This is a genomic window from Leucobacter sp. wl10 (assembly GCF_003569785.1).
GTDB lineage: Bacteria > Actinomycetota > Actinomycetes > Actinomycetales > Microbacteriaceae > Leucobacter.
The window spans coordinates 113,023-167,763 of the sequence record NZ_KZ983992.1 but is presented as its reverse complement, the minus strand read 5'-3'; the positions used below and the strand labels follow the sequence as shown (position 1 = coordinate 167,763).

Annotated in this window: 55 protein-coding genes (2 of these 55 cut by a window edge); 19 read left to right on the top strand and 36 right to left on the bottom strand. The window is 71.4% G+C overall.

The features are described from left to right. Positions 1-1,529, bottom strand: the 5' portion of a protein-coding gene (locus tag D1J51_RS07925; RefSeq protein ID WP_119074635.1) for a PucR family transcriptional regulator. The gene continues 31 nt to the left of window position 1, outside the view; only the first 1,529 of its 1,560 coding nucleotides appear in the window; the start codon lies at positions 1,527-1,529; its stop codon lies beyond the left edge, outside the window. Positions 1,530-1,673: 144 nt separating this feature from the next. Here D1J51_RS07925 and D1J51_RS07920 point away from each other — a divergent pair, with 144 nt between their 5' ends. From D1J51_RS07920 to D1J51_RS07890, 7 genes are all read left to right on the top strand, one after another. Beyond that, complete coding sequence (locus tag D1J51_RS07920) at positions 1,674-2,921, top strand: ABC transporter substrate-binding protein (RefSeq protein WP_119074634.1); 1,248 nt, start codon at positions 1,674-1,676, stop codon at positions 2,919-2,921. Beyond that, positions 2,921-3,943, top strand: coding sequence for a branched-chain amino acid ABC transporter permease (locus D1J51_RS07915; protein ID WP_119074633.1), 1,023 nt, complete (start codon positions 2,921-2,923; stop codon positions 3,941-3,943). Before D1J51_RS07920 ends, D1J51_RS07915 begins: the two co-directional genes overlap by 1 nt. Positions 3,944-4,001: 58 nt before the next feature. Then, on the top strand, positions 4,002-4,991 hold the full coding sequence (locus D1J51_RS07910; protein WP_240423050.1) for a branched-chain amino acid ABC transporter permease: 990 nt from the start codon (positions 4,002-4,004) through the stop codon (positions 4,989-4,991). Beyond that, entirely contained in the window at positions 4,991-6,577 is a 1,587-nt protein-coding gene (locus tag D1J51_RS07905) for an ATP-binding cassette domain-containing protein (protein WP_119074631.1), read from the top strand. The genes D1J51_RS07910 and D1J51_RS07905 overlap by 1 nt, the downstream gene beginning before the upstream one ends. After that, complete coding sequence (locus D1J51_RS07900; protein WP_119074630.1) at positions 6,578-7,477, top strand: arginase family protein; 900 nt, start codon at positions 6,578-6,580, stop codon at positions 7,475-7,477. It abuts the gene before it with no gap. After that, the gene (locus D1J51_RS07895; protein WP_119074629.1) at positions 7,474-8,211 is read left to right on the top strand and encodes an aspartate/glutamate racemase family protein; all 738 of its coding nucleotides are present in this window, start codon (positions 7,474-7,476) and stop codon (positions 8,209-8,211) included. The genes D1J51_RS07900 and D1J51_RS07895 overlap by 4 nt, the downstream gene beginning before the upstream one ends. Before the next feature lie 77 nt (positions 8,212-8,288). Next, positions 8,289-9,317 (top strand): NAD(P)-dependent oxidoreductase, encoded by a 1,029-nt coding sequence (locus D1J51_RS07890; protein ID WP_119074628.1) that lies wholly within the window; start codon positions 8,289-8,291, stop codon positions 9,315-9,317. Between the two features lie 71 nt (positions 9,318-9,388). Here the strand turns inward: D1J51_RS07890 and D1J51_RS07885 are convergent, their stop codons facing one another. Continuing rightward, complete coding sequence (locus D1J51_RS07885) at positions 9,389-10,615, bottom strand: acyl-CoA dehydrogenase family protein (protein ID WP_119074627.1); 1,227 nt, start codon at positions 10,613-10,615, stop codon at positions 9,389-9,391. Positions 10,616-10,787: 172 nt separating this feature from the next. On the opposite strand from D1J51_RS07885, the gene D1J51_RS07880 reads away from it, so the two are divergent. Together D1J51_RS07880 and D1J51_RS07875 are read left to right on the top strand one after the other, a co-directional pair. Beyond that, positions 10,788-11,474: a TetR/AcrR family transcriptional regulator gene (locus D1J51_RS07880; RefSeq protein ID WP_119074626.1), complete on the top strand. Its 687-nt coding sequence runs from the start codon at positions 10,788-10,790 to the stop codon at positions 11,472-11,474. 369 nt (positions 11,475-11,843) lie between these two features. Continuing rightward, entirely contained in the window at positions 11,844-12,869 is a 1,026-nt protein-coding gene (locus tag D1J51_RS07875) for a hypothetical protein (RefSeq protein ID WP_119074625.1), read from the top strand. A gap of 164 nt (positions 12,870-13,033) precedes the next feature. Here the strand turns inward: D1J51_RS07875 and D1J51_RS07870 are convergent, their stop codons facing one another. Both D1J51_RS07870 and D1J51_RS07865 read right to left on the bottom strand, forming a co-directional pair. Beyond that, complete coding sequence (locus D1J51_RS07870; RefSeq protein WP_119074624.1) at positions 13,034-13,660, bottom strand: MBL fold metallo-hydrolase; 627 nt, start codon at positions 13,658-13,660, stop codon at positions 13,034-13,036. Then, entirely contained in the window at positions 13,660-14,745 is a 1,086-nt protein-coding gene (locus D1J51_RS07865; protein WP_119074623.1) for an S-(hydroxymethyl)mycothiol dehydrogenase, read from the bottom strand. Before D1J51_RS07865 ends, D1J51_RS07870 begins: the two co-directional genes overlap by 1 nt. Before the next feature lie 180 nt (positions 14,746-14,925). Here D1J51_RS07865 and D1J51_RS07860 point away from each other — a divergent pair, with 180 nt between their 5' ends. Then, on the top strand, positions 14,926-17,250 hold the full coding sequence (locus D1J51_RS07860; protein WP_119074622.1) for an FdhF/YdeP family oxidoreductase: 2,325 nt from the start codon (positions 14,926-14,928) through the stop codon (positions 17,248-17,250). Between the two features lie 10 nt (positions 17,251-17,260). Here the strand turns inward: D1J51_RS07860 and D1J51_RS07855 are convergent, their stop codons facing one another. Genes D1J51_RS07855 through D1J51_RS07840 form a run of 4 tightly spaced genes read right to left on the bottom strand, consistent with a single transcriptional unit; the run spans position 17,261 to position 19,813 of the window. Then, a complete protein-coding gene (locus tag D1J51_RS07855) occupies positions 17,261-17,791 on the bottom strand; it encodes a MogA/MoaB family molybdenum cofactor biosynthesis protein (RefSeq protein ID WP_119074621.1) in 531 nt (176 codons plus the stop codon). Continuing rightward, positions 17,788-18,261 (bottom strand): cyclic pyranopterin monophosphate synthase MoaC, encoded by a 474-nt coding sequence (gene moaC / locus D1J51_RS07850; RefSeq protein ID WP_119074667.1) that lies wholly within the window; start codon positions 18,259-18,261, stop codon positions 17,788-17,790. Before moaC ends, D1J51_RS07855 begins: the two co-directional genes overlap by 4 nt. Beyond that, positions 18,258-19,556: a molybdopterin molybdotransferase MoeA gene (glp, locus tag D1J51_RS07845; protein WP_119074620.1), complete on the bottom strand. Its 1,299-nt coding sequence runs from the start codon at positions 19,554-19,556 to the stop codon at positions 18,258-18,260. Before glp (D1J51_RS07845) ends, moaC begins: the two co-directional genes overlap by 4 nt. After that, positions 19,553-19,813, bottom strand: coding sequence for a MoaD/ThiS family protein (locus D1J51_RS07840; protein ID WP_119074619.1), 261 nt, complete (start codon positions 19,811-19,813; stop codon positions 19,553-19,555). The genes glp (D1J51_RS07845) and D1J51_RS07840 overlap by 4 nt, the downstream gene beginning before the upstream one ends. Positions 19,814-19,857: 44 nt before the next feature. On the opposite strand from D1J51_RS07840, the gene D1J51_RS07835 reads away from it, so the two are divergent. Both D1J51_RS07835 and D1J51_RS07830 read left to right on the top strand, forming a co-directional pair. Next, positions 19,858-21,018, top strand: a complete 1,161-nt coding sequence (locus D1J51_RS07835; RefSeq protein ID WP_119074618.1) for a ThiF family adenylyltransferase — start codon at positions 19,858-19,860, stop codon at positions 21,016-21,018. Between the two features lie 3 nt (positions 21,019-21,021). Continuing rightward, complete coding sequence (locus tag D1J51_RS07830) at positions 21,022-21,447, top strand: molybdenum cofactor biosynthesis protein MoaE (protein WP_119074617.1); 426 nt, start codon at positions 21,022-21,024, stop codon at positions 21,445-21,447. A gap of 11 nt (positions 21,448-21,458) precedes the next feature. On the opposite strand, the gene moaA is transcribed toward D1J51_RS07830, so the two are convergent. Genes moaA through fdhD form a run of 6 tightly spaced genes read right to left on the bottom strand, consistent with a single transcriptional unit; the run spans position 21,459 to position 26,426 of the window. Continuing rightward, the gene (gene moaA / locus D1J51_RS07825) at positions 21,459-22,517 is read right to left on the bottom strand and encodes a GTP 3',8-cyclase MoaA (protein ID WP_205547818.1); all 1,059 of its coding nucleotides are present in this window, start codon (positions 22,515-22,517) and stop codon (positions 21,459-21,461) included. Positions 22,518-22,519: 2 nt separating this feature from the next. After that, positions 22,520-23,479: a sulfate/molybdate ABC transporter ATP-binding protein gene (locus tag D1J51_RS07820; RefSeq protein WP_162903715.1), complete on the bottom strand. Its 960-nt coding sequence runs from the start codon at positions 23,477-23,479 to the stop codon at positions 22,520-22,522. Next, positions 23,476-24,297 (bottom strand): ABC transporter permease, encoded by an 822-nt coding sequence (locus D1J51_RS07815; protein WP_205547816.1) that lies wholly within the window; start codon positions 24,295-24,297, stop codon positions 23,476-23,478. The genes D1J51_RS07820 and D1J51_RS07815 overlap by 4 nt, the downstream gene beginning before the upstream one ends. Next, positions 24,294-25,136, bottom strand: coding sequence for a molybdate ABC transporter substrate-binding protein (gene modA / locus D1J51_RS07810; RefSeq protein ID WP_240423045.1), 843 nt, complete (start codon positions 25,134-25,136; stop codon positions 24,294-24,296). Before modA ends, D1J51_RS07815 begins: the two co-directional genes overlap by 4 nt. Beyond that, on the bottom strand, positions 25,133-25,546 hold the full coding sequence (locus D1J51_RS07805; protein WP_119074616.1) for a TOBE domain-containing protein: 414 nt from the start codon (positions 25,544-25,546) through the stop codon (positions 25,133-25,135). The genes modA and D1J51_RS07805 overlap by 4 nt, the downstream gene beginning before the upstream one ends. A 31-nt stretch (positions 25,547-25,577) precedes the next feature. Then, positions 25,578-26,426, bottom strand: a complete 849-nt coding sequence (gene fdhD / locus D1J51_RS07800; protein ID WP_119074615.1) for a formate dehydrogenase accessory sulfurtransferase FdhD — start codon at positions 26,424-26,426, stop codon at positions 25,578-25,580. Between the two features lie 39 nt (positions 26,427-26,465). Here fdhD and glp (D1J51_RS07795) point away from each other — a divergent pair, with 39 nt between their 5' ends. Genes glp (D1J51_RS07795) through D1J51_RS07785 form a run of 3 tightly spaced genes read left to right on the top strand, consistent with a single transcriptional unit; the run spans position 26,466 to position 28,710 of the window. Beyond that, positions 26,466-27,716, top strand: a complete 1,251-nt coding sequence (gene glp, locus D1J51_RS07795; RefSeq protein WP_119074614.1) for a molybdopterin molybdotransferase MoeA — start codon at positions 26,466-26,468, stop codon at positions 27,714-27,716. Then, complete coding sequence (locus D1J51_RS07790) at positions 27,713-28,372, top strand: NTP transferase domain-containing protein (RefSeq protein WP_119074613.1); 660 nt, start codon at positions 27,713-27,715, stop codon at positions 28,370-28,372. The genes glp (D1J51_RS07795) and D1J51_RS07790 overlap by 4 nt, the downstream gene beginning before the upstream one ends. Positions 28,373-28,422: 50 nt before the next feature. Continuing rightward, positions 28,423-28,710 carry a DUF6457 domain-containing protein gene (locus D1J51_RS07785; protein ID WP_205547807.1) on the top strand — a complete coding sequence of 96 codons (288 nt, stop codon included), beginning with the start codon at positions 28,423-28,425 and terminating at the stop codon, positions 28,708-28,710. Between the two features lie 32 nt (positions 28,711-28,742). Here D1J51_RS07785 and D1J51_RS07780 read toward each other — a convergent pair whose 3' ends face one another. From D1J51_RS07780 to D1J51_RS07770, 3 genes are all read right to left on the bottom strand, one after another. Continuing rightward, positions 28,743-29,696 (bottom strand): EamA family transporter, encoded by a 954-nt coding sequence (locus D1J51_RS07780; RefSeq protein WP_119074612.1) that lies wholly within the window; start codon positions 29,694-29,696, stop codon positions 28,743-28,745. Continuing rightward, complete coding sequence (locus D1J51_RS07775) at positions 29,693-30,265, bottom strand: TetR/AcrR family transcriptional regulator (RefSeq protein ID WP_119074611.1); 573 nt, start codon at positions 30,263-30,265, stop codon at positions 29,693-29,695. Before D1J51_RS07775 ends, D1J51_RS07780 begins: the two co-directional genes overlap by 4 nt. Before the next feature lie 332 nt (positions 30,266-30,597). Beyond that, the gene (locus tag D1J51_RS07770; protein WP_240423044.1) at positions 30,598-30,975 is read right to left on the bottom strand and encodes a winged helix-turn-helix transcriptional regulator; all 378 of its coding nucleotides are present in this window, start codon (positions 30,973-30,975) and stop codon (positions 30,598-30,600) included. 75 nt (positions 30,976-31,050) lie between these two features. On the opposite strand from D1J51_RS07770, the gene D1J51_RS07765 reads away from it, so the two are divergent. Further along, positions 31,051-31,455 carry a nuclear transport factor 2 family protein gene (locus D1J51_RS07765; protein ID WP_119074609.1) on the top strand — a complete coding sequence of 135 codons (405 nt, stop codon included), beginning with the start codon at positions 31,051-31,053 and terminating at the stop codon, positions 31,453-31,455. A gap of 68 nt (positions 31,456-31,523) precedes the next feature. Here the strand turns inward: D1J51_RS07765 and D1J51_RS07760 are convergent, their stop codons facing one another. Further along, a complete protein-coding gene (locus D1J51_RS07760; RefSeq protein WP_240423042.1) occupies positions 31,524-31,955 on the bottom strand; it encodes a MerR family transcriptional regulator in 432 nt (143 codons plus the stop codon). Positions 31,956-32,018: 63 nt separating this feature from the next. Here D1J51_RS07760 and fdxA point away from each other — a divergent pair, with 63 nt between their 5' ends. Both fdxA and D1J51_RS07750 read left to right on the top strand, forming a co-directional pair. Continuing rightward, complete coding sequence (gene fdxA / locus D1J51_RS07755; protein WP_119074661.1) at positions 32,019-32,345, top strand: ferredoxin; 327 nt, start codon at positions 32,019-32,021, stop codon at positions 32,343-32,345. Between the two features lie 95 nt (positions 32,346-32,440). Then, the gene (locus D1J51_RS07750; protein ID WP_119074608.1) at positions 32,441-33,445 is read left to right on the top strand and encodes an arsenic resistance protein; all 1,005 of its coding nucleotides are present in this window, start codon (positions 32,441-32,443) and stop codon (positions 33,443-33,445) included. 90 nt (positions 33,446-33,535) lie between these two features. Here D1J51_RS07750 and D1J51_RS07745 read toward each other — a convergent pair whose 3' ends face one another. From D1J51_RS07745 to D1J51_RS07695, 12 genes are all read right to left on the bottom strand, one after another. Then, the gene (locus tag D1J51_RS07745) at positions 33,536-38,236 is read right to left on the bottom strand and encodes an ExeM/NucH family extracellular endonuclease (RefSeq protein WP_240423040.1); all 4,701 of its coding nucleotides are present in this window, start codon (positions 38,234-38,236) and stop codon (positions 33,536-33,538) included. A gap of 405 nt (positions 38,237-38,641) precedes the next feature. After that, complete coding sequence (locus tag D1J51_RS07740; RefSeq protein ID WP_119074607.1) at positions 38,642-40,426, bottom strand: ABC-F family ATP-binding cassette domain-containing protein; 1,785 nt, start codon at positions 40,424-40,426, stop codon at positions 38,642-38,644. 71 nt (positions 40,427-40,497) lie between these two features. Then, a complete protein-coding gene (locus D1J51_RS17880) occupies positions 40,498-40,656 on the bottom strand; it encodes a hypothetical protein (RefSeq protein WP_162903714.1) in 159 nt (52 codons plus the stop codon). 104 nt (positions 40,657-40,760) lie between these two features. Further along, a complete protein-coding gene (locus tag D1J51_RS17875; RefSeq protein ID WP_162903713.1) occupies positions 40,761-40,913 on the bottom strand; it encodes a hypothetical protein in 153 nt (50 codons plus the stop codon). A gap of 20 nt (positions 40,914-40,933) precedes the next feature. Further along, positions 40,934-41,608 carry a DsbA family oxidoreductase gene (locus D1J51_RS07730; protein ID WP_119074605.1) on the bottom strand — a complete coding sequence of 225 codons (675 nt, stop codon included), beginning with the start codon at positions 41,606-41,608 and terminating at the stop codon, positions 40,934-40,936. 126 nt (positions 41,609-41,734) lie between these two features. Then, positions 41,735-42,154: a type II toxin-antitoxin system VapC family toxin gene (locus D1J51_RS07725; RefSeq protein ID WP_119074604.1), complete on the bottom strand. Its 420-nt coding sequence runs from the start codon at positions 42,152-42,154 to the stop codon at positions 41,735-41,737. Then, positions 42,151-42,405 (bottom strand): FitA-like ribbon-helix-helix domain-containing protein, encoded by a 255-nt coding sequence (locus D1J51_RS07720; protein ID WP_119074660.1) that lies wholly within the window; start codon positions 42,403-42,405, stop codon positions 42,151-42,153. Before D1J51_RS07720 ends, D1J51_RS07725 begins: the two co-directional genes overlap by 4 nt. Positions 42,406-42,688: 283 nt before the next feature. Continuing rightward, positions 42,689-43,621, bottom strand: a complete 933-nt coding sequence (locus D1J51_RS07715) for a 4-(cytidine 5'-diphospho)-2-C-methyl-D-erythritol kinase (RefSeq protein ID WP_240423038.1) — start codon at positions 43,619-43,621, stop codon at positions 42,689-42,691. Positions 43,622-43,658: 37 nt separating this feature from the next. Continuing rightward, positions 43,659-44,615, bottom strand: a complete 957-nt coding sequence (rsmA, locus tag D1J51_RS07710; protein ID WP_119074602.1) for a 16S rRNA (adenine(1518)-N(6)/adenine(1519)-N(6))-dimethyltransferase RsmA — start codon at positions 44,613-44,615, stop codon at positions 43,659-43,661. Continuing rightward, the gene (locus tag D1J51_RS07705) at positions 44,608-45,507 is read right to left on the bottom strand and encodes a TatD family hydrolase (protein WP_119074601.1); all 900 of its coding nucleotides are present in this window, start codon (positions 45,505-45,507) and stop codon (positions 44,608-44,610) included. The genes rsmA and D1J51_RS07705 overlap by 8 nt, the downstream gene beginning before the upstream one ends. After that, positions 45,504-47,156, bottom strand: coding sequence for a methionine--tRNA ligase (gene metG, locus D1J51_RS07700; RefSeq protein ID WP_119074600.1), 1,653 nt, complete (start codon positions 47,154-47,156; stop codon positions 45,504-45,506). Before metG ends, D1J51_RS07705 begins: the two co-directional genes overlap by 4 nt. A 42-nt stretch (positions 47,157-47,198) precedes the next feature. Then, positions 47,199-47,675, bottom strand: a complete 477-nt coding sequence (locus D1J51_RS07695; protein WP_119074599.1) for an OsmC family protein — start codon at positions 47,673-47,675, stop codon at positions 47,199-47,201. 187 nt (positions 47,676-47,862) lie between these two features. Here D1J51_RS07695 and D1J51_RS07690 point away from each other — a divergent pair, with 187 nt between their 5' ends. Beyond that, positions 47,863-49,212, top strand: coding sequence for an aminotransferase class III-fold pyridoxal phosphate-dependent enzyme (locus D1J51_RS07690; RefSeq protein ID WP_119074598.1), 1,350 nt, complete (start codon positions 47,863-47,865; stop codon positions 49,210-49,212). 45 nt (positions 49,213-49,257) lie between these two features. Here the strand turns inward: D1J51_RS07690 and D1J51_RS07685 are convergent, their stop codons facing one another. The 6 genes from D1J51_RS07685 to atpA form a co-directional block, all read right to left on the bottom strand. Further along, positions 49,258-50,031: a PP2C family protein-serine/threonine phosphatase gene (locus tag D1J51_RS07685; RefSeq protein WP_162903712.1), complete on the bottom strand. Its 774-nt coding sequence runs from the start codon at positions 50,029-50,031 to the stop codon at positions 49,258-49,260. Between the two features lie 66 nt (positions 50,032-50,097). Next, the gene (locus D1J51_RS07680; RefSeq protein ID WP_119074596.1) at positions 50,098-50,934 is read right to left on the bottom strand and encodes a YaaA family protein; all 837 of its coding nucleotides are present in this window, start codon (positions 50,932-50,934) and stop codon (positions 50,098-50,100) included. A 162-nt stretch (positions 50,935-51,096) separates the two neighbouring features. After that, a complete protein-coding gene (locus D1J51_RS07675) occupies positions 51,097-51,357 on the bottom strand; it encodes a F0F1 ATP synthase subunit epsilon (protein WP_119074595.1) in 261 nt (86 codons plus the stop codon). A 2-nt stretch (positions 51,358-51,359) separates the two neighbouring features. After that, positions 51,360-52,823, bottom strand: a complete 1,464-nt coding sequence (gene atpD / locus D1J51_RS07670) for a F0F1 ATP synthase subunit beta (protein ID WP_119074594.1) — start codon at positions 52,821-52,823, stop codon at positions 51,360-51,362. A gap of 23 nt (positions 52,824-52,846) precedes the next feature. Beyond that, positions 52,847-53,737 carry a F0F1 ATP synthase subunit gamma gene (locus tag D1J51_RS07665; RefSeq protein ID WP_119074593.1) on the bottom strand — a complete coding sequence of 297 codons (891 nt, stop codon included), beginning with the start codon at positions 53,735-53,737 and terminating at the stop codon, positions 52,847-52,849. Positions 53,738-53,816: 79 nt separating this feature from the next. Further along, positions 53,817-54,741, bottom strand: the 3' portion of a protein-coding gene (gene atpA, locus D1J51_RS07660) for a F0F1 ATP synthase subunit alpha (RefSeq protein ID WP_119074592.1). Its footprint extends 701 nt past the window's final position; 925 of the gene's 1,626 nt are visible here — the last part of the coding sequence; the start codon falls outside the window, past its right edge; its stop codon occupies positions 53,817-53,819.

Below are 54,741 nucleotides of genomic sequence, written 5' to 3'. Positions count from 1 at the left end.
GCAAGCGCGAACCAGAGCCCCATCCGGATGTCGGGTGAGTCCAGGTCTGCGCCGAGGTGGACCTCGATGCGGGCGATGCGTTTCACGAGGGTCTGGCGGTGAATGCCGAGCTGTCGGGCTGCGGGGTCCCAGCGACCGTGATGGGCGAGGAAGGCCCTGAGGGTATCGACGAGCTCGTCGCGCTGCCCGCTCGATTCGAGCCCCTCCAGGGGCGCGAGCGCCGTGGCTGTGAAAGTGGCGAGCGCCGCAGGCGGCGCGAGTCCGATGATCCGGTCGTAGTAGCGCAGTTCGCGGAAGTGCACGATGTGCGTCTCGTTCCGGCGCCGCGCATGCGAGAGCGCGAGAGAGGCCTGGTTGTAGGAGAGATGCAGCTGCGAGAGCCGGGCCGGCTCGCCGATGCCGATCTGGATGGCCGTGCTCTCGAAGCGCTCCGCCAGGCGGTCGAACTCCTGCTCGCTCTCCGTGCTGCTCGTCGTGATCAGCGAGTACACGCCCGGAGCGTCTCGATCCTGCACCGTGATGCTCGTACCGCTGCGCGGCGAGAACACGTCGTGCAGCTTCCTGATGACGCTCTCCGGAGGCGTGTTGGGGATCCAGGCCCTGGCGACCGTCAGCGGAGCGCTCGGGCTCAGCCCCAGACCCGCAGCGGCGTGCGAGAACCGTTCCGGAGGCGTGTCGGGGTCGAGCAGCGTGTCGCCGAGCAGATTGGCCGCCGCCATGCGCTGCGGAGAGAGGCTCAGACGCTGCTCGAGGACGAACGAGAGCAGGGACGCAGCGCTCGCCGCGATCATCCGTTCGGAGGTGTCCGGCGGAGCCGACTGTCCGAGCAGCAGCATGCCGCGCACCCGGCCGGGTGCGCCCAGCGGGTGTATCGAGATGTGCTTTCCGCTCCGGTCCGAGACCGAGACCGCGGTGCCGGATTCCAGCACCCGCTCCAGATCCGGCAGAAGGGCCGGATCCATCAGGGCAGCGGCCGCGGGATACGCCTCGAGCACCTGACCGCTCGGCGCTACGACGCTCGCCCAACCACCGGTGAGCTCGGCGAGTCGTGAGACGAGCCCCCCGATCGCATCTCCCGAGAGCGCGATGTGGGTGAGCTGCTGCTGCGCTCGGTACGCGAGCTGGGTGACCCTGAAGCGCTCGGCGGCCTGCTGAGCTGCGACGTGCTCGGCGATCACGATGAAGGGGGTGTCGAACGGAACCTCGATGAGCGGCATTCCCAGCTGATCGGCCCGCTCACGCATCCGTTCCGGCACCGCCGAATGCATCCACGACTCCTCGCCGATGCCGAAGCCGATACCCGCGATACCGTGCTCGTGCAGCTTCTCGACGTACTCGGCCATCGACTTCGCCGAGCCGAGCCGCACCGCGGTCGTCAGCAGGAACTCACCGCCCTGCACCCAGGGCGTCGGGTCCTGCACGTCGCTCACATGGACCCAACGCACCTCGGAATCGAGACCCTCCGCCCCGGCCAGCAGCACCAGGCCCGTATCGGGGATCTCGAGGATCGATCGGACGGTCACCTTCACGGGATCATCATATACATATAAGTGTTTTCATTTTGTCTAGGTGTCGTAAATGTATATATCTCTGCGTCGCTCCGTCCCTTACGGTGGGGTTCGAAGGCTCAATAGCTCGGCCCGTTCCGGCCACAGACCTGGAGGCAGATTTCAATGTCGAAACACACACGCCGCTTCGCGTTGCTCGCGTCAGCAGCCGCGCTTCTCCTCTCGGGCTGCGCCGTCAACGACTCGCAGGACGGCGGCCCGAACGCCGGAGGCGACAGCGTCACGTTCGGGTGGCTCCTCCCCCAGACCGGCCCGATCGCCAGCCTCGGTGCCCCGCAGATCGCGGCCCTCGAACTCGCGGCCGCCGACATCAACGAGGCCGGCGGAGTGCTGGGTGCCGAGTTGAGCTTCAGCGGCGGCGACGAAGCCGGCGACCCCGCCATCGCGGGCCAGGCCGTCGACCGGCTGCTGTCGGAGGGCGTCCCCGTGATCATCGGCGCCGGTTCCTCGTCCATCTCGCTCTCCGTCATCGACAAGATCACCGGCAGCGGCACGGTGCAGTGCTCGGGCATGAACACGACTCCCGAGCTCAGCGACTACCCCGACAACGGCCTCTACTTCAGAACCGTGCCATCCGACGTTCTCCAGGGAGCGGTCCTGGCGCAGCGGATCGCCGACGACGGCGGTGAGAACATCGCGATCATCTCGCGCAGCGACTCCTACGCGACCGGCATCGCGAATGCGACGGCGGCCGCCATCGAAGAAGCCGGCATGAACGTGGCGAAGCGCGTGGACTACGATCCGAACGCCACCAACCTCGACGCCGAGGTGCGCTCGATCGTCTCGGCGCAGCCCGACTCCATCGTCATCTTCGCATTCGACGAGGGTTCGAAGATCCTGCAGGGTCTCATCCAGGCGGGTGCGGGTCCCGCGGACGTGCAGCTCTACGGCACCGACGCGATGCCGATCGCCTCCCTCGCCGAATCGGTCGACCCGTCCAACCCGGCGGCCCTCGAGGGTATGACCTTCACGCAGGCGTCCTCGGGCGAGGGGGGATCGTTCTCGAAGCGCCTGCTGCAGGAGAACCCCGATCTCGAGACCACGGCCTTCACCCCCTACTTCTACGACTGCGCCATGCTCAGCGCACTGGCCATGGAGCAGGCCGGATCAGCCGATCCCGCCGATTTCTCCTCGGAGATGATCGCGCTCACGAACGGCGGCGAAGAGTGCACGAGCTACGCCGACTGCAAGGCGAAGATCGCCGAGGGCGCGGACGTGCAGTACGTCGGCGCAGCGGGCCCGCTGCGGTTCAGTGAGGCCGGTGAGCCCACGACCGGTCTCTACGATGTGCTCGTCATGCAGGCCGACGGCAGCACCCAGACGGTCGACACCGTACGCGAGCCGCAGAGCTGATGAGCACGTCGAGTCCGACGAAGACTCTCGCGCTGGGTTCGGGTCCCGAGTCCGCGAAGCGCGGCGGTCGGGCGGCGCCGCGGATCCTTGCGGTCGGCGGAGTCGTCCTCCTGCTCCTGATTCTCGGCGCCGTCACGCAGGGAGCCGGCCCCACCCTGCAGAGCGTGGTCGACGGCCTCCGTCTCGGCCTGGTGCTCTCCCTGATCGGCGTGGGGCTCTCCCTGATCTTCTCCACCACCGGTATCTTCAACTTCGCGCAGGGAGAGTTCGCCACGCTCGGCGCGGGCGCGGCGCTCCTCCTCAACTCGGGGCTCGGCCTGCCGCTGATCCTCTCCGCGCTCGTCGCGGTGGCGCTCGGAGCGGCCTTCGGCATCACGAGCGAGAAGCTGCTGTGGCGAGCGCTGCGGGCGAGGCGGGTGGGCACCATCAGCACCCTGGTCGTGGCCATCGGGCTCGGCATCGCACTGCGCAACCTCCTCCTGGCGTTCATGGGCGGCAGCAGCCGGTCGTACACCGAATTCGCGGTGCAGAGCCCCGTCAGGTTCGGCGGGGTGGACATCACTCCCAAGGCGCTCTGGTCGATCGCCGTCTGCCTCGTCGCGCTCGGCCTGCTCGCGCTGTTCCTCAAGCGCACCCGTGCGGGCCAGGCGATCCGCGCGGTCGCCGACGACCCCACTCTCGCCTCCGCCACCGGTATCGCGACCGGTCGGCAGCTTACCCTCGTCTGGGCGATCGGCTCGGCCTTCGCCGCGCTCGGCGGCGTGCTGCTCGGGCTCGTGGAGCAGGTGCGGTGGGACATGGGCAATCAGCTGCTGCTGCTCGTCATCGCCGGTGTCACCCTCGGCGGACTCGGCACCGTGCTCGGCGCGGTCATCGGCAGCGCGCTGATCGGCATCGCGACGCAGGCGAGCACACTCTGGATCCCTGCCGAGCTGAAGTACGTCACCGCTCTCGCGCTGCTGGTGCTGATCCTGCTCTTCCGCCCCCAGGGCCTCTTCGGACGGAAGGAGCGCGTCGCATGAACCCGTCTTCCCGCCTCCCCGTCACGCGCATCGGAACGGAGGGCCCTTCGTGGACGGCATGAGCATCCTCGTCGACGGGCTCCGAGCGGCCCTCGCCCCCACCTGCGCCGCATACGCGATAGCCGCGCTCGGACTGAACCTGCAGTTCGGCTTCGCCGGACTCATCAACCTCGGGTTCGCCGGCAGCATGGCCGCGGGAGCCTACGGACTCGCGGTGACCGTGAGCCTCGGCGGCGGCTTCTGGCTCGGCATCCTTATGGCCCTCATCGCGACAGGCCTGTTCTCACTGCTCGTCGCGCTGCCGACCGTTCGGCTGCGGGCCGACTATCTGGCGATGACCACAATCGCAGCGGCCGAGATCCTGCGTCTCGTACTTCGCTCGAGCTGGGCGCAGCCCCTCACCGGCGGCGTGTACGGCATCCAGCGCTTCGCCGACGAGTTCTACGCGCTCAGCCCCTTCCCCGCCGACCAGTACGCGCTCGGCCCCGTCATCGTCAGCGGCCGCACCCTCTGGCTGCTCGTCGTCGCGTGGGCACTCGTCGCGCTGATCGCGCTGGGGCTGTGGCTGCTGCTGCGGGGTCCCTGGGGCAGGCTGCTGGCGGGTGTGCGCGAGGACGAGTCCCTCGTGACGAGCTTCGGCAAGAACACGTTCCTGGTCAAGGTGCAGGTGATGCTGCTCGGCGGACTGCTGGGCGCGATCGCCGGAGTCGTCCTCGCGGTCGACCAGCAGAACGTCAACCCCGACAACTTCGCGGCGACCACCACCTTCCTCCTGTTCGCCATCGTGATCCTCGGCGGCAGGGCGAAAGTCTTCACCCCGATCCTGGGGGCCGTGGCGTTCTGGCTGATCATCTCGATGACCGACGGGGTGCTGCGCGGGATCGCGGATCTCTCGAGCGCGAGCGGCGGCTGGTTCGGACAGGAGCAGGCCGGAGCCATGCGGTACGTGCTGGTCGGGATCGTGCTCATCCTCGCGATCGTCTTCCGCCCGAACGGGCTGTTCGTGAGGAGCGGTGCTCCCCGGATGAAAGCGACGGTGGCAGCGTGATGACGACGTTCCCCGAACCCATGCTGACCGCGACCTCCGTCAGCCGATCCTTCGGCGGCGTGAAGGCCGTAGACGTCGCGGAGTTCGCCGTGCCCACGGGCAGGCTCACGGGCCTCATCGGACCGAACGGCGCGGGCAAATCGACGCTCTTCAACATCCTCACCGGTTTCGAACGGGCCGACTCCGGCGCCTGGCACTTCATGGGCGAGGACATCACCGGCGTTCCCGGCTACCGGATCGCCCGCTCCGGTCTCGTTCGCAGCTTTCAGCTCACGCGCCTCGTCCCCGGCATGAGCGTGCTCGAGAATCTCCTGCTCGCCGCCCCCGAGCAGCCCGGCGAGCGTCTCGCGCTCGCCGGGCTGTCGCCCGCGTGGCGGCCCCGGGAGAACGCCAACACGGCGCGCGCGGAGGAGCTGCTGGCCCGGGTCAGGCTGTTCGAGAAGCGGGACGAGGATGCGGCCGGCCTGTCCGGGGGTCAGCGCCGTCTGCTGGAGATCGCGCGGTCGCTGATGCTGGAGCCGAAGCTGCTGATGCTCGACGAGCCCCTCGCCGGGGTAAACCCGGCTCTGCGGGAGACCGTCATGCAGCACCTCGTAGAGTTGCGGGACGAGGGACTCACGATCCTGTTCATCGAGCACGACATGGACGCGATCATGAATCTCAGCGACCACGTGATCTGCATGGGCGGCGGTGCGGTCATCGCCGTCGGCACCCCCGCCGAGGTCGCCTCCTCCCCCGAGGTGGTGGAGGCCTATCTCGGCAAGGGCGGAACGGGTACGCCACTCACGGTGGCGGGTGCGTCGAGCTCGACCGGCACGGAACCGCCTAAGCTCGTGGTGACCGGAATCGTCGCCGGCTACCAGCCGGGCAACCCGATCGTCAACGACGTCTCGGCCGAGGTGCGCCCCGGTGAGATCGTCGCGATCATCGGAGCAAATGGCGCCGGCAAGTCGACGCTGCTGAAGGCGGTCGCGGGAGAGGTCCGAGTGAGCGAGGGCGGGATCGCGCTCGACGGCGAGCCGATCGAGAGGCTCCCCATGCACCGGCGGGTCGATCGGGGCATCGGCTACGTGCCGCAGTCGAGCAACGTGTTCCCGAGCCTCACCGTGCTCGAGAACCTGCGCATGGGCGGCTACGCGCAGCCGAGAGAGACCGAGGGCCGGATAGCGGAGGTGCTCGAAAGCTTCGAGGTGTTGAAACCCCTGCTCGGCCGTCTCGCCGGTTCGCTCTCGGGCGGCCAACGGCAGTCGGTCGCGATGGCCCGTGCCCTGGTCGGCGGACCGCGCATCCTGCTGCTCGACGAGCCGTCGGCGGGTCTCTCCCCCTCCGCGCAGGAGATCACGTTCGAGCAGGTGCAGCGGATCGCCGAGTCAGGCGTGGGCGTGCTCATCGTCGAGCAGAACGCACGCGAGTGCCTCGCCATCAGCGATCGCGCCTATGTGCTCGAGCAGGGCCGGGTGGCGCTCACGGGCACCGGCCCGGAGCTGCTGCACGACGAGCGCGTCATCGAACTCTATCTCGGCTCGTTGCGCACCGGCGGCGGGACGGACCCGAGGAACACGACCACCGATTCAGAAGGAAGCTAGATGAACCACCAAACAGGCAGCCCGCGGTCCTTCGATCTCGTAGCCGTGCCCTACGACGGAGCGGCCACCCTCGGCTGGCCGGGATCCCGGTACGCGCCCGGCAAGATCAGGGAGGCGCTAGGCTGGATCACGATGCGCGCCGAGAACGGCCATGTGTACTCAGTGGAGACCGAGGAGCTCAGGCCCGCGCCCGATCTCCGCATCGACCTCCCCGATGTGGACGTGGTGCCGCACGATCTGATGGCCACCCTCGACGCGGCATCGGCAACGGTGTCCGATACGGTCCGGCACGGTCGCGTGCCGATCCTGCTCGGAGGAGACGACTGCCTGCTCTACGCCGGCGTCAAGGGCCTGCACGACGCGGTCGAGGGATCGGTCGCCGTCGTGCACTTCGACGCGCACCTCGATCTCATGGACCACAACCCGAGGCAGGGCAGCTTCAGCCAGTCGAGCGGGATGCGCCGCTCACTTGAGCTCGAGCGCGTGGATCACCGCCACACCATCCAGCTGGGCCTCAGGCACTTCAATTTTCCCTCGTCGCTCGAGTTCATCAGGCGGGAGGGTCCGGCCCAGATCCCGGCGCTGGAGTTCTCGCGGATCGGGGTCGAGGCGGCCATGGAGCGCATCCTCGACCGGGTGCGATCCGCCGAACACCTGTTCTTCAGCTTCGACATCGACACGATCGATCCCGCCTACGCCCCGGGTGCGGGAGCGCATGAGCCGGGTGGACTCACCTCGCGCGAGGGCATCGAGCTCGTGAAGGCGCTGGCGCCCTACGCCGACGGCTTCGCGGTGACCGAGGTCAACCCGATGACCGACCTGGGCGACCGGACCTCGAACCTCGCCGCCTACCTCTGCTATTACTTCGCGATGTTCGGCGGAGAACGGCGGAGAGCATGAGCGCACCGGCGGACGGCGTCTTCCGGCGCCGAGACGGGGCCCGCACCTACGGCTACGAGGTCGGGGTCGTGTGCCTCGATTTCGATTCGCCGTTCATCCCGGGGGACGTCGGGCACGCGGCGACCTTCGGCGCGCCGACCCTGTACCGGCGGGTGCCCCGTCTCAGCGTGCCCGCGATCCTCGCCGATGCCGGCCGCGAGTTCGAGGGGGCGGTCGTCGAGGCTGCCGGTGCTCTCGCCGGTGAGGGCACCGGGATCGTGACGAGCAACTGCGGCTTCATGATCCGCTACCAGGCCGCGGTTGCGAGGGCGCTCCCCGGGAGTCAGGTCCTGCTGTCGAGCCTGCTGCAGCTGCCCCTGATCGCGGCGATGCTGGGCGACACCGTGCCGATCGGCATCGTGACCGCCGACTCCCGAACCCTGACCGAGGGGTTCCTGCGCGAGGAGTTTCCCGGTCTCCCGAGTCCGTTGCTGGTCGCCGGTCTCGAGGAGGCTCCGAGCTTCCACTACACCATGTTCGGCCCGGGCGACGCACTCGACCGCCCGGCCGTCGCCGAGGAGGTCGTCACGGCCTCCGCCGGACTGCATCGGGTCGGGGCCGGCGCGATCCTGTTCGAGTGCGCGGCCCTGCCCGCCTATGCCGCCGAGACGCAGCGGCGCACCGGGCTGCCCGTCTACGACTTCACGACGATGGTCGGGCTCGCGATGAACGCTGCGCACCGCCGCCCGTTCTGACCGGCGCGCAGCGCCTCGCCGCATGGCGCCGGCGCCGGCCACGGGCGACCGATGACGATACGAAAGGAAGCAGCGCGATGAACTGGAAGGTGCTTGCAGGCTGGCACGCGGACGAGCCGGAACTGGCGAGGGTGCGCGATGGCCTCGGCCCCGACGCGGAGGTGCAGGGCCTCTCCTGGTCACCCGGCCTCGATATACCCTACGGAGCGGAGCGGAGCGAGTACCTCGCGAAAGCCGCCGATGCCGACGCGATCCTGACGTGGACCCTCCCCGACGAGGTCGTGGAGGCCGCCGCTCGACTGCGCTTCGTGGCATGGATGCACTCGGGGTGCGACCGCTTGCCGCTGCGGTCGATGGCCGAGCGCGGTATCCGGCTGGCCAATGTCCCGAACGCGCATCAGCCCGCCATCTCCGAGCACGCCTGGGCGCTCGTCCTCGCGTGCGTGAAGCAGATCGTGCGGAAGCACGCCGAGCACGTCGCCGGCCAGTTCGTGCCCTACTGGAGGGACGGCGGCGTCGGGAGCGTTCTCCACGGCAGTACCATCACCATCGTCGGCGCCGGGCAGATCGGCACCCGCGTCGCGGCGGTGGCCCGGGCGTTCGAGATGGAGGTGCGCGTCGTCCGCCGTAACCCTGCGGCGCCGACCCCGTCAGCCGACCGGGTCTACGGCCAGGGCGGACTGCACGAGGCCCTGCGCGGAGCCTCGGTCGTGGTGCTGGCGGCTCCGTCCACCGACCTCACACGGGGCATGATGGACCGCGCGGCGTTCGCGGAGATGGATCCGGGGGCCTGTCTCGTCAACATCGCACGCGGCGACCTGGTGGTCGAGCGCGCGGTCTACGACGCTCTGACCTGCGGCGAGCTCGGCGCGTTCGCCTCTGACGTCTGGTGGGACTACGAGGATGCGATGCCGCCCGGCCGGCACTTCAGCACCCCCTCGCGGCTCGGCGTGCACCGCCTACCGAATGTGGTCGTGTCGGGCGATCAGGCCTCGAACGCCTATTTCGTGCGGGACGTGATGCTCGAGAGCGGCGTCTCGGATCTGCGCGCCATGCTCGACGGCCGTCGCGCCGACCATGAGGTGAATCTCCTGGCCGGCTATTGACGCGCCGTCGAGCCTGCGCGCGACCTCGAGACGTTCGCCCGGCCGGCGGGAGCAGCGGGAGCCGGGCGCCCCTAGGCGAACGCCGAGACTCCCGTGATGTCGCGGCCGATGATGAGCGCCTGCACGGTCTCGGTGCCCTCGTAGGTGTGCAGGGCCTCGATGTCGGCGAAGTGGCGGGCGACGCGGTTCTCGAGCAGGATCCCGTTGCCGCCGAGCAGGTCGCGCGCGTTGCGGGCCATGTCGCGGGCCGTGCGGGTGGCGGTGTACTTGCCGAGAGATGCCGCGGGGCCCGAGAGCTCGCCCCGCTCCTCGGCGCGCGTGAGCTGCATGAGCAGCGACTGCAGCGAGGTGAGCTGGCTGAGCATCTCGGCAAGGCGCGCCTGCACGATCTGCGAGGCGGCGAGCGGGCGGCCGAACTGCACGCGCTGCTTCGCGTAGTGCACCGCGGTCTCGTAGACGGCGGTGGCCTGCCCGAGCGCCCCCCAGGCCACACCGAGCCTCGTGGCCTGCAGCACGCGCGCGGTGTCCTTGAAGCTGCGTGCGCCCGGCATCCTGGCGCTCGCCGGCACGCGCACGCCGTCGAGTTCGATGCGCGCCTGCCAGATGCCGCGCAGCGACACCTTGCCCCCGATCGTCGACGCGCGGTAGCCGGGCGAGTCCTGCGGCACGAGGAAGCCCTGCACCTGTCCGTCGCCGCCGCGAGCCCAGACGACGGCGATCTGGCCGACGCTGCCCGAGCCGATCCACTTCTTGTGCCCGGTGATCACGTAGTGGTCGCCGTCCGCATCGGCGCGGGTCTCGAGGCTGACGGAGTCGGATCCGTGCGTCGGCTCGGTCAGGGCGAAGGCCCCGAGCTCGGTGCCGCGGGAGAGCGGCTCGAGCCAGCGGTCCCTCTGCTCGTCCGATCCGCAGAGGGCGATGGATCGCAGGGCGAGCCCGCCCTGCACGCCCACGATCGTGGCGATGGAGCCGTCGCCGCGGGAGAGCTCCATCGTGGTGAGGCTGGCCGCGAGCAGGCTCTGCTCGGGGAAGCCGGGCACCTCGATCCCGTCGCGCAGCAGGTCGAGCTCGCCGAGCCGGCGGGCCAGATCGAGCGGGTACTCCGCGCGGTCCCAGATGCCGGCGATGACGGGTCGCACCTCGGTCTGCACGAACTCGCGCGCGCGGTCCCGGTAGGCGAGGTCGTCGGACGACACGCCGCGGAACACGCCCGCGGCATCGGGATCGAGCGGCTCCCAGAGCTCGTACTCGGGCTCCTCGGTTCCCTGGCTGACGGGGGCTGGCCGCGTGTTCGACATCGAAGGTCCTCTCTGCGCCGCTCCTGCACCGGCGCCCTGCTTCGAGCATGCCTGAGACCCGGTCTCACGTCAACCCCGCCCCGATCTTCATCCGGGACGAAGGCGGCACCGATTCGCCATTTTCGACACTGAAACCTAGTGCCAATACCTGGCCCTGTGCTAACTTCTGCGTATGGTCACCAGAGCCCCCCGCACCGCGGCTGCGCCCGACAGCTCGGCGGCGGCGATCCGCCGCCTCGCCGAGCGCGGCTACGACGCGACGACGGCCGAGGACCTCGCCGACGCGGTGGGCATGAGCCGCAGCACCTTCTTCCGCCGCTTCGGCAGCAAGGACGACGTCGTCTTCGCCGATCACGACCAGGCCCTCGCGCAGCTGGAGTCCTTCCTCGAGACGACCCAGCTGCCCGCCGGCGAGGCGCTCGTCGAGGGCACGGCCGACGTGCTGCGCCTGCTGATCCGCGATCCGGAGGCCGCCCGCCTGCGCTCCGACCTCATGCGCCACACACCGTCGCTGCGCGACCGGGAGCTCATCATCACGCACCGCTACGAGCGCGTCTTCGCGCGCTACATCCGGGAGAAGCTGCAGCCCTGCAGCCCCGGCTGGGCTGCCGCGGCCCTCGCGGCCTCGCTCGTCGCGGTGCACAACGCCACCCTGCGCGACTGGCTGCGCGACCGGGTGGCGGACGCCCCGAGGGCGGTGACGCGGGATCTGCGCCAGCTCACGGCGCTCTTCGAGCACTGGCTCTCCCCCGAGGCGGCCGAGGGCGGCCGGCGCGTACTCGTCGCCGTCTACGACGCCGCGGGATCGCCCGACGCCGTGCTGGGCGCGGTCGCGGCGCAGCTGGGGCGGGAGCAGTAGGCTTCGCCACGGTTCCCGAGCGGAATCGAATCGATTGTGATCGCCCGGCCGGGTGCACGCCCGCTCCGCTTCCAACCGGGTCGAGAGCGGAGTTTCCCGGCCATGTCCCGCTCAACACCCCGGCAACTCCGCTCTCAAGGAGCCTCCTCCACAGGATGAGGGATCCTGCTCGCCTCCGGCCAGGCGTCCTCGAGGGACCGAGCCCACTCGAGGGCCTGAACCCTCGAGGATCCAGGACCGGCCGAGCCAACCACCGCCTCGCCAGAGCGCTGCCCCGAGCTTCGCCCACAGCCAGCATTCTGCGCCCAGGAAGGCGAAAAACTGTGTACATCTCGGCAAATGCCCCACTGAGCGCCCCAGCCTGAGGGAATGACCCCCGGACTCAGCGCAGACGATGCTTTCGCCGAACGCCCGTTCCTCGTTCGCGACGCCCTGCGCCTCGGATACGGCGCGGACGTGTTCGACCACCCGCGCTGGCATCGGCCCTTCCGGGGCGTACGATCGAAGCTACCGCTTCCCGGCCACCTCAGCGGGCGAGCGCTGCAGTATCTCCCCCGGTTGCGCCCGCACGATCGCTTCAGCCACGCCACCGCACTCGCGATCCTCGGCTGCCCCATCCGGGTTCCGAAGAACGCGCCGGTCGACGTGTCCAGCCCCGAGCGCCCCGGCCCGGTCGCCTGTCGCGGCACGCGGGGGCACCGGCACCGGTCTCCGTCGGAGGAGTACCTCGCGGCGCACCCGGACCACGACCATTGGATCCCTACCACCCCGCCCCTCGAAGCAGTGCTGCAGTCAGCGATCGGGCTGCCCTTCCCGGAGCTGGTGGTCGCGCTCGACTTCCTCCTACTGCCAGACCCGAAACGATACGACCAGCACCTGCACATCTCCCCGGAGGAGCTCCGGCGGTTCGCCGCAACGGCGAGGGGACGCGGGGCGGCACGGTTCCGCGAGGCAGCGGCGCTCGCGAGGGTGGGCGCGGAGTCGCGGATGGAGACGCTGATGCGTCTGGCGAACGCCCGCGTCGGCGGGCCCGAGCTGCGACTTCAAGCCGAGTTGCGAAGCGCCGCCGGGGAATGGATCGGCCGCTTCGACGGCGTCGATGACGGGACCCGCAGCATCTTCGAGTACGACGGCGAGCAGCACGTTCTCTCGCGGAGACAGCGCCGCCGGGATCCCCGCAAGCACCAGGCCGCACGCGACGCGGGCTGGCGGCTCATGGTGCTCTACAGCGAGGACGTCCTGGTGCCGGGCGCGGAGGCCGGCCGCAGGATGCTCGCGTTCAGCGGACGCGAGCAGCGGCCCATCCGCGCGGCACTCGCCCGGTTGCTCGACGAGCGATCGGGCGACGACACGGAGTCCGCGGTCCCACTCCCGCGGCGCGAGTGGGAGCCGTGATCCGGCGCACCCTGGGCCGGTGGATCGGGCGCCCGCCCGAAAAAGCCGGTCGAGAGCGGAGTTTCCCGGCCGTTTCCCCTGCCGCAGCCCCGAAACTCCGCTCTCGCGACCGGGCAGCGGTATCGACGCCGCGGCACCAAGCTCGATCGCCGAGGGACGGCGCTTCAGCGACCCCGGTCGATCCACTCCTGCAGGTGGGGCTTCTCGGCGCCGATCGTGGTCGTGTCCCCGTGCCCGGTGTGCACGACGGTCTCCTCGGGGAGCGTCAGCAGCTCGTCGCGGATCGATTCGATGATCGTCGGGAAGTCGCTGTACGAGCGGCCGGTCGCGCCAGGGCCGCCCTGGAACAGCGTGTCACCGGTGAACACGACGCCGAGCAGGGGCGAGACGAAGCACGTGGACCCCGGCGAGTGGCCCGGCGTGTACCGCGCGTGCAGCCGGGTCCCGGCGACCTTGAACGTGTCCCCGTTCAGGATCTCCTCGTCGGGAGCCTCGTCGTGGACGGCGTCCCACAGCATCCGGTCGGCGGGGTTCAAGTGCAGCCTCGCCCCCAGCAGTCCGGCCGTCTCGCGCGCCGCGCGGACGTGGTCGTCGTGCCCGTGGGTGAGCAGGATCGCGCGCACGGCCCGATCCCCCACCGCCTCGGCGACCGCGCGCGCGTCGTGGGCGGGGTCGATCACGATCGCCTCGGCGTCGTCGCCGACGATCCACACGTTGTTGTCGACCTCCCAGGTGCCTCCGTCGAGCGAGAACGTGCCGCTCGTCACCAGGCGCTCGATGCGCGCGGCCATCAGAGCACCACCACCGAGCGCAGCACGGCGCCGTCCGCCATCCGACCGAACGCCGCCTCCACGTCGCCGAGGCCGATGCGCTCGCTCACGAAGCCGTCGAGGTCGAGCCGGCCCAGCTTGTACTGGTCGATGAGCATCGCGAAGTCGCGGCTGGGCAGGCAGTCGCCGTACCAGGACGACTTCAGCGATCCGCCCCTGCCGAACACGTCGAGCAGCGGCAGCTCGAGGCGCATCTCGGGCGTCGGCACGCCGACGAGCACCACGCGCCCGGCGAGATCCCGCGCGTAGAAGGCCTGCGCGTAGGTCTCGGGCCGCCCCACGGCGTCGATCACCACGTCGGCTCCGAAACCGCCGGTGAGCGCGCGGATCGCCTCGACCGGGTCCTCCGAGCGCGAGTTCACGGTGTGCGTCGCGCCGAAGCGCCTGGCCTGCTCGAGCTTCGCGTCGTCGATGTCGACCGCGACGATGGTCGTCGCGCCGGCGAGCTGCGCGCCCGCGATCGCCGCCGTGCCGACGCCGCCGCAGCCGATCACCGCGACCGACTCGCCCCGCTGCACCTCGCCCGTGTTGATCGCCGCCCCGATGCCCGCCATGATCCCGCAGCCCAGCAGGCCGACCGCCGCCGCGTCCGACTCCTCGTCGATCCTCGTGCACTGGCCGGCGGCCACGAGCGTCTTCTCGACGAACGCCCCGATCCCGAGCGCCGCCGACAGCTCCGTGCCGTCCTCGAGCGTCATCTTCTGCGCCGCGTTGTGCGTCGAGAAGCAGTACTGCGGCTGCCCCTTGGCGCACGCCCGGCACGCCCCGCACACCGCGCGCCAGTTCAGGATCACGCGGTCGCCCACCGAGACCTCCGTGACGCCCTCGCCCACGGCGGCCACCCGGCCCGTCGCCTCGTGGCCGAGCAGGAACGGGAAGTCGTCGCTGATGCCGCCCTGCTGGTAGTGCAGGTCGGTGTGGCAGACCCCGCTCGTGATGATGTCGACCACGGCCTCGCCCGGGCCCGGATCCGGTACGAGGACCGTCTCGATCGTCGCCGGCGCGTTCTTCTCGCGCACCACCACGCCCTGCACTCGATAGACCATGGGAACTCCAATCCGTCCTGAGGCGCCCGGCGACGCCGCTTCGCGCGGGACTCGCCCGCCCTCCGACCAGGCTACCGACTCCGCGCGACGGCATCCAGCCGCCGGTTCGACTCGCTCGCGCGGACGGCCGGGAGTAGGGTGGGAGCAGCACGCCGACCAGCCCGACGAAGGACCGGAACCATGTCTCCTCGAGCCCCCCGCGACGATTTCTCCGACGCCGATCTCGAGGTCTCCGAGCCGAAACGGTACGCCGCGGGCATCGGCGGCGTGCTCCACTCGATGGAGCCGGCCATCAAGCAGATGGGCCTTGCGCGCACCGCCAAGCTCATGACGAAGATCAACCACAGGGGCGGCTTCGACTGCATGAGCTGCGCGTGGCCCGATCCCGACCACCGCAAGATCGCCGAGTTCTGCGAGAACGGCGGCAAGGCCGTGACCTGGGAGGCGACCCCGCTGAAGGTCGAGCGCTCGTTCTGGCGGGAGCACTCGCTGAGCTCGCTGGAGGACAGGACCGAGTACTGGCTCGGCATGCAGGGCCGCCTCGTCGAGCCGGTCTACAAGGCGAAGGGGGCCGACCACTACGAGCCGATCGACTGGGAAGAGGCGTACCGCATCGTCGCCGAGCACCTGCGCGCGCTGGACGATCCGAACGAGGCCGCCTTCTACACGAGCGGCCGCGCGTCCAACGAGGCGGCGTTCCTCTACCAGCTGTTCGCCCGGGTGCTCGGCACGAACAACCTCCCCGACTGCTCGAACATGTGCCACGAGTCCACGGGCACCGCGATGCTGCAGACGGTCGGCATCGGCAAGTCGACGGTCTCGTACAGCGACTTCGCGCAGGCCGACCTCATCATCATCATGGGGCAGAACCCCGGCACGAACCACCCGCGCATGCTCACGGCGCTGCAGGAGGCCAAGGAGAACGGCGCGCGGATCGTCGCGGTGAACCCGCTGCCGGAGGCCGGGCTGATCGGCTACAAGGATCCGCAGCGCATCAGAGGGTACCTCGGCAAGCCGACGCGGATCGCCGACCAGTTCATCAAGGTGCGGCTCGGCGGCGACATGGCCCTGCTGCAGGCCGTGTCCAAGCGGGTGCTCGAGGCCGAGCGGCTGAACCCCGGGACCGTGCTCGACCGCGAGTTCATCGAGCGCTACTGCGACGGCTTCGAGGCCTTCGCCGAGCACGTCGCCCGGGTCGACGAGCGCGCCGTCGAGCAGGCCACGGGCGTGCCCGCCGCAGAGCTGGACGAGCTGGCCGAGCGCTACATCTCGTCGGACCGGGTCATCGTCTGCTGGGCGATGGGGATCACCCAGCACCGCAAGGCCGTCGACACGATCAAGGAGATCATCAACCTGCTGCTGCTGCGCGGCAACATCGGCAGACCCGGCGCGGGGGCCTCTCCCATCCGCGGCCACAGCAACGTGCAGGGCGACCGCACGATGGGGGTGTGGGAGCAGATGCCCGACTCGTTCCTCGACGCGCTCGGCGAGGAGTTCGGCTTCGAGCCGCCGCGCGACCACGGCGTCGACGCGGTGCACGGCATCCGCGCGCTCGACGAGGGCAGGATCAAGGTGTGGATGGGGCTCGGCGGCAATCTGCTCGGCGCGATCTCGGACACGAGCCTCGCGGAGTCGGCCATGCGCAAGACCCGTCTCAGCGTGCAGCTGTCGACCAAGCTCAACCGTTCGCACGTCGTCACCGGCGAGGAGGCCCTGATCCTGCCCGTGCTCGGCCGCACCGAGGTCGACATGCAGGCGAGCGGACCGCAGTACGTCACGGTCGAGGACTCCGTGTGCGCGGTGCACGCCTCGCACGGGCAGATCGAGCCGATCTCCGACCGGGTGCGCTCGGAGACGGCGATCGTCGCCGGTATCGGCCACGCCACCCTCGGCGACCGGCACGGCATCGACTGGCTGGGCTTCGCCGACGACTACGACCTGATCCGCGACCGCATCTCGCGCGTCGTGCCCGGCTGCGAGAACTACAACGAGAAGACCAGGCGCCGCGACGGCTTCGTGCTGCCCAACGGCCCGCGCGACGCGAGGCGCTTCGACACCGAGACGGGCAGGGCGCGCATCACCGTCAACGAGCTCGAGCCCGTCGAGTGCCCTCCCGGGCGCCTGCTGCTGCAGACGGTGCGCTCGCACGACCAGTTCAACACCACCATCTACAGCCTCAACGACCGCTACCGCGGCATCAAGAAGGGCCGATACGTGATCTTCGTGCACCCGGACGATCTGGAGGAGCTGGGGATCGAGGACGGGCAGACGGTCGACGTCTTCAGCGAGTGGAGGGATCAGCCCGACCGGGTGCTGCGCGGCTTCCGCGCGGTCGCCTTCCCCACTCCGCGGGGCTGCGCGGCCGCATACTTCCCCGAGGCGAACGTGCTCGTGCCGCTCGACAGCACCGCCCTCGAGAGCAACACCCCGGTGTCGAAGGCCGTGGTGATCCGGCTCGAGCCGTCGTCGGCGCCCGCGGGGGTCGGCCGCCCCGCCGTGGTGTGAGGGGAGCCGTTCAGCGCTCCCCGGGGTGCTCCCCGCCTGCCAGGCCCCGCCGCTGACCGACGAGATGCTCGAGCACCGGGCCGAGCACGGCGAGCCCGTCGCGCACGCCGCCGGGGGATCCCGGCAGGTTCATCACGAGCGTGCGCGCCACGAATCCCGCGACGCCGCGGGTCAGCAGCGCCGCGGGAGCCTGCTCGGCCCCGCGCCGCCGCAGCTCCTCCATGAGCCCCGGCAGCCGAGCGTCGAGCAGGGGCTCCGTCTGCTCGGGCGTGCGGTCGCCCGGGGCGACGCCGGTGCCGCCGGTCGTGAGCACCACCCACGGATCCGAGGCGAGCGACGAGCGGATCGCGTCCCCGACCGCGGCGCCGTCCGAGACCACGATCGGCCCGTCGACGGCGAAGCCCCGCTCCGCAAGCCAGGCCCGCATCACCGGTCCGGTCCGGTCCGGTGCCAGGCCGGCCGCGGCGCTCGTCGAGGCGACGATCACGGCGGCCGTGCGGGGCCCCTCCGGTTGCCCGCCGGCGGCGCCAGGCGCGCTCATCCGCGCGTCCAGTCGCCGCTCTTGCCGCCGGACTTCGCGAGCACCTCGATATCGCCGATGCGCGCGTGCCTGTCGACCGCCTTGATCATGTCGTAGAGGGTGAGCGCCGCCACGCTCGCCGCCGTGAGGGCCTCCATCTCGACGCCGGTCGCGCCCCGCGTCGTCACCGACGCGAGCACCCGCACCCGGTCCCCCTCGGGCTCGAAGTCGACCGAGACCCTGGTGATCGGCAGCGGGTGGCAGAGCGGGATGAGCTCGGAGGTGCGCTTCGCGGCCATGATGCCCGCGATCCTCGCGGTGCCGAGCGCCTCGCCCTTCGGCAGCTCGCCCTCGACGAGCATGCGCACCACGTCGCCGCGCGTGGCGAGCACCGCCTGCGCCCGTGCCGTGCGCTTCGTCGCGGCCTTCTCCGTCACGTCGACCATGTGCGCGCTGCCGTCGCCGCGCAGGTGGGTCAGCTTCTCCGTCATGCGATCCTCCACGTGTCCACGATCGTGCCGGCCGATGCCCGCGACACCCCGACCGGGATCTCCACGATCACGTCGGCGTCGGCGAGGTCGCCGAGCAGGTGCGACCCCGGGGCCGTCACCGAGACCGCGCCGTCGGGGGCGACGCGGCCCCGGCGCAGCTGCAGCTTGCGCGGCGGCGAGGAGACGTCGTGGGCGAGCGCCCGGCGCTCGCGAGGCCTCTCCCCGGGCAGCCCCGCCGCCTCGCGCAGCGCCGGCAGCAGGAACAGCTCGGCCGAGAGCGCCGTGCTGACGGGGTTGCCCGGGAAGCACAGCACGGGCAGCGGACCCGCGCCGCCCGAGCGCTCGATGAGGCCGAGGCCCTGCGGGCCGCCCGGCTGCATGGCGACGCTCGCGAACTCCGCGCCCAGGGGCGCGAGCGCCTCGCGCACCACCTCGAAGGCCCCCGCGCTGATGCCCCCGGAGGTCACGACGAGGTCCGCGTCGCCGGTCCGCTCGATCAGCGCGCGCAGCGCCTCCGGCCGGTCGGCGCAGCGGGTGGTGCGCACGATCGCGCCCGCGCTGCGCAGCAGGGCGGCGAGCATGGGCGTGTTCGCGTCGTGGATGCGGCCGGGCAGCAGCCGCCCGCCCCGGGCCGCCAGCTCGTCCCCGGTGGCGCACACGAGAACCCGGGGCCGCCGTCGCACCAGCACCTCGACGACGCCCGCCGCCGCGAGCGCGCCGATGCGCGCCGGCGAGAGCCGCGCGCCGCGCCGCACCACGACCGCGTCGGCCTCGAGGTCCTCTCCCCTGGCCCGCACGAACGCGCCGCACACCACGGGCGCGTCGAACACGACGGTACCCGCCGGGCGCTCGCGCGGCGCGGCGGTCCCGCCGGCGGCGTCCACGCCGCGCACGAGCGACGGGAAGCGGCCGCCTCGGGTCGCCTCCACCGGCACCACCGCGTCGGCGCCCCGCGGCATGGCCGCGCCCGTCATCACGGGCGACGCGGTACCGCCGCGGTGCACGAGCGGCGCGTCGCCCGCGGCCGTCGCGTAGCCCACCGGCAGCTCGACGGGGCGCTCCCCGCTCGCGCCGCTCAGGTCGGCGGCGCGCACCGCGTAGCCGTCCATCTGCGAGTTGTCGAAGGGCGGCAGCGGGAAGGCGGCGCGCACCTCGCCGGCGCTCACCCGCCCCGCGAGTCCGTCGTGGTCGATGCCGAGGCGATCCGGCTCCCCCTCGGCGAGCCGGGCCAGCACCGGCGCGAGCAGGGATCGCACCGCGCGCAGGTGCTCCTCGACGCTGCGCACCGCGCTCATCCGCCCGCGAACGGGGGCAGCACGTCCACCACGGCCGCCCCGTCCGCCCCGATGCGCAGGTCGCCGCCGCGCCGCACCGTGCCGTCGACGAGGAAGGAGCCCCCGCGCAGCACCCGCGCCATCGACGCGCCGTAGCGCTCGGCGAGCGCGGCGCGCAGCGCGTCGAGCGTGGGCGCCTGCGCGCTGTCGAAGCACTCCTGCTCGGTTCCCGCGGCCTCCGCCGCGGCGGCGAAATAGCGAACCGTGTACTGGGCCATGGCCCCCATCGTAGGCCATCTCCCGGAGCCCTAGACTGGATGCCATGTCGGGAGGGAACGCGTGGCACGGGATCCCGCTGGTCGAGCCGGCGGAGGCGCTCGGCGCCGAAGAGGCCGCCCGCGCGCACCGGCAGATGCTGCTGCCGGGCTTCGGCGAGACGGCGCAGCGCCGGCTGCGGGCCGCCCGGGTGCTCGTGATCGGGGCCGGGGGCCTGGGCAGCGCGTGCGTGCCGTACCTCGCGGGCGCTGGCGTCGGCGCGATCGGCATCGTCGACGACGACGAGGTCGAGCTGTCGAACCTGCACCGCCAGGTCGCGCACGGCACCGCCGACATCGGCCGCGCCAAGGCGGAGTCGCTCGCCGAGACCGCGCGGTCGATCAACCCGGGCGTCGCGATCGAGCCGCACCGCCGGCGCCTCACCGCGGAGAACGCGCTCGAGCTCTTCGGGCGCTACGACCTCGTGATCGACGGCAGCGACAACTTTCCCACCAGGTACCTCGCGAACGACGCCGCCGAGATGCTCGACATGCCCCTCGTGTGGGGCGCGATCCTGCAGTACCACGGGCAGCTGGGCGTGGCGTGGCGCCGGCACGGTCCGGGCTACCGCGACCTCTTCCCCGCGCCGCCCGCGCCCGAGGACGTGCTCGACTGCGGCACCGGGGGCGTGCTGCCCGGCCTCTGCGGCACCGTCGGCTCGCTGCTCGCGACCGAGGCGATGAAGCTCATCACGGGCCTCGGCGAGCCGCTCGTCGGCCGAGTGCTGCTCTACGACGCGCTCGCCGCGCGCACGCGCGAGCTGGCGTACAGCCGGGACCCCGAGCGAGAGCCCGTCGCCGGGCTCATCGACTACGAGGCGTTCTGCGGCGGTGCGGGGCGGGAGCCGGGCGCCCCTCCGTTCGTCACCGCCGAGGAGCTCGCCGCGCTGCTGCGCTCCGGCGAGGCGCCGGTGCTGCTCGATGTGCGCACACCCGAGGAGCGGGAGCGGCTGCGGATCGCGGGATCCCGCTCGCTTCCCCTGCGCGAGCTGGAGGACCGAGGGTCGCGCTTCGACGGCCCCGTGCTGGTCTACTGCGAGCGCGACCCGCGCTCGATGCGCGCGGCCCGCCTGCTGCGGGACCGGGACGGCGCCGAGGCGCGCTTCCTGCGCGGCGGGATCCGCGGCTTCGCCGCGATCGCGCCCGAGCTGACCGAGAGGAGCGCCTGAGCCATGCCCGAGCCCCGCGCAACCGAGCCCTACGCGCGCGTCTCCGAGGCCCCGATCGACGAGGCGGCCGTTCGCGCCGCGGTCGGCGACGACGGCTGCGGCGCCGTGCTGGTGTTCTTCGGGGTCGTACGCGACCACGACGGCGGGCGCGGCGTCGCGGCGCTCGACTACCGCGCGCACCCGGATGCCGAGCGTTTTCTGCGCGCCTGCCTGGAGTCCGAGGCGCGCGAGGGCGTGCGGCTCGCAGCCGCGCACCGCGTGGGCGCGCTGCGGATCGGCGACGCGGCTCTCGTCGCGGCTGCGGCGTCGGCGCACCGGGCGGAGGCGTTCGCCGCGCTCGAGCGGCTCGTCGCCCGGATCAAGCGCGAGGTGCCCATCTGGAAGCGGCAGCACTTCGCCGACGGCGTCTCGGAGTGGGTGGGCCTGTAGGACGTCGCGCCCTACCCGCCGATGTACGACATCTCGATGCGGCGCCGGGGCGTGCCGAGCGGCCGGATCTCGGAGCGCTCCGCCGACCGCAGCTCCGAGTAGCGGTCGTCCCGCTCCCTCCAGACGCCGGCGAGCGCATCCGCGAGCTCCTCGTCGCCCGCTCCCCCGCGCAGCAGAGCGCGGAGGTCGTGGCCCTCGCTCGCGAAGAGGCAGGTGTAGAGGCGTCCGTCAGCGGAGACCCTGGCCCGCGTGCACGACCCGCAGAACGCCTCGGTCACGCTCGAGATGACGCCGATCTCGCCCGCTCCGTCGCGGTAGCGCCAGCGGCGCGCGGTCTCCCCCGGCGCGCTCGGCTCGAGCGGCTCCAGCGGGTGCACGGCGGCGATGCGGCGCACGACCTCGGCCGACGGCACCACCTCGTCGAGCACCCAGCCGTTCGTGGCGCCGACATCCATGTACTCGATGAACCGCAGCGCGTGCCCCGTGCCCCGGAAGTGCTCGGCGAGGGCGAGGATCTCGTCGTCGTTCGCGCCGCGCTTGAGCACGGTGTTGATCTTGACCGGCCCGAGCCCCGCCTCCGCGGCGGCCGCGATGCCGTCGAGCACCCGGGACACCGGGAAGCGCACGTCGTTGATGGCCTGGAAGCGGTCGTCGTCGAGCGAGTCGAGCGACACCGTGACCCGGCGCAGCCCGGCCGCCTTGAGCGCCGCGGCCTTGACCGGCAGCGCGGAGCCGTTCGTGGTGAGCGCGAGATCGAGCGGATCGCCCGCCGGCGTGCGCAGGGCGGCCAGCTCGGAGATCAGCTCCTCGATGCCGCGGCGCAGCAGCGGCTCCCCGCCCGTGAGGCGCAGCTTGCGCACGCCGAGACCCGACGCGACGCGGGCCAGCCGCACGATCTCGTCGAAGCTCAACAGCTCGTCCCGCTCGAAGAACGCGTAGTCGCGGCCGAAGATCTCCTTCGGCATGCAGTACACGCAGCGGAAGTTGCAGCGATCGGTCACCGAGATGCGCAGATCCCGCAGCTCGCGGCCGCGGCGATCCGGCAATCCTGTCGACGGGAGCTGGCGCACGTCTACGAGGGTACTCCGGGGTGCTCCGACGCGGCCGCGGATCCCGGATCCGCCGGTCTCACCCGCACGGCGGCCGGATCGATCGAGACGATCGCCTCGCCGCCGGGCGGCAGATCGGCGACGCCGCACCACTCGGCGAGCGGGACCTCGCTCGTCAGCACGGTGCCCCGCTGCGTCGAGACGGCGCGGAACAGCAGCCGCCCGAACAGCCGCGTCGCGAAGGCGGCCGCGGGCTCGTCGAGCACCTCGTCGACAGGCCCCTCCTGGGTCGCCCGTCCATGCTCCAGCACCAGCACCCGATCGGCCACCGCCGCGAGATCGGCCGGGTCGTGCGTCACCATGAGGGCGGGCACCCCGAGGCGCCCGAGTTCCCCCCGCACGAGGTCGCGGAGGGCGCTCGCGCTCGATACGTCGAGCGCGGCGAACGGCTCGTCCAGGAGCACCAGATCGGGGTCGCCGGCGAGGGCGCGAGCGAGCGCGATGCGCTGCTGCTGCCCGCCCGAGAACGCGGAGGGCCGGTCGCGCTCGCGCCCCGGCAGCCCGACGCGCGCGAGCCACTCCGCGGCGATCCCGCGCGCCTCGCGCCTCCTCGCGCCCCGGGCGCGCAGGCCGAAGGCGATGTTCTCGGCGGCGTCGAGGTGCGGGAACAGCCGGGGCTTCTGATCGAGGTGGCCGATCCTGCGCTCGGAGCGCGGGAGCGACCGCGCGCGACCGCCGCGCTCACCGCCCGGCTGCGCGGCGAGCACCCGGCCGCCGACGGCGATGCGGCCCGCCGCGATCGGCAGCGCCCCCGCGACGGCGCCGAGCAGCGTCGACTTGCCCGCGCCGTTGGGCCCGACGATGCCCAGCGTCTCGCCCGCCGCCGTCTCGAACGCGACGCGCAGCACGAAGCCGCCCCGCCGCACCTCGGCGTCGAACGAGAGCCCGCCCCGCGCCCCCTCCCCGGCCGTCGCCCCGCTCACGCGCGCACCTCCGCGCCCGGCAGACGCAGCAGCAGCGTGGCGAAGGCGATGCAGATCAGCAGCAGCGCGAGCGCCAGGGCGGTGTCCTGCCCCACTCCCGCTCCGTTGAACGCCGTGTAGATGGCCAGCGGGATGGTCTGCGTCCTCCCCGGCGCGTTGCCCGCGAACATCGCCGTCGCCCCGAATTCGCCGAGCGCGCGCGTGAAGCTCAGGATCGCCCCCGAGATGAGCGCCGGTGCCACGAGCGGCAGCGTGATCCGGCGCAGCACCGTCAGCGGTCGCGCGCCGAGGCCCTCGGCGACCCCCGGGAGATCCGGATCGGCGCTGCGCAGCGCTCCCTCGACCGAGATCACCAGGAACGGCAGCGCCACGAACACCTGCGCCAGCACCACGGCCGGCGTGGTGAACGGGATGCGCACGCCCGCGGAGAGCAGCGCCTCGCCCAGCAGGCCGCCGCGCCCCAGCAGCATGAGCAGCGCCATGCCGCCGACGAGCGGCGGCAGTACGAGCGGCATCATGACGACGCCGCGCAGCAGGGTCGCGGGCCAGCCCCGCATCGAGGCCAGCTGCACCGCGAGCGGCACGCCGAGCAGCACGCAGAGAACGGTCGCGGCACCCGCCGTGAGCAGCGAGAGCGCGAGTGCATCGAGCGCGGCCCGGGAGACCAGGATCTCGGGGACCCTCGGCCACTCGATGCGGATCAGCAGGGCGATGAGCGGCAGCAGCAGGAACAGCACGGCGACCCCCGCCGGAACCCACAGCGCCGCCGAGCCCCGCGCGCGCTGCGGGGCCGGCGCCTGATCCGCGACCGCGGTCACGGCGCTCCGAAGCCGTACCCCGCGAGGAGCTCCCGCCCGCGTTCGGAGCGCACGAACTCGACGAAGGCGCGCGCGGCCTCGGGCGAGGCCGACTCCCGCAGCACCGCGATCGGGTACGCGTTCGGGTTCTCGGCGGCGCCCTCGATGTCGACGCCGTCGACCTCGCCGTCCGCTCCCCGCACATCGGTGCGGTAGACGAGCCCCGCGTCGGCCTCGCCCGCCACCACCTTCGCGAGCGTCGCGCTCACGTTCTGCTCCTCGCTCGCGGGAGCGAGCGCGACGCCGTTCAGATCGAGCAGCGTGCGCGCCGCGCCGCCGCAGGGCACTTCGGCTGCGCACATCACCGTGATCGGGGGTTCCCCGCTCGCCGTGGGCGCGGCCAGGTCGGCCAGCGACTCGATGCCGAGCGGGTTGCCCGGGGCGACCGCGATGACGAGCTCGTTGGTCGCGAACGTCTGCGCCGGCCCGGCGAGCAGGTCCGCCTCGTCCGCCTTCTCCATGTTCGCCTCGTCCGCCGACGCGAAGACGTCGGCGCGCGCCCCGCCCTCGAGCTGGGTCACGAGCACCGACGAGCCGTCGTAGACGGAGGGCGCGAAGGCGACGCCGGGGTTCTCACTCGCGAACTCGGCGGCCAGCTCGTCGAAGGCCGCCTGGAGCGACGCCGCGGCGAAGACGGTGAGCTCGCCGCTCAGCGCCTCCTCGGATCCCGCCGCGCCCCCGGGGCGCCCGCCCGCCCCCGAGGCGCAGCCGAGCAGCGCGGTCGCGAGGCCGACGGCGACGCCGGCACCGGCCAGGGCGCGGCCGGTCCTCCTTCGAGCCGGTGCCGAGGAGCGATTCACGACCCCCTCGATTCCCGGCGCGCGGCTTCCACGACGACCTGCGTGGCCTTGACCGAGGCGGCCGCGCGCGAGCCGACCTCCAGCGCCAGCTCGCGGGCCGCCTCGGCGGTCATGAGCGAGACGACGCGATTCGGCCCGCACTGCAGCTCGACCACGGCCACCAGCCCCTCGACCTCGACGCGGGTCACGATGCCGACGAAGCGGTTGCGCGCGCTGCTCACGACGGACGGATCCCCGCCGGCGTCGGGCGCGAGCCGCTGCACCCGCTCGGCGAGCGAGCGCCCGGACACCGTCCGCACGCCGGCGTCGTCGACGCCGGACTCGAGCAGCCCCTCGGCCGCCCACCTGCGCACGGTGTCGTCGCTCACACCCAGCAGGCTCGCGGCCTCGCGGATCCTGAAATGCGTCACATACGAGACTGTATCACCGACGATGCGTCTACTATCTGGGCTCTGCGTCCGCAATTCGGTCGGCGCGGCTGTACGCCACCATGGACGGGCCGCGCAGGAAGCCCACGAGCGTCAGGCCCGTGTCGGTCGCGAGTTCCGCGGCCAGCGACGACGGAGCGGACACGGCCGCGAGCATCGGGATCCCCGCCATGAGCGCCTTCTGCGTCAGCTCGAAGCTGGCGCGCCCCGACACCATCAGCACGCAGCCCCGCGCGGGAAGCCGGTCGTGCATGAGCGCCCACCCCACCACCTTGTCGACGGCGTTGTGCCGCCCGACGTCCTCGCGCAGCACGAGCATCTCTCCGTCGGCTCCGTCGAAGAGCGCCGCGGCGTGCAGCCCGCCGGTCCGCTCGAAGACGGCCTGCGCGGCGCGGAGGTCGTCGGGGAACCGGGTCAGCAGCTCGGGCGCGATGGTCAGCGGATCCTCGTCGACCGTGAACCGCGACGCCGTGTGCACGGCCTCGATGCTGGCCTTGCCGCACAGCCCGCACGAGCTGGTGGTGAAGAAGTTGCGCTCCAAGCTGGGATCGGGCGGCTCGACGCCGGGCGCGAGCGTCACGTCGAGCACGTTGTAGGTGTTGCCCTCGTCGGCCGTGCCCGGCGCGGGCGCGCAGTGGATGGCCCGCGCGAGCTGGTCGCCCCGGTGGATCACCCCCTCGGAGACGAGGAAGCCCGCAGCGAGCTCCACGTCGTGTCCGGGCGTGCGCATGGTGACGGCGAGCGAGCGCCCGAGCACCCGGATCTCGAGCGGCTCCTCGACCGTCAGGTAGTCCGCCCGGCGACGGCGGCCCTCTCCCACGGTGATCCGGGTGACGCGGCGGCGGCTGGCGATGCGGGACACCCCTCTTGACTAGCATGGAGGGGTGCACCGGAGCAAGCGATGACCATCACCCCGGAGCAGCATCTCGGCTGGATCCTCGAGCGCGTGCCGCGACTGCCCGAGGAGCGGTTGCCGCTGGGCGGGGCCGCGGGGCGCACCCTCGCCGCCGACATCCGCGCGCAGCACTCGCTGCCGCTCTGGGACAACTCCGCGATGGACGGCTACGCCGTGCGCAGCGCGGACGTGGCCTCTGCGAGCCCCGGCCGGCCGGTCGCGCTGCGCGTGATCGGCGAGGTGACGGCCGGCAGCGCCGAGGATCCCGCGCTCGCCCCCGGGGAGGCCGTGCGCATCATGACGGGCGCGCCGGTGCCGGCGGCGGCCGACGCGGTCGTGGCGGTCGAGCGCACGAGCGGTGAGGCCGGCGAGGGGCGTTGGGCTCGGCGGCGGGTGGAGATCGCAGAGGCGGCTGCGGCGGGGCGCAACATCCGCCGCCGCGGGGAGGACATCGCCGCCGGCGCGGTGGTGGCCCGCGCGGGCGATCCGCTCACGGCGCGGCGCCGCGCCGCGCTCGCCGCGGCCGGGGTCGCCGAGGCGCCCGTGAGCGCCGTGCCCCGGGTCGCCGTGATCGCGACCGGCGCCGAGCTGCGGGCCCCGGGCGCGCGCCTCGCGCGCGGCGAGATCCCCGAGACCAACTCCGCGCTCATCTCCGGGCTGCTGGCCGAGGCGGGCATCGCGGCGGCGGCGGTGCGGCGCAGCTCCGACCGTCCGGAGGAGCTCGCGGAGCTGCTGAGCGCCTGCGCGAGGACCGCGGACGCCGTGATCACGACCGGCGGGATCGGCCCGGGGGTGCGCGACGTCACCCGCATCGCGCTTGAGGACGAGCCCGGAGTGCGCGCGGTGCGCGTCGCTGTGCGACCCGGCGGGCCGCAGTGCGCCGGGCCGCTGCGGAACGGGGTCTTCGCGTTCGCGCTGCCGGGCAACCCGGTGAGCGCCGCCGTGAGCTTCGAACTCTTCGTCCGCCCCGCCCTGCTCGCCATGCAGGGGCGCCGCGAGATCCACCGGCTGTGCGCGCCGGCGATCGCGGCGGCCGACTGGCGCGGCGCGCCGGACCGCCTGCAGGTGCTGCCCGTGGCGCTCTGGAACGAGGGCGACGCGCTGCGCTGCGCTCCGGCGGTGGATCCCGGCGGGGTGTCGCACGCCGTCGGCGGACACGGCGGGGCCGACGGCTACGCGCTCGTGGGGCCGGATCGCGGCGATGTGCGCCGCGGCGAGACGGTGCCCGTGATGCTGCTCGACGGAGGAGGCCGATGACTCCCGCGGCCGGCGACGCCCCCGGCTTCGACGCGGTGCTGCTCGCGGGCGGGGCCGGCCGGCGGCTCGGCGGCGTGGACAAGGCCGCGATCGCGCTGCGGGGCGTCCGGCTGGTGGACCGGGTGTCCGCGGCTGCGCGCAAGGCCGGGGCGCGGCGCGTCGTGGTCGTGGGCCCCGAGCACGCCGCCGGTGCGCACGGCGTCCCGGTGCGGGAGGACCCGCCGGGCGGCGGCCCCCTGGCGGCGGTCGCGGCGGCGCTGCCGAGCGTCACCGCCGAGTGGGTGATGCTGCTGCCGTGCGACCTGGTGCACCCCGAGCCGGTCTGCGCAGCCCTGCGGCGAGCGCTGCAACGGCTCGCGCCCGCACGCCCCGGCACACCCGCGCGCGGGCCGTCGGCAACCGCGGGCGCCGACGACGTCTGGGACGGCGCGCTGCTGCGCGACGAGTCGGGGCGCCTGCAGTGGCTCGCGGGCGTCTACGCCGCGGGCGCGCTGCGGCGCGGTGTCGCGGCGCTGGGCGGCGAGCTCGCCGACGCGCCGCTGCGGCGCCTCTTCGACGGCGCCCGGCTGCTCGAGGTCCCCGCGCGGGGCGGGATCTCGGCCGACATCGACACCCCCGGCGACCTCGCGAGGGCCGAGTCCGAAACCCTAGACTGAAGACGGAGCGCTCCGACCCGCGCCGGCACCCCACCCGGGAGGATTCCCTCATGAACGCAGCCGCCCACCTGCCGCCCTCGGCCCTCGACGACTGGGTGATCGCCGCATCGGCCGAGCTGGGCCTCGATCCCGACACCGCGGCCACCTCCACCGTGCTCGACCTGGCGCGCGACGTGGCCCACGACGTCGCGAGACCCGCCGCGCCGGTGTCGGCCTACCTCCTCGGCCTCGCCGTGGGGCGGGCCGAGCGGACCGGCTCCAGCACGGAGCAGGCGCTCGCCGAACTGTCGCAGCGCCTGGTCGCACTCGCCGCCCGCCATCGCGGCGCCGGCGGCTGAGTCGTCGGAGCACCCGCTTCCGTCGAACGCGCTCAGCCGGACTCCGCCGGCCGAGCACGCATCTCCAAGCGGCGCCGGGCGGGACGGGCCCCGGGCCGGGCGGCGCCGGGCCGGGCGGGCGCCACGAGCACCAGGAGCGCGGCGCCGATGGTCGCGAGACCGATCCACCCCGCGGGCGGCAGCCGCTCCCCCACCACCAGCACCGCCAGCACCGCCGCGACCGCGGGTTCGCTCAGCGTGAGCGTGGTCGCCGTGCTGGCGCGCACCCGCGTGAGGCCGTAGCCGAAGAGCAGGTAACCGACGAACATCGGCACGAGCGCCATGTACGCGGCGACCCCGAACGACGACGCCGAGGCGAGCAGCGGCCCGCCTGTCGCGAGCAGCACGGGCATCAGCAGGGCGCCGCCGCAGCCGAACACTGACCCCATCGCCGCACCCCGCCCGACACCGCCGTTCAGCAGGCGGGCCACGACCCAGGAGTACAGCGCGTAGGCGGCCCCCGCGATCACTCCGAGCCCGATCCCGAGCACCGCCGCCGCGGCGTCATCGGGCGCCGCGCCCGCCTTCGACAGGCACAGCGCGGCGCTTCCCGCGATCCCGAGCCCCGCGGCGATCAGCCAGACCCCGCCGAGCCGCCGACCGTCGACGAGGCGCTCGACGAGCCCCGAGACGAGTGGCGCCGAGGCGAGCGACACGACCGTGCCCACGGCGACGCCGGCGAGGCGCATGGAGCTGTAGAACGCGAGAGGGTAGATCGCGACGGCCGCGGCGCCGAGCGCGATGAGACCCGCTCGGGCGCGCAGCAGGCGCCGCTCCCGGCGCAGCTCGCGCACCGCGATCGCCCCCTGCAGCAATCCGCCGATCCCCAGCGCGGCGGCGCCGATCGCGAGCGGGCTCGCCTGCGGGGCGAGAGTCGCCGCGGTGCCGGTGGTGCCCCAGAGCACCGCGGCGGCGAGCACCGCGGCCGGACCGCGCCACTCCCTCACAGCGCGTCCAGCAACCCGGCCGCGATGCCGCGGGCGCGCAGCAGGCGCGCGGGCACCCCCTCGAGCCCGGCTCGGGCCGTGGCCCCCTCGAGGAGGAAGCAGAGGTGCTCGGCGATGGCCGCCGCGCGCTCCGGATCGGTCAGTTCCGCGAGGTGCTCGCGGAGCAGTCGCTCGACCTGCTCCTTGTGCTCGCGGACCGCGGTGCGCGCCGGATCGTCGGCTTCGAGCTCGGCCGCCGCGTTGAGCAGCCCGCACCCCCGGAAGCGGTGCTCGTACGCCGCCTCGGCGTGGTCGACGTAGGCGTCGAACACGGCGAGCACCCGCTCGCGCGGCCCGGAGGCCTCCACCGCGCGCCCGCGATACAGCTCGAACCACTCCTGGTCGCGGGCGCGCACGTACGCGAGCACGAGCTCGCCCTTCGAGGCGAAGTTGTTGTAGAGGCTCTGCTTCGCGACACCGGCGGCGGCGGTGATGGTGTCGATCCCGGTCGCGACGATCCCGCGCGCATAGAACTCGCGCGCCGCGGCCTCGAGCAGCCGCTCCCGGGCGGATCCGGATCCGTCTGCCATGAGAGCCTCACCTCTGTTCGACGAGCTAGGTAGACCAGTCTACCTAGCTCCGGGGCCGCCGCAAGACCGCCGCATGGCGGGTGCGGTCCGGAAGGGTCGCGGACCGGGCTCTTCCGGGGCGCCAGAACCGGGGCCGCTCGCGCCCCGGCTTCCATCGATCGTCAGCGCGACGAGCGCGTTGACCGTGCCTTCCTCTGGGAGACCGGCTCCCTGCGGAGCGGACCCCTTCGCCGAGCGGCCCCAAGGCCTCGAGCGATCCGGAGATCTCCGTGACATCTCGCGGTTTCGATGGCGACTCGGCGGTTCGCTGGGCTTCCGGATCCGCGGTCGGTCTACGTCGGCGTGAACGCGGAGACGGGGGCGTTCATCCCCCACTCGTACATGGCGTCGAGCACGGGGCGCAGCTGCCATCCGAGATCCGTCAGCTCGTAGACGACGCGGGGCGGAATCTCGGGGTACGCGGTGCGCGTGACGATGCCCCGCGCCTCGAACAGGCGCAGGCGGTTGGTCAGGGTGTGGGCGCTGATACCCGGCAGGGCATCTCGGAGTTCGCCGAAGCGGTGCGGACCGTGCATGAGCTCGCGGATGATGAGCGTCGCCCACGGGCCGTCGAACAGCATCAGAAACCGGGCGACGCCGCACTCGGGAAGGTCGGCCTGATCCATCTTCGCCCCGTTCCTGTAGTGCAGTTGACGTAACCGATGCAGCATGTGCACTAATGGGAGTATCGCACACGCTCAGGGCAGTGCGAGCACCGGAAGACGGAACGAATGGAGAGTATTGAGATGAGCGAGAAGTCCCCGATCGAGGTTGCGAACGCCTACTTCGAGGCGCTGGGTTCGGGCGACGTCCCCGCGGCGATGGGCATGTTCGGGGCGGGTGTCGTGTGGCACCAGCCGGGCGCCAACCGGTTCTCGGGCGACCACAACGGCGTCGAGGGGGTCGGGGCGCTGCTCGGCGGCATGATGGAGGTCAGCCAGGGCACCTTCCGGCTGGCGGTCACCGGTCCGGCCATGGCCAACGGTGAGCTCGTGGCAGTTCCCGTGCGGTTCACCGGCGCCCGCGACGGCGCGGCGATGGACATGGCGGGCGTCGACCTGCTCACGGTGCGCGCCGGCGAGATCGCCGAGGTGCGCCTCTTCTCCGAGGACGGCCCGGCCGAAGACGCGTTCTGGGGCGCGGCCGAGTAGACACCGCTCCAGCGGGGCGGGGTCGGGAAACGGGGATCCCGCCCCGCAGCGCGAGCAGTGACGCCGCTCTACCCCTGGTGCGCGGTCTGCGTTCTCGCCAGCACCTTGAACGCGCACTCTGACCTGCAGGGCTCGTCGCTGTCGGGACAGGACACGACGTGATCTCGCGCGGAGACGAGATGGTCGCGCAACCGGGACAGTGCGGCGATCTGTCGATCCACCTCTTCGAGCCGGCCCGTGAGCACCGGCTGAAGGGAGGCCTTGACGCCGGTGCAGGTGCCCGCGTCCGCGAGCACCAGCAGGTCGAGAATCTCGGGGAGCTCCAGACCCAGCTGCTTCGCAGAGCCGATGAAATCGAGACGTTGGATGTCGCTCTCGGTGAACGCCCGGTAGCCGTTATCGGAGCGCCGCGGCGCGAGCAGTCCAAGAGACTCGTAGTAGCGCAGCGTGCTGGCCGGAACGCCGCTGCGCGCTTCCACCTCTGAGATCTTCATGCCCATGCGTCGACTCTAGATGCAGCCGACTTGACCTTCAACTCGGCTCTAAGGTTTAGGGTGGTGAACGTGACATACGTGATTGCCCTGCCCTGCGTCGACGTGAAAGACCGCGCCTGTGTCGACGAGTGCCCGGTGGACTGCATCTACGAAGGCGAGCGGATGCTCTACATCCACCCCGACGAATGCGTGGACTGCGGCGCGTGCGAACCCGTCTGCCCGGTCGAGGCGATCTACTACGAGGACGATCTCCCCGAGCAGTGGGCCGACTACTACACCGCGAACGTCGAGTTCTTCGACGACCTCGGCTCCCCCGGCGGCGCGGCGAAGGTCGGCCCCATCCCCAGGGATCACCCGATCGTCGCTGCGCTTCCCCCGCAGCATCAGCCCGAGTAAGTAACCGACAGCGGCACACGCCGCCGGACCGGCGTCGAGCCGGCCGCAGTCGGGAACCGCCCGAACCCGATGAGGTCAGAATGAGGTCCGTTGATATGCAAACGAGTGTGGCGTGGATGGAACGGCACCAGGTAGCGCTATACCTTGGCGGAATGGCCCTCGGCGCGATCCTGGGCTTGGTCATCCCGGGGCTCGCACACCCAGCCGAGACGGCCATCCACCCCGCGCTCGCGGTGCTGCTCTACGCCACGTTCCTCGGCATTCCATTCGGCAGGATCGGTCACTCCTTCCGGGACTGGAGATTCCTGGTCACGATCTTCGCCGTGAACTTCCTCGTCGTGCCCGTGGTGGTCTTCCTGCTGTCGAGGTTCGTAGCCAATGACCAGGTGCTCCTCGTCGGAGTGCTGTTCGTGCTGCTCACTCCGTGCATCGACTACGTCATCGTCTTCAGCGGGCTGGCGGGAGGCAGCGAGGAGCGACTGCTCGTCGCGGCCCCCCTGCTCATGATCACCCAGATGCTCCTGCTCCCCCTCTACCTCTGGCTGTTCGTCGGTGCAGAATTCGTTCAGTCCGTCGAGTTCGCTCCGTTCGTCGAGGCGTTCGTGCTCATCATCGCGATCCCTCTCATAGCCGCCGGCCTCACACAGCTCGCAGCCGGCCGCACTCGCTGGGGCGCGAAGGCGCAGAAGATCGTGACGGACGCGATGGTGCCGTTGATGGTGCTCACCCTGGCGATCGTGGTCGCTTCGCAGATCGCCGGGGTGGGAGCGCAGCTCGGATCGCTGCTGCTCACCGTGCCCATCTACGTGTTGTTCGCCGCGGTCATGATCCCCATCGGCGCGGGCGCGGGTCGTATTGCTCGCCTTGATCTTCCGGGCACGAGAAGCATCGTGTTCAGCGGCGCGACGCGGAACTCCCTGGTCGTTCTCCCCCTCGTGCTGGCTCTTCCGGCGAAGTTCGACCTGGCCCCCCTGGTGGTCGTCACTCAGACGCTCGTCGAACTCATCGTCATGGTGGTCTTCGTCCGGCTGATCCCGCGTCTCGTGCGAGGTTCGGCTGAGGCTGCGATTCCTTCAGGGATCGACGCGGATCGCAGATGAAGCGGGCACTTCGACGGCGATGATCGAGGCCCGCGTGCCTGCGGCCGCCGCCCGGGTGGGGCGGCGGCCGCAGGCACGCGTCGCGAGGTGTCAGCCTCGCCGGAGCCGTCGAGCGACCAGCGCGGCCCCGAGCACCATCAGGAGCGCTGCGATCACGACGTAAGGCGCGGGGGAATCGCCACCGGTGGTGGCGAGCGGGCCGCCCGAGCCGCCCGCACCGGTGCCGCCACCGGCTGCCGGCGTTTCTCCGGTACCGCCGTTCCCGCCGCCGTTCGCCGCGGTCACCGTCAGCGGCGTGGCGATCTCGGTGCCGTCGGCGGCGATCACCACGAGCTGGTGATCGCCGGCGGGCGTGTCCGCGGGGACGGTGACGATGCTCTGGAACGATCCGTCGCCGCCGACGCGCGCGGCGCCGACCCCGACCGGGTCGGACCGCAGCTCGAAGGCGACCTCGCTGCCGGGCTCGAAGCCCGAGCCTGCGACGGTGACCGTGCCGCCTGCCTCGACGCTGGCGGCGTCGAGCTTCACCTCGGGGCCTGCTGCGGGGGCCTCGGCGAACTTCACGGGGATCTGCGCGGTCGTGCCGGTTCCCGCGACGCTCGCGGTGAGCTGCTGCGCGCCGGCCGCGCCGGCGGGAACCGTGAAGGTCAGCGTCGCACGGCCGCCCTCGTCTCCGGTGTCCACCGCGGTCGGGTCCACCTCGCCGGTGGCCAGCACGGTGTCGCCGAGGGCGAGGGTCACCGCTCCGGGCGCCGGCTCGCCGCCGCTGAACGCCAGCGACGACAGCGCGACGGTGACCTCGGATCCGGCCGGGTACCCGCCGGCCGGGGCCGCGTCGAGGACGACGCCCACCGCGCGCTGCGAGTCATCCGGGGTCGCGGTGGTGTTCTGGGAGAACCAGTCGACCATCGACTGCAGGTCGATCTTGCCGCTGTCCTTCCGGTTCACGCCGTCGGCGAGGGTGGTGAAGTTGTCACCGCCGGCCGCGAGGAACGAGTTCGCCGCGACACGGTAGGCGGCCTCCGGGTCGACCGGTTCGCCGTTCAGCAGCATCGAGGTGATGCGTGAGCCTGCCTCGGCGGTCGGATCGTAGGTGTACACCAGCTCCCTGGAGACCCCGAGCTTCAGGAACGGCCGGCTCGCGCTCGCCGGCTGCCACTGCTCCTCGAGCACCTGCTTCAACTGCGCGCCGGTGAGGTCGAACGTGACCAGAGTGTTCGCGAACGGCTGCACGGTCGCCGCCTCCCGGTAGGTCACGTTGCCGTCGGGGTCGGATCCCCCGCTCGACGCGTACGTGAGGTCGGTGCGCAGTCCGCCCGGATTCATCACCGCCAGGTCTGCGCCGGTCGACTGCTTCTGCACGTCGGCGACGAAGTTGCCGAGCGTCGATTCGCCACCGCGGTTCTCGGTCGTGCCGTCGCTCTGCCGCGCCCGGTTGAGGTCGGCGGTGATCTCGCCGACCTTCTTGGCGCCTACGACATCGGCCTGCTTCTTCGCGTCATCGACGATCTTCTGCACCTCGGCCACCGGCTCGTACAGCGGCTTGCCGTCCTTGGTGAGCGGCTTGATCTCGTTGTTGATCGACAGCAGCTTCTTCGTCTTCGGATCGACCTGCAGATCCATCAGCCCGAAGTTCTGACCGTACTGCCCGGCCGAGACGACCGGTCGGCCGTCGATGACCTGGTTGTAGGCGAGGTGCGTGTGCGCGGAGACGATCGCGTTGACGTCGGAGTCGACCCCGTTCACGATCCTGCCGAGCGGCGACTCGGGCGTGATGCTCGAGACGTCGGTGGTCGTCGCGCCCTCGTGCACCAGCAGGATCACGACATCGGCCTCGCCGTTGGACTCGTCGCCGTCACGCAGGTCGTCGGCCGCGGCGTTCACCGAGTCGGCGATGCTGCGCACGTCGAGGTTCGCGATGCCGTCCGGCGACACCAGCGAGCCGAGCTCCTCGGTGACCGCGCCGACGAACCCGACGCGGACGCCGCCGACGTTCTTCACCCAGCTCGGTGCGAGCGCGGGCTTGCCGGTCTCGGTCGAGAACACGTTCGAGGAGACGTACTCCCAGTCGGCGCGATCCTGCACGCGGCCGCGCAGGTCGTCCCAGCCCCGGTCGAACTCGTGGTTGCCCGGGGCGCTGACCTCGAGACCGGCGGCGTTGAGCGCGTCGATCGTCGGGTTGTCGTCGAGGATGAACGAGGTGAACGTCGACGCGTTGATCAGGTCGCCCGCGGCGGCGAAGATCGTGTTCGGGTTCGCCTCGCGCTGCTGCTTCACGGCACCGGCCAGCACGGCGGCCCCCGCCGACGCGCCGTCCGCCTCGATCCGGCCGTGGAAGTCGTTGATCGTGGCGATGTCGACGTCGACCGGGCCCGCCTGGGCGGACAGCCCGACCGTGACCGGGTCGTGGTCGCTGGAGCGGTACGGGCTCCCGGCCTCGGCCGCGCCGAAGGCGTAACCGCGATCGCCCCACTCCGCCGAGTTGATCGCCCACGCGCCCGCACCGGTGATCGAGCCCACGAGCGAGGGCGAGGCGATGACGCGGACGAGCGATCCGCGCTCACCGTCGAACGTGTACGCGTACTGGCCGTCGGCATTCGCCGGCAGCAGGTCGGTCCAGCCCGCCTGAGCGAACACGTTGACCGGGTCCTCCTTCGCGTAGGAGTTGAAGTCGCCGGCCAGCAGCACGTCGTCGCTGCCGGACGCCTGCTGCACGGTCTTCGAGAGCTCGAGCACCGACTGCGCCTGCTTCACGCGATCCTCGTTGAAGAAGCCCTGTCCGTCGGCGGGCTCTTCTCCGGCGCCCTTCGGCGGCGACTTCGACTTGAAGTGGTTGGCGATCACGCTGACGATCCGGCCGTTCGCGTCGAAGGTCTGCGCGATCGGCTCGCGCGCGTTGCCCCACACCGTCTCATCGCTGACCGTCACCGCGTCGCCGACGGGCGCGACGGCGTCCTTCTTGTAGATGATCGCGTTCGTGATGTAGTCGGTGGTCGCGGCATCGGTCAGCGCCTTCGGCGTCGGAACGTACGCCCACTGCTCCGAGCCGAGCTCGGCGTTCAGGCCCGAGACGAGGTCCTTCAGCGCGCTGTCCGCCGGCTTGCCGAACTTGACGGAGTTCTCGATCTCCAGGAGCGTGACGACCTCGGCGTCGAGCCCGTTGATCGCCGCGACGGTCTTGGACTTCTGGGTCGCGAACTGCCCGGCATCCTTCGCGCCGCGCGCGTTCGAGCTCTCGCTCTTCAGGGTCGTGAAGTAGTTGTTGGCGTTGAACGCCGCCACCTGCAGGTCGCCGCCCACCTCCGGCGGCGCCGTCGGTCGCGGGTTGTTCGCCGTGAAGGTCGCCCTGTACTGGGCATCGCTGGAGTCGTCGATCGGCACGACGGGCTGCAGCCGCCAGTCGTTGAAGCCCCACTGCAGAATGTAACCGCGCTGGGCGAACTCGACCGCGTCGCCGTTGCGCACGACGGCGTCCTTCGTGTAGTACGGCTGCTCACCGGTGTGCGCGGCGTTGTTCAGCTGCAGCGACCAGCCGTCGTCCAACAGGATGCGCGATGCGCGGTTCGCCTTGGCGATCGCGTCGGCCTCGGAGCCCGGACGCGCCTGCTCGGTGCTCTTGACGTTGAGCGCGCCGGGGTTCAGCCACAGCGTGCCGTAGTTGTAGAGCTGGTGCGATGAGGCCACGAGGTAGGCGCCCTCCGGCGCGACGAGCTGATTCTCGTATGCCTCGCGGCCTGCGCCCACCACGTCGCCGGGCAGGGGCGTCGGCTCCGGCACGCCGACGCCGGCCTCGACCAGCTCCACCGCGCCGGCGTTCGCGGGAGCGATCTGCGTCTGCCCGTAGTACTCGCCGACCTGTCCCGTGACGGAGACCCGGTCGCCGATCTGCGGATCGCCGACGGCCAGGTTGTTCAGGAAGACGAAGATGCCGTCGGATGCTCCGGGCGTCGCGTCTTCCGTTCCGCCGGAGCCCTGCGTCTGGATGGCGATGCCCTTGTAGCCGCCGGTGCGGTAGTCGCCCGTCACCACGCCCTCGACGGTGACCGTCTGTCCGTCCATCGGGGAGACGTCTCCGGTGCCCTGCACCTCGGCGATGGAGACCGTCTGGGCGCCGCCCGGGTCGGCGCCGGGGTTCGTGCCGGGATCGGTGCCCGGGTCCGTGCCCGGATCGGTGCCGCTTCCGTCCCCCGAGTTCTGCGGGGTGATCGTCGCCGAGAGCGAGAAGTCGGCGCTGTTGTCGTCGGTGTCGGCGCCGCCCGTGCGGTTCAGCGACTTCACATCGGTGTTGTTCTGGGGCCCGGCCGCCGCCGCGCCCTCGAAGGTGTTCGAGGTGCCGTAGCCGAGCGCGTCGATGACGCCAGAGGCGCCCGCGAGGGAACCGGTCGGCAGCGCGACCGCGGCGGCGTCCTGCACCAGCGCGATCGTGCCGCCCGTTCCGCTCGGGTTCAGGCCGCCGGCCGTGGCGTCCGGGGCGGGCAGCGCTTCGCCGCCGGCGCCGTTGCTGCCGCCCTGCACGAGGAAGTAGCCTCCGGCCGCGATCTCGCCCGACAGCGGCAGCACGCTCGTGGACGCGCCGGTTCCGGAGGCGGAGCGGTACTGCAGCGACATCCCGTCCAGGGCGATCGCCTCGGTCGTGGGGTTGTAGAGCTCGACGAACTTGTTCGTGAACGCCGCCCCGGCGCTGCCGCCGGACAGGTACGCCTCGTTGATGACGACTCCGGTCCCCGTCGGTGCGGCGACTGCGGGCGCCGCGATCAACGAGCCGAGGCCCGTCGCGACGGCTGCGGTCATGGCGAGGGCGCCCAGGCGCCTCCGTCTCCGGCCAGAGGATGATTCGCGCCCCTCACGGGTCGCATCGTCAGGGGTGGGGATCATCGGTGTTCTCTCCTCAGAGGGTACTGACGACGGCCGCGGGAGGGACCGCCGGTGACGCAGCAGAAAGCGCACGACTCCGACACTAGGGCGGCCCGTCACCCCACCCGGGGGTGTTCGCCGAACGGTCACCGAGATTTCACGCAGCGGCGTTCGCCGGGTCCCGCTCCGGTGCGGACACCGCGGCACGCGCTCTCTCGCCACCGTTCGCCCGTCCGGCGGCGGCCGCGAGCGAGCCCCTCCGCGATGCGCAGCAGACCGGTCGCCAGGCGCCCGTCTAGCGGCGCGCCGGACCCGGTGTCCACGCCGGATCGGCCTCGGGAGTCAGCCGACGAGGGCTGTCAGCTCGAACCAGCGTTCCTCCAGCGCAGCGGTCTCCGCCTCGGCATCCCGCGACTCGTCGCTCAGTCGTCCGATGCCTTCGTAGTCGCTCTGATCGTGAGCGGCCATCCGCTCGTGGATGCTCGCGATGCGCTCGGCCAGCCGCTCCAGCTTCCGCTCGATCGCGGCGCGCTCCTTGCGCGCGGCGCGCTCATCCGCGCCCGACAGTCCTGAGCCATCCGGCACGGGTGCGGAGCCCGGTTTGGCCGCCGGGGGCGCACCGGTGCCGGCGTCCCGCAGCCGCAGATACTCGTCCACCCCGCCGGGCAGATGCCGCAGCCCGCCGTCGATGATCGCGTACTGCTGGTCGGTGATCCGCTCCACGAGATAGCGATCGTGGGAGACGACGACGAGCGTTCCCGGCCAGGAGTCGAACAGGTCCTCCATCGCCGCGAGCATGTCGGTGTCGACGTCGTTCGAAGGCTCGTCGAGCACGATCAGGTTCGGTTCCGACAGCAGCACGAGGAGCAGTTGCAGGCGCCGCTTCTGGCCGCCGGAGAGCTCTCCGACCCGAGCGGACAGGTGCTCGCGGGCGAAGCCGAGCCGTTCGAGCAGCTGCGCTGGCGTGAGCTCCTTGCCGTCGACGACGTAGCTCGCCTTCGTGCGGGCGAGCACGTCGCGCACTCGCTCGCCGGCGATGTCTTCCAGCTCGCGGAACTGCTGGTCGAGCACTCCGAGCTTGACCGTCTTGCCACGCTTGACCCGGCCTGCGGTCGGCTCGACGGTTCCCGCGATGAGGCCGAGCAGCGTGGACTTGCCGGCGCCGTTCGCGCCGAGGATCGCCGCGCGCTCACCGGGCGCGATCCGCCACTCGACGTCCCGCAGCACCTCGCGGCCGTCGAACGACACCGAGGTGTCGAGCAGGTCGATCACCTCCTTGCCGAGACGCGCCACGGCGAGGCGAGACAGCTCCAGGCGGTCTCGGGGCGGCGGCACGTCTTCGATGAGCTGATTGGCGGCGTCGATGCGGAACTTCGGTTTGGACGTTCGAGCCGGCGCGCCGCGGCGCAGCCAGGCGAGCTCCTTCCGCATGAGGTTCTGCCGTTTCGCCTCGATCGCCGCGGCTTGCCGGTCCCGTTCGACCCGCTGGAGCACATAGGCGGCATAGCCGCCCTCGAACGGCTCCACAGTCCGGTCGTGAACCTCCCAGGTGGTGGTCGCGACCTCATCGAGAAACCAGCGGTCGTGCGTGATGACCAGAAGGCCTCCGGCATTCCGCGGCCACCGCGTCTTCAGGTGCTCGGCCAGCCACGAGATGCCCTCGACGTCGAGATGGTTCGTCGGCTCGTCCAAGGCGACGATCTCCCACTCCCCGACCAGCAGCGCCGCCAACGCGACCCTACGCCGCTGTCCGCCCGAGAGCGTGCCGATCCTGGCCTCCCAGGGCAGGTCCGAGACGAGCCCTCCGATCACGTCGCGCACCTTCGCGTCGCCGGCCCACTCGTGCTCGGGCCGGTCGCCGACGATCGCGTGTCCGACCGTCGCGACATCATCCAGGGTGTCGGACTGATCGAGCACGCCTATTCGCACTCCACCGCGCCGCGTCACCCGGCCGGAGTCCGGCTCGATCCGGCCCGACAGCGTCGCCAGCAGCGAGGATTTGCCATCGCCGTTCCGGCCCACGATCCCGATGCGGTCGCCCTCGCTCACGCCGAGCGTCACCGAATCGAAGACCGCGCGCGTCGGAAACTCCAAGTGCAGGGCCTCGGCCCCCAGAAGATGCGCCATAACCCCTCCAGTCTAGGCTCCGCGGCGCCCTCGGCTCGTCGCATGCGGCGCGGATGCGCCGTGCGGACGCGCTAGGTATGCCGCGAGCCGCCACCGAAGCGGTAGACGAACGGGGAGAACGCGTACGCCAGATCCTCCAAGAGATCCCCCTGCTGTTCGCAGAAGTCTTCAGCCTCTTGCGGGCTGCTGCACGGCGCAACGATCCGGGGTTCGCTCTCGAACTCGGACACGGCGATCCAAACGCCGTCGCGAGGTTGGTCCCGAGGGGAACTGATGGCGTGTCGCCCCTCGACCTCCGACGGCACCCCGTCCTCGCGCACGCGGCCGGTTGCCGTCAGGCGCTGTGGCAGGATCCTCCGCAGCACGACCCGCCCGACTCCGCGTCGCCGAGCAGGTTGAGTATCTCGGCGCTCTCCGCCGTCGCCGCGGACGCGATGCCGGCGTCGGCGTTCAGATCGCTCGTCTCGGTCTTGGTGTTCTCGCTCATCCGTGTTCCTCCGTTGTTCCTCAGTGGTTCGATGCGCCTTCGCGCAGCCCGAGCACCTGCTCGAGAGCCTCGGCAAAGGCCTCGGCCGACTGCGCGCCCGATACGGCGTACTTCTGGTCTATCAAGAAGAACGGTACTCCGCTCACGCCGAGCATGCGAGCGCGATCGATATCCCGCTCGACGGCCGCACCGTACGCCTCGTCGTCGAGCGCCGCGCGCACGGCGTGCGGATCAAGGCCCGCCTCGGCGCCGAGCCGCACGAGCGTTTCGGGATCCGACATGTCCTCCCCCTCGGAGAAGTAGGCCCGGAACAGGCGCTCCTGCAGCGCCGTCTGTGCACCGTGCTCCTTGGCGAGGTGCAGGATCCGGTGCGCCCGGGCGGTGTTCGCGTGCCGCACGCGATCGAACGCGAACGTCACGCCCTCCGCCTCGCCCAGCTGCGTCATCTGCCCGAGCATCTGCTCGACCTGCGAGGCGGGCATCCCCTTGTGCTTCACGAGGAAGTCGACCTCGCTGCCCGCGAAGTCGAGCGGGGTGTCGGGCGCCAGCTCGAAGCTGTGCCCCTCCACCTCCACCTGGACGTCGGGGCGGCTCTCGCGGAACGCGGCGACGCCCGCCTCGAAACGGTGCTTGCCCAGGTAGCACCACGGGCAGGCGATGTCGGACCAGATGTCGACTCTGATGGTTGCTGACATGATCGATAGAACTACCAGAAGACCCTTGGTATTCCGAGAAATTTCATCTCTCTGTCGACCTACAGAAGATCGGCGACGACATGTGGCGACACCATGCGAGCTCTTGGAGATCACTTCTGGCTTGCGTCAGCTACGCGTCCAGGGATCGATGAGCTCGACGCCGGTATCGGTGAAGTCTTTAACGTTCCTGGTGGCGACGGCGAAGCCGTGCACTGCGGCAGTCGCGGCTATGTAGCCATGCGCCATGGGCATGGGTCGTCCGACTGCCCGAGCCGTCACCGCGATCTCCGCATAGCGTCGCGCGGCTTCTTGATCGAAGGGGAGCACCCGCCCGGGGAACAGCCCCAGCAGTCGGTCGAGAGCGCTGGCGAGCCGGTCTTTCCGCCTCCCCGCAGGCAGCGCCCCGATACCGAAGAGCAACTCCGCAAAGGTCACGCTGGAAAGGTACAGCGTCTCTGCGGACTGCGCATTGAGCGAGCCCACAACCTCGGGCGTCGGCTCGGGCCGCATCGCTTCGGAGACGACGTTGGTATCGAGGACGATCACTGGAAGGTCAGAGGTTCTGCCGGGGTACGATCGCGCGATGCCTCGAGCGCGTCCACCTCACCCCCGGTGAGCGCAAGGTCTCGACCGAGCGATGAGAGCGCGTCGCCGAGCAGCACCCGTTGCGATGGCACGACTGCCGCGCGCAGAATCTCCCGCACTTCAGCCTCTGCGCTGCGGCCGTGCTCAGCTGCGCGCACGCGCAGTGCCCGATGTACTTCATCGGGCACATTCCGCACCGTCAGAACAGCCATGATGATCACCTCAGAACCCTCCGTGACAGCATTCCAACAGAATGCTGTCACTCATACGACGCGTCGCCAGAACCTCGTTACCCGAGAGCCCCATCGCGAGAGTCGACGACTGCTCCACCCGCGTCGCAAGAACCCCCGGCGTCGTACGCCTGCACCACGGGCACGCGATGTCGGACCAGATGTCGACCTGGATCTTCTCGCTCCTGCGGGGTACCGCACCGGGGCAGACCCGCTACTCCTGGCCGCGGCGGATGCGTTCCCGACGGCGCGACCGCGACGGCGATCACCCCTCCAGCACCCTGGCGCCTGGCACCGGGCCGGTCACGGTGAGCGCGCGCACTCGCGCCCGGCCGAGCACGCTGCGCAGCTCGGCGGCCGCCTGCGCGCTGCCGACGAGGAAGGCCACGGTGGGGCCGGATCCCGAGACGATGCCCGCCAGCGCCCCGCGCGACTCTCCCAGCTCGAGCATCTCGGCCAGCTCGGGAGCCAGCTTGAGCGCCGCGACCTGCAGGTCGTTGTGCATGGCCTCGGCCAGGGAGCCGGCGTCGCCCACCCGCACCGCCTGCAGCACCGCGGTGTCGACCTTCACGGTGTCCGGCTGACGGCCGAGTGCGTGCACGTGCGCGTCGCGGTGCTCGTCGAGCGCGCGGTAGACGACGGGGGTGCTGAGCCCCGTGTCGGAGAGCGCCAGCACCCAGTGGAAGACGCCCTTGGCGAGGGCGGGGCTCAACTCGTCCCCGCGGCCCGTGCCGACGGCGGTGCCCCCCTCCAGCGCGAACGGCACGTCGGCGCCGAGCTCGGCGGCGAGCGGCAGCAGCCCCGAGCGGCCGAGACCGGTGCCCCAGAGCTCGTCGCAGGCCACGAGCGTCGCGGCGGCGTCGGCGGATCCGCCGCCCATGCCACCCGCGATCGGCACCCGCTTGAACACCGTCAGCGCCGCCCCGCCCGCGTGGCCGGTGCGTTCGGCCAGCAGCCTGGCCGCGGCGAGCGCCAGGTTGCTGTCGTCGAGCGGCAGCCCGCTCGCGTCGATCGGGCCGGTGAAGCGCACCGAGAAGCCCTCGGCCGCGGCGGCCGTCACCTCCTCGAACAGCGAGACCGCCTGGTAGAGCGACGCCACCTCGTGGTACCCGTCCCTCTGAGGAGCGCCGACGCGGAAGAACACGTTGATCTTGCCCGGCGCCCGCACCGTGACCGATCGCATCCCCCTGGTGCTCATGCACTCAACGCTAGCGCACCGCCGCAGCCCGAAGACGCTACTCGTCCCAAGAGGCCCGGCCGCTGCTCCGGGCGATCGCCAGGTAATCGGCGATGCCGAGCTGCTCGGCGCGCGCGGTCGGCTCGACCCCCGCCCGCTCGATCGCCGCGACCGCGCGATCGAGCGGGCCCAGCACCGGCTGCAGCGCCTGCCGCAGCATCTTGCGGCGCTGCGCGAAGGCGGCATTGACCAACTCGAAGGCGAGGCGCCGCTCCCGCTCGTCGCCGCGCGGCTCCGCGAGCCGCTCGTAACCGACCAGCACCGAGTCGACGCCGGGCACCGGCCAGAAGATGCGGCGGCTCACCGTCCCCGCGATCCGCCACTCCCCGTACCAGGCGGCCTTCGCGCTCGGCACCCCGTACTCCTTCGACCCCGGCGCGGCCGCGATACGGTGGCCGACCTCGGACTGGACCATCACGAGGCCGCGGCGCAGCTCGGGGACGAGCTCGAGCAGGTGCATGAGGATCGGCACCGACACGTTGTAGGGCAGGTTCGCGACCATCACCTCGGGTGCCGCGGGCAGTCCCTCGAGCTGCTCCGCCGAGAGCTCCAGGGCGTCGCTGCGCATCACCCGCAGACGGGGCGCGTCCGGATCGGCGAAGATCTCCGGCTGCATCGCGCGCGCGGTCAGCGGCAGCTCCGCCGCCAGACGGTGATCGATCTCCACAGCCGTCACGTCGGCGCCCGCCTCGGTGAGGCCGAGCGTGAGCGATCCGAGCCCGGGCCCGACCTCGATGACGCGGTCGCCCGCGGCGACCCCGGCGAGGCGCACGATCTTGCGCACCGTGTTGGGGTCGATCACGAAGTTCTGGCCGAGCTTCTTGGTGGGCGACACGCCGAGGCGCTCCGCCAGCCCGCGCACCTCGGCGGGCCCGAGCAGTGCGGATCGCTCGGGCGGGAGCGCATCGCTCCCGCGCGCGCGCCGCGCCGGCCCCGCCGGGCCGGGCTCAGGCATCGACGCCTTCCGGATCCCACGGGCCGTAGACCCGCTCCGTATTGGCGGCGATGCGGGCGCACACCTCCTCGAGCGGCTGCTCGAGGGTCTCGGCCATGCGGCGAACCGTGTGGGGCAGGAGGTAAGGCGCGTTGGGGCGGCCTCGGAACGGCTCGGGGGTGAGGAACGGGGAGTCGGTCTCGGCGAGCACGAGCTCGGGCCGGGCCACCGTCAGCGCCTCGCGCAGCGCCGGGGCGTTCCTGAAGGTCGCGGTCCCCGCGAACGACATGTACCAGCCGTACTCGTTGCAGACGCGGGCGAGCCGCGCGTCGCCGGAGAAGCAGTGGAACACGGTGCGCTCGGGCGCCCCGACGCGCAGCAGCGTCGCCACGACCTCGTCGTGCGCGTCGCGATCGTGGATCTGCAGCGCGATGCCGTTGGCCTTCGCGATGTCGATGTGCGTCTCGAACGACTCGACCTGCGCCTCGCGGCCGTCCTCGCCGGTGCGGAAGAAGTCGAGCCCCGTCTCGCCGACCGCTCGCACGCGCGGCTGGGCGGCGAGACGGGAGATCTCCGAGAGCTGAGCGCTCAGGCAGCCCCGGGCGAACAGCTTCGGCGCCTCGTTGGGATGCAGCGCCACGGCCGCGAGCACCCGGGGATCGCTCTCGGCCAGCCGCGCGCTCCAGCGGCTCGTCTCGAGGTCGGTGCCCACCTGCACGACGCCTCGCACGCCCACCGCCGCCGCCCGGTCGAGCGAGTCGAGCGGATCGAGCTGGTCCACGCCGTCCTCGAACTCGAGGTGCGCGTGGTTGTCGTAGAGCGGGATCGGCAGCGGCTCCGGGCTCTCCGGCCGCGTCAGGTCGCGACCGTTCGAGCTCGCCCGCTTGCGCAGGCCGCCCTCGGGTGCACTCATCGGGAATCGGCCTCTGCCGCCGTGTGCAGCACCGGCCGCTCAGCAGAAGCCGCCGCTTCTGCTTCATTCGCAGCCTCGATGCGCGGGAACAGCACCGCGAGCGGCCGCTGCTCGGTTCCGGCGGGGAGACGCCCCCAATCCCCCGCCTCGCGGATCGGCTGCTCGGCGAGCGCGCCCAGCGCCGCCTCCGCGCCGAGCGCCGCCCACAGCTTCGCGGTGGCCTGCGGGATCACGGGGGCGAGCAGCACGGCGAGCACCCGCAGCCCCTCGGTGACGGTGTACAGCACGGTCGCGAGCCGCTCCCGCTGCTCCGGATCCTTCGCCAGCCTCCACGGCTCCTGCTCGGTGATGTAGCCGTTGAGGGCGTCGACCAGCTCCCACACGGCCGCGATCGCCTCGTGGATCGCGAACTCCTCGACGCGCTCGTCGGCGCGGGCCGCGACCGTCGCCGCGAGATCACGGATCGCCGCCTCGGCCTCGGTGTCGGCGATCGCCGAAGCCTCGGGTACGCGGCCGTCGAAGTACTTCCGGTTCATGGCGAGCGCGCGGCTCGCCAGGTTGCCGAAGCCGTTGGCCAGCTCGGCCTGGTAGCGGGCGGCGAGATCCTCCCAGCTGAAGGAGCCGTCGTGCCCGAAGGAGATGGCGCGCATGAAGTAGTAGCGGAACGCGTCCGAGCCGAAGGTTTCGGTGATCTCCTTAGGCGCGATGCCGGTGAGCTTCGACTTCGACATCTTCTCGCCCCCCACGAGCAGCCAGCCGTGCGCGAACACGCGATCCGGGACCTCGAGGCCCGCGGCCAGGAGCATCGCGGGCCAGATCACCGCGTGGAAGCGCAGGATGTCCTTGCCGACGAGGTGGTGGGCCGGCCAGCGCCGCCCGAATTGCGCGTCGTCCTGGCCGTAGCCGATCGCCGTGACGTAGTTGAGCAGGGCGTCGAACCAGACGTAGGTGACGTGGCTCGAGTCCCACGGGATCGGGACGCCCCAGTCGAAGGAGGTGCGCGAGATCGACAGGTCCTCGAGCCCCTGCTGCACGAACGCGATCACCTCGTTGCGCGCGCTCGCGGGCTGCACGAAACCGGGGCGCTCCTCGTAGAGGGCCAGCAGCCGATCCTGGAACGCGCTCATCTTGAAGAAGTAGTTCTTCTCCTGCAGCAGCTCGAGCGGCTTCGAGTGGATCGCGCACACCTTCTGCCCCTCGAACGCGCCCTCGCCGTCGACGATCTCGCTCTTCGGCTTGAACTCCTCGCAGCCCACGCAGTAGAGCGCCTCGAACTCGCCGGCGTACACGTGGCCGTCGTCGTACAGCTTCTGCAGGAACTTGGCGACGCCCTGCTCGTGCCGCGCCTCGGTCGTGCGGATGAAGTCGTCGTTGGAGATGTCGATCGTGTCGAGCAGCGGCTTCCACGCCGACTCGACGAGGCGGTCGGCCCACTCCTTCGGCGCCACCCCGTTCGCGGTCGCGGTGCGCAGGATCTTCTGGCCGTGCTCGTCGGTGCCCGTGAGGAACCAGGTGTCGTCCCCCGCCTGACGGTGCCAGCGCGCGAGCACGTCGGCCGCGACCTCGGTATACGCGTGCCCGATATGGGGCGCATCGTTCACGTAGAAGATGGGCGTGGTGAGGAAGAACGAGGAGGGGTCCGATGCCATGGGTTCCATTGTATTCGGAACCCCCGCACGCGATCCGCCGCGTTACGCCTCGGGACCCACGACGATCTCGGGCTCATGCCGCACGGGGAAGCTCACCGAGTTCGCGATGAAGCAGACCTCGCGCGCCTCGGCGTGCGCGGCCAGCGCCGCTTCGACCATCGAGGCGTCGGCGACCGTCACCCGCGGTCGCAGCAGCACCTCGGTGAAGGCCCCGCCCAGTCCCTCCTGCCGCATGGTGCCGACCGCCGCGTCCTCGTACGCGGTGACGACCACGCCCGCGCGCACGGCCATGTGCAGGTACGACAGCATGTGGCACTGCGCCAGGGCTGTGACGAGCAGCTCCTCGGGGTTCCAGCGATCCGCGTCGCCGTGGAAGGCGCGGTCGGCCGAGCCCTCGAGCGCCGCCTTGCCCTCCGCGCGGATGAGGAGCTGACGGCCGTAGTCCCGGTAGCCGCTGGTTCCGGATCCGCGGTTGCCGGTCCACTCGATCTCGACGCGGTACTCGTGCAGATCCCTCATGGGCCCAGCCTATCCCGGGCCCCGCCCGCCCGCCCGGTCGCACCGCCCCCGCCGGCCACCCCCACCCGGAATCGGTGTGCGCCTTTCGGCGGCTCCGCCGCGGGTGAAGCGTCCGGAAGGCGCACCTCGATCGGGGCGGGGGCGCGGCTCAGCGGATCCGCCGCACCCCGAGGGTAAGATCGACCGTATGAGCGAAGCCACCCTTACCCAAACCGGCATTCCCCAGCAGCGTCTCGTCGTCACCGAGATCCCCGGTCCCCGCTCACGAGAGATCCACGAGCGCCGCAGGGCCGTCGTGCCCCCCGGCGTGCACAGCGTGCTGCCCGTCTACATCGAGCGCTCGCACGACTCGATCGTCGTCGACGTCGACGGCAACCGGCTCGTCGACGTCTGCGGCGGCATCGGCGTGACCACGATCGGTCACACCGACGACGCCGTCGTCGCGGCGGCCACCGAGCAGCTGAACAGGGTCACCCACACGCTCTTCACCATGACCCCGTACGAACCGTACGTGCGGGTCGCCGAGCGCCTCGCCGAGCACGTGCCGGGCTCCACCCCCGCGAGCCCCTACAAGACCCTGCTCATGAACTCGGGCGCCGAGGCCGTCGAGAACGGCGTCAAGATCGCCCGCAAGCACACCGGCCGCCCCGGCGTCGCCGTGCTGGAGCACGCCTACCACGGCCGCACGATGCTGACCAGCAGCATGAACCACAAGGGCGCCCCCTACGCGCTCGGCTACGGCCCCCGCGCCGGCGACATCTACCGGGCCCCCAACTCCTACCCGCTGCACGACCGCCTGAGCGGGCCCGATGCCGCCGCGCGCACCATCGCGCACCTCGAGAAGGTGGCGGGCGCCGAGGATCTCGCCTGCCTCGTGGTCGAGCCGATCCAGGGCGAGGGCGGCTTCATCGTTCCCGCCGACGGCTACCTGCCGGCCCTCGCCGCCTGGTGCCGCGAGAACGGCATCGTCTTCATCGCCGACGAGGTGCAGGCCGGCATGGCCCGCACGGGCACCGTATTCTCGATCGAGCAGTTCGGCGTCGAGCCCGACATCGTGCTCTCGGCGAAGGGCATCGCCGGCGGCCTGCCGCTCGCGGGCATCACCGGCCGCGCCGAGATCATGGACAGGTCGCAGCCCGGCGGCCTCGGCGGCACCTTCGGCGGCAACCCCGTCTCGTGCGCCGCCGCGGTCGCGGTCTTCGAGCAGATCGAGCGCGAGGGCCTGCTCGCCGAGGCGAAGCGCATCGAGGCGAGCTTCACCGCCGGCCTGAACGGGCTCAGGCAGAAGTACCCGGCCATCGCCGAGGTGCGCGGCAGGGGCGCCATGCTCGCCATCGAGCTCGTGAAGCCGGGCACCCTCGAGCCCGACGCCGAGCTGGTCGCGAGGGTCATCGACTTCGCCGCTCAGCGCGGCGTCATCCTGCTGAACGCGGGCATCTACAACCAGGTGATCCGCTTCCTCCCCTCGCTCAAGATGAGCGAGGAGCTTATCGCCGACGTACTCTCGGTGCTCGACGAGGCCTTCGCCGCCGTCTGAACCGTCGTGCGGCCGGGCCGTCGTGCCGCCGACGACCGCCGGAAATCACATCGTGATCTCCTCCGTGCGGTCGTCGCCCACCGCGTGCACGTCGATCACGATCACGGTGACGTTGTCGCGGCCGGCGTTGTCGACGGCCTGCCGAACGAGCGTGCGCGCAGCCTCCTCGGCGGTGGGCTGGGTCGCCAGGAAGTGCTGGATGCCGATGTCGGTGAGCTCCTTGGTGAGGCCGTCGGAGCAGATGAGCAGGCGCTGGCCCGGGATCAGGGCGAGCGAGGTGTAGTCCGGGATCGGCGCCTCGTTGAAGCCGACCGCGCGGGTGATCACGTTGGCGTGCGGGTGGACCTCGGCCTCTTCCTCGGTGATCGCGCCGGTGTCGATGAGGTGCTGCACCACTGAGTGATCCACGGTGATCTGGCTGAGCGCGCCCTTGAAGTACTGGTAGACGCGGGAGTCGCCGATGTTGAAGACCTTCCAGGTCGGCTCGTCTTCCTGGCTGATGCAGACGCCCGTCACGGTGGTTCCCGCGCCCAGCTCGGTCTCCCCCGCGTCGAGCTCGATGTCGTCGACGGCGTCGCCGAGCATCTCGTCGATGTCCTGCTCGCTCACGCTCGTGCTGCCGCCGAGGTCCGCCAGGCGGCGCACGACCGCGGCAGAGGCGATCTCGCCCGCGGAGTGCCCGCCCATGCCGTCGGCGACCGCGAAGATGGGAGGCGTCGCCACGTAGCTGTCCTGATTGGTGTCGCGACGGCGGCCGGCGTCGGTCAGCGCGAACCACGAGAGCTCGATCTCGACATCGCTGTCGCTGCGGTAGCGCAAACGCCGATGCGACGCGTTTTCTCCGCGCGTCGTCACTGCTTCCGCTCCATAGACATCCTGAATATCCTATCGCGCCCCGGCGCGGCGCGATGACGCGGCCGCGGGCGCACCGAGCTCGGTGACGAGCGTGATCGCCCGGCCGTCCTCGGACACCGCCATCTCGAGCCCCTCGCCCGCCGCCCAGGCGAGCAGCTGCTCGACGCTGTCGACGGGAGCACCGTCCGCGGGAGCGCCCTCCGCGGGAGCACCGTCGAGTTCGGCCCCGGATCGCGCCAGCCGTCGCACCAGGTCTCCCTTGGCCGCCTTGTTGAAGTGGTTCAGCGCGCGCACCCGGCCGTCGTCGCCGCGCTGCACCACGCTGACGACGTGCGCCGCGGGCGCCGGGGCCAGCGCGGCGTAATCCTTCGAGCGCAGGTCGAGCACCAGGCCCGCGTCGGGCCACTCGAGCGCCGCGTGCGCCTCTCCCCACACCCGCTTGAGCGGGGCCCCGAGCTCGGGCAGGCGCGATCCGGCCGAGAGCCGATAGGCGGGGATCGGATCCCCCGCCCCGAGCAGCCCGAACAGCGCGGACTGCACCAGGACGTGCGCGTCGATCCAGGCCCGGGCGCCGGCGTCCAGCGAGCCGACGTGGAGCGCGTCGTAGAGCACGCCCGTGTAGCGCTCGATCGCGGGCATCACGCCGCTCGAGTCGAGTCGCAGATTGTGCTCGAGCTCGCCGCGATTCTTCGCCCCGAGCTTCAGCGCCCTGGCCGCGGCCTCCTCGTCGCGGCTCAGGCCGACGAGCGCCCCGCGCACCCGCTCCCGGGCCGCGCCGAGCGCGTCGGCAGCGCGCAGCGCGCCGGGATCCAGCGCCCCCGATCCCCCGACCCGCTTGGTCTCGGAGGGCGGCAGCAGCACGAGCATTCGGTGAACTCCTTGCGTGGGGTGAGCGGCCTCCCCCTCCGATCCCTCCCCGAGGACCCGGGACGGGGATGGGAGGGCACGAGGCGGCGGGCGGAGAGGACGACGAGAGGCCGGAACCGCTCACGAGGAGCGGCCTCCGGCCTCGGCGTCGGATGGCGAGAGCTACTGGATCAGAGCTGCCCTGCCGGCGACGATGGTCACGTTGTCGTGGTCGACGGAGAGGAAGCCCCCCTCGGCGTCGACCTTGACCTTCTCACCGTCGGCGGTGGTCACGCGCACCTCGCCATGCGCGAGCATGGCGAGCAGCGGCTCGTGGCCACCGAGGATGCCGATCTCGCCCTCCACCGTCTTCGCGACGACCTGGGCGGCGGTACCGGTCCAGACCTCGCGATCGGCGGAGACGACACTGACGTTGAGCGCCATGCTCAGGCCAGGTCCTTCTGCATCCTGGCCCAGTTCTCCTCGACGTCCGAGATGGCGCCGACGTTGAAGAAGGCCTGCTCGGCGACGTGGTCGAACTCGCCCTTGGCGATCGCGTCGAACGACTCGATGGTGTCCTTGAGCGGCACCGTGGAGCCCTCGACGCCGGTGAACTTCTTCGCCATGTAGGTGTTCTGCGAGAGGAACTGCTGGATGCGGCGGGCGCGGGCGACCGTGATCTTGTCCTCTTCGGAGAGCTCGTCGACGCCGAGGATCGCGATGATCTCCTGAAGCTCCTTGTTCTTCTGCAGGATCTGCTTGACCGTGGTGGCCACGCGGTAGTGGTCCTCGCCCAGGTAGCGGGGATCGAGGATGCGCGAGGTCGAGGTCAGCGGATCCACGGCGGGGTACAGGCCCTTCGAGGCGATCTCGCGGGAGAGCTCGGTGGTCGCGTCGAGGTGGGCGAAGGTGGTCGCCGGCGCCGGGTCGGTGTAGTCGTCGGCGGGCACGTAGATGGCCTGCAGCGAGGTGATCGAGTGGCCGCGGGTCGAGGTGATGCGCTCCTGCAGGATGCCCATCTCGTCGGCCAGGTTCGGCTGGTAGCCCACGGCGGAGGGCATGCGGCCGAGCAGCGTCGACACCTCGGAGCCCGCCTGGGTGAAGCGGAAGATGTTGTCGATGAACAGCAGCACGTCCTGCTTCTGCACGTCGCGGAAGTACTCCGCCATGGTCAGCGCCGACAGCGCGACGCGGAGACGGGTCCCCGGCGGCTCGTCCATCTGGCCGAACACCAGCGCGGTCTTGTCGAAGACGCCGGCCTCGTCCATCTCGTGGATGAGGTCGTTGCCCTCGCGGGTGCGCTCGCCCACACCGGCGAACACGGACACGCCGCCGTGATCCTGCGCCACTCGCTGGATCATCTCCTGGATCAGCACGGTCTTGCCGACGCCCGCGCCGCCGAACAGGCCGATCTTGCCGCCCTGCACGTACGGGGTGAGCAGGTCGATCACCTTGATGCCGGTCTCGAAGAGCTGCGTCTTCGACTCGAGCTGGTCGAAGGCCGGGGGCTCGCGGTGGATGCTCCAGCGCTCGCTGATCTCGATGGTCTCGCCCTCGGGCAGGTTGAGCACGTCGCCGGTCACGTTGAAGACCTTGCCCTTGGTGACGTCGCCCACGGGCACGGTGATGGAGTCGCCCGTGTCGACGACCTCCTGGCCGCGCACGAGGCCGTCGGTCGGCTTGAGCGCGATGGCGCGCACGAGGTTGTCGCCGAGGTGCTGGGCCACCTCGAGCACGAGCTTCATGGGCTCGGAACCCTCACCCAGGTGGATGGTGGTCTCGAGAGCGTTGTAGACGCCCGGGATCGCGTCGTGCGGGAACTCGATGTCGACGACGGGGCCGGTCACTCGAGCGATCCGCCCGACGACCTTCGTTGCGGCCTCAGTCGCCACTGCGGCGGTTTCGGTCATGTTTCTCTCTCTTCGTGCTTCTTCTAGCTCGACAGCGCGTCGGCGCCGCCTACGATCTCGGAAATCTGCTGGGTGATCTCGGCCTGGCGAGCGTTGTTCGCGAGGCGCGTGTAGTCGCGGATGAGCGAGTCGGCGTTGTCGCTCGCCGACTTCATCGCCTTCTGCGTCGCCGCGTGCTTCGCGGCCGCCGACTCGAGCATCGCGTTGAAGATGCGCGACTCGATGTAGGCCGGCAGCAACTGGTCCAGCACGGTGTCGGCGTCGGGCTCGAACTCGTACAGGGCCTCGGGGCCGGTGGCCGCCTCCGCGACGCCCTCCACCACCTGCAGCGGCAGCAGGCGGTGCACCTCGGGAACCTGGCTCACCATGCTGATGAGACGGTTGTAGACGAGGTGGATCTCCTGGGCGCCGCCCTCGGCCGCGGGCCGACTGAAGATCTCGAGCAGCGCCTCGGCGACCTCCTTGGCCGTCTCGAAGCTCGGGTTCTCGGTGTCACCGGTCCACACGCGCTCCGACGGACGGCGGCGGAAGGAGAAGTAGCCCTGGGCCTTGCGGCCGATCAGGTAGTAGACGACCTCCTTGCCCTCATCGCGGAGCAACTCGCTGAGCTCCTCCGCCTCGCGCAGCACCTGCGAGTTGAAGGCGCCCGCGAGACCGCGGTCGGAGGTGAAGATCACCACTGCCGCCCGCTCGACCGTCTCGGCCTCGGTGAGCAGCGGGTGGTCGGTGTTCGAGTGCGTGGCCACGGCCGAGACCGCACGCGTGATCGCGGTGGCGTAGGGCGTCGAAGCCTCGACGCGGGCCTTCGCCTTCTGAATGCGAGAGGCTGCGATCAGCTCCATCGCACGGGTGATCTTCTTGGTCGTCTGGGCAGAACGGATCTTCTGCCGGTAGACCCGAAGTTGCGCTCCCATGTCTCTCCTGTACTGGTCGGGGCTGGCTGGTCAAGCGGTTCGGGATCCGGTGGGGGCTCCCGCCCCCACCGATCCGTCGCTACTTCTTGACGACCAACTGCTCCTGCTTGATCTCTGCCTCGTCGAGCGCGTCGAACTGCTCGTTCAGGCTCTTGCCGGACGACGTGCGGAACTCGCTCTTGAACCGCTCGATCTGCGCCTTGAGCTCGGCGACGGTGTCGTCGTCGAGCACGCTGGTCGAGCGGAGCGTGTTCAGCGCCTCCGAGTTGCGGCCCAAGTAGTCGAGGAACTCGCGCTCGAAGCGCAGGATGTCCTCGACCGGCACCTCGTCGAGGTAGCCGTTGGTGCCGGCCCAGATGGAGACCGTCTGCTCCTCGACCGGGTACGGCGTGTACTGCGGCTGCTTGAGGAGCTCGGTGAGGCGGGCGCCGCGCTCCAGCTGCTTGCGGCTGGCGGCGTCGAGGTCGGACGCGAACATGGCGAACGCCTCGAGCGCTCGGTACTGGGCCAGCTCGAGCTTGAGCGTGCCGGAGACCTTCTTGATCGACTTGACCTGCGCGTCGCCGCCGACGCGCGACACCGAGATGCCCACGTCGACCGCCGGGCGCTGGTTGGCGTTGAAGAGGTCGGACTGCAGGAAGATCTGGCCGTCGGTGATCGAGATCACGTTGGTCGGGATGTAGGCCGACACGTCGTTGGCCTTGGTCTCGATGATCGGCAGGCCGGTCATCGATCCGGCGCCCAGCTCGTCCGAGAGCTTCGCGCAGCGCTCGAGCAGGCGGGAGTGCAGGTAGAACACATCGCCCGGGTAGGCCTCGCGCCCCGGCGGGCGGCGCAGCAGCAGCGACACGGCGCGGTAGGCCTCGGCCTGCTTCGACAGGTCGTCGAAGATGATGAGCACGTGCTTGCCGTCGTACATCCAGTGCTGGCCGATGGCCGAGCCGGTGTACGGCGCCAGGTACTTGAAGCCGGCGGGGTCGGAGGCCGGCGAGGCGACGATGGTG

Excerpts from the sequence above, each read along its gene's own strand:
- D1J51_RS07915 (WP_119074633.1), top strand. The coding sequence starts at position 2,921 with ATGAGCACGTCGAGTCCGACGAAGACTCTCGCGCTGGGTTCGGGTCCC.
- glp (WP_119074620.1), bottom strand. The coding sequence starts at position 19,556 with ATGAGCGCGGTGCGCAGCGTCGAGGAGCACCTGCGCGCGGTGCGATCC.
- D1J51_RS07890 (WP_119074628.1), top strand. The coding sequence starts at position 8,289 with ATGAACTGGAAGGTGCTTGCAGGCTGGCACGCGGACGAGCCGGAACTG.
- D1J51_RS07760 (WP_240423042.1), bottom strand. The coding sequence starts at position 31,955 with ATGGGCATGAAGATCTCAGAGGTGGAAGCGCGCAGCGGCGTTCCGGCC.
- D1J51_RS07790 (WP_119074613.1), top strand. The coding sequence starts at position 27,713 with ATGACTCCCGCGGCCGGCGACGCCCCCGGCTTCGACGCGGTGCTGCTC.
- D1J51_RS07675 (WP_119074595.1), bottom strand. The coding sequence starts at position 51,357 with ATGGCGCTCAACGTCAGTGTCGTCTCCGCCGATCGCGAGGTCTGGACC.
- D1J51_RS17875 (WP_162903713.1), bottom strand. The coding sequence starts at position 40,913 with ATGAGCGAGAACACCAAGACCGAGACGAGCGATCTGAACGCCGACGCC.
- D1J51_RS07690 (WP_119074598.1), top strand. The coding sequence starts at position 47,863 with ATGAGCGAAGCCACCCTTACCCAAACCGGCATTCCCCAGCAGCGTCTC.
- metG (WP_119074600.1), bottom strand. The coding sequence starts at position 47,156 with ATGGCATCGGACCCCTCCTCGTTCTTCCTCACCACGCCCATCTTCTAC.
- D1J51_RS07740 (WP_119074607.1), bottom strand. The coding sequence starts at position 40,426 with ATGGCGCATCTTCTGGGGGCCGAGGCCCTGCACTTGGAGTTTCCGACG.
- atpD (WP_119074594.1), bottom strand. The coding sequence starts at position 52,823 with ATGACCGAAACCGCCGCAGTGGCGACTGAGGCCGCAACGAAGGTCGTC.
- D1J51_RS07885 (WP_119074627.1), bottom strand. The coding sequence starts at position 10,615 with ATGTCGAACACGCGGCCAGCCCCCGTCAGCCAGGGAACCGAGGAGCCC.
- D1J51_RS07720 (WP_119074660.1), bottom strand. The coding sequence starts at position 42,405 with ATGGCTGTTCTGACGGTGCGGAATGTGCCCGATGAAGTACATCGGGCA.
- D1J51_RS07875 (WP_119074625.1), top strand. The coding sequence starts at position 11,844 with ATGACCCCCGGACTCAGCGCAGACGATGCTTTCGCCGAACGCCCGTTC.
- D1J51_RS07920 (WP_119074634.1), top strand. The coding sequence starts at position 1,674 with ATGTCGAAACACACACGCCGCTTCGCGTTGCTCGCGTCAGCAGCCGCG.
- D1J51_RS07695 (WP_119074599.1), bottom strand. The coding sequence starts at position 47,675 with ATGAGGGATCTGCACGAGTACCGCGTCGAGATCGAGTGGACCGGCAAC.
- D1J51_RS07680 (WP_119074596.1), bottom strand. The coding sequence starts at position 50,934 with ATGCTCGTGCTGCTGCCGCCCTCCGAGACCAAGCGGGTCGGGGGATCG.
- D1J51_RS07895 (WP_119074629.1), top strand. The coding sequence starts at position 7,474 with ATGAGCGCACCGGCGGACGGCGTCTTCCGGCGCCGAGACGGGGCCCGC.
- D1J51_RS07665 (WP_119074593.1), bottom strand. The coding sequence starts at position 53,737 with ATGGGAGCGCAACTTCGGGTCTACCGGCAGAAGATCCGTTCTGCCCAG.
- D1J51_RS07835 (WP_119074618.1), top strand. The coding sequence starts at position 19,858 with ATGTCGGGAGGGAACGCGTGGCACGGGATCCCGCTGGTCGAGCCGGCG.
- D1J51_RS07830 (WP_119074617.1), top strand. The coding sequence starts at position 21,022 with ATGCCCGAGCCCCGCGCAACCGAGCCCTACGCGCGCGTCTCCGAGGCC.
- D1J51_RS07870 (WP_119074624.1), bottom strand. The coding sequence starts at position 13,660 with ATGGCCGCGCGCATCGAGCGCCTGGTGACGAGCGGCACGTTCTCGCTC.
- D1J51_RS07840 (WP_119074619.1), bottom strand. The coding sequence starts at position 19,813 with ATGGCCCAGTACACGGTTCGCTATTTCGCCGCCGCGGCGGAGGCCGCG.
- D1J51_RS07785 (WP_205547807.1), top strand. The coding sequence starts at position 28,423 with ATGAACGCAGCCGCCCACCTGCCGCCCTCGGCCCTCGACGACTGGGTG.
- D1J51_RS07775 (WP_119074611.1), bottom strand. The coding sequence starts at position 30,265 with ATGGCAGACGGATCCGGATCCGCCCGGGAGCGGCTGCTCGAGGCCGCG.
- glp (WP_119074614.1), top strand. The coding sequence starts at position 26,466 with ATGACCATCACCCCGGAGCAGCATCTCGGCTGGATCCTCGAGCGCGTG.
- D1J51_RS07860 (WP_119074622.1), top strand. The coding sequence starts at position 14,926 with ATGTCTCCTCGAGCCCCCCGCGACGATTTCTCCGACGCCGATCTCGAG.
- D1J51_RS07910 (WP_240423050.1), top strand. The coding sequence starts at position 4,002 with ATGAGCATCCTCGTCGACGGGCTCCGAGCGGCCCTCGCCCCCACCTGC.
- D1J51_RS07750 (WP_119074608.1), top strand. The coding sequence starts at position 32,441 with ATGCAAACGAGTGTGGCGTGGATGGAACGGCACCAGGTAGCGCTATAC.
- D1J51_RS07705 (WP_119074601.1), bottom strand. The coding sequence starts at position 45,507 with ATGAGTGCACCCGAGGGCGGCCTGCGCAAGCGGGCGAGCTCGAACGGT.
- D1J51_RS07770 (WP_240423044.1), bottom strand. The coding sequence starts at position 30,975 with ATGCTGCATCGGTTACGTCAACTGCACTACAGGAACGGGGCGAAGATG.
- D1J51_RS07865 (WP_119074623.1), bottom strand. The coding sequence starts at position 14,745 with ATGGTCTATCGAGTGCAGGGCGTGGTGGTGCGCGAGAAGAACGCGCCG.
- D1J51_RS07855 (WP_119074621.1), bottom strand. The coding sequence starts at position 17,791 with ATGAGCGCGCCTGGCGCCGCCGGCGGGCAACCGGAGGGGCCCCGCACG.
- rsmA (WP_119074602.1), bottom strand. The coding sequence starts at position 44,615 with ATGCCTGAGCCCGGCCCGGCGGGGCCGGCGCGGCGCGCGCGCGGGAGC.
- D1J51_RS07745 (WP_240423040.1), bottom strand. The coding sequence starts at position 38,236 with ATGACCGCAGCCGTCGCGACGGGCCTCGGCTCGTTGATCGCGGCGCCC.
- D1J51_RS07900 (WP_119074630.1), top strand. The coding sequence starts at position 6,578 with ATGAACCACCAAACAGGCAGCCCGCGGTCCTTCGATCTCGTAGCCGTG.
- D1J51_RS07765 (WP_119074609.1), top strand. The coding sequence starts at position 31,051 with ATGAGCGAGAAGTCCCCGATCGAGGTTGCGAACGCCTACTTCGAGGCG.
- moaC (WP_119074667.1), bottom strand. The coding sequence starts at position 18,261 with ATGACGGAGAAGCTGACCCACCTGCGCGGCGACGGCAGCGCGCACATG.
- D1J51_RS07905 (WP_119074631.1), top strand. The coding sequence starts at position 4,991 with ATGACGACGTTCCCCGAACCCATGCTGACCGCGACCTCCGTCAGCCGA.
- D1J51_RS07880 (WP_119074626.1), top strand. The coding sequence starts at position 10,788 with ATGGTCACCAGAGCCCCCCGCACCGCGGCTGCGCCCGACAGCTCGGCG.
- D1J51_RS07715 (WP_240423038.1), bottom strand. The coding sequence starts at position 43,621 with ATGAGCACCAGGGGGATGCGATCGGTCACGGTGCGGGCGCCGGGCAAG.
- D1J51_RS07730 (WP_119074605.1), bottom strand. The coding sequence starts at position 41,608 with ATGTCAGCAACCATCAGAGTCGACATCTGGTCCGACATCGCCTGCCCG.